This is a genomic window from Microbacterium sp. MYb45 (assembly GCF_002979655.1).
Classification (GTDB): domain Bacteria; phylum Actinomycetota; class Actinomycetes; order Actinomycetales; family Microbacteriaceae; genus Microbacterium.
In genome coordinates this window covers 227,982-285,652 of record NZ_PCPG01000003.1, presented here as the reverse complement: position 1 = coordinate 285,652, position 57,671 = coordinate 227,982, and the positions used below count along the sequence as shown (strand labels likewise).

General features: G+C 68.3%; 52 protein-coding genes (2 of these 52 cut by a window edge). 18 read left to right on the top strand and 34 right to left on the bottom strand.

The features are described from left to right. The 3 genes in view from CQ034_RS09170 to CQ034_RS09160 are tightly spaced (at most 40 nt apart) and all read right to left on the bottom strand, a layout consistent with a single transcriptional unit that may run on beyond the window. Positions 1-518: the 5' portion of a helix-turn-helix domain-containing protein gene (locus CQ034_RS09170; RefSeq protein ID WP_105710795.1), read on the bottom strand. The gene continues 235 nt to the left of window position 1, outside the view; 518 of the gene's 753 nt are visible here — the first part of the coding sequence; it begins with the start codon at positions 516-518; its stop codon lies off the left edge, out of view. A gap of 40 nt (positions 519-558) precedes the next feature. Continuing rightward, on the bottom strand, positions 559-1,683 hold the full coding sequence (gene alr / locus CQ034_RS09165; RefSeq protein ID WP_181156264.1) for an alanine racemase: 1,125 nt from the start codon (positions 1,681-1,683) through the stop codon (positions 559-561). Then, the gene (locus tag CQ034_RS09160; RefSeq protein WP_105710793.1) at positions 1,680-3,158 is read right to left on the bottom strand and encodes an amino acid permease; all 1,479 of its coding nucleotides are present in this window, start codon (positions 3,156-3,158) and stop codon (positions 1,680-1,682) included. Before CQ034_RS09160 ends, alr begins: the two co-directional genes overlap by 4 nt. A gap of 289 nt (positions 3,159-3,447) precedes the next feature. On the opposite strand from CQ034_RS09160, the gene CQ034_RS09155 reads away from it, so the two are divergent. Both CQ034_RS09155 and CQ034_RS09150 read left to right on the top strand, forming a co-directional pair. After that, positions 3,448-4,503, top strand: a complete 1,056-nt coding sequence (locus CQ034_RS09155) for a homoserine dehydrogenase (RefSeq protein ID WP_105710792.1) — start codon at positions 3,448-3,450, stop codon at positions 4,501-4,503. Positions 4,504-4,514: 11 nt separating this feature from the next. Continuing rightward, positions 4,515-5,909: an aldehyde dehydrogenase family protein gene (locus tag CQ034_RS09150; RefSeq protein ID WP_105710791.1), complete on the top strand. Its 1,395-nt coding sequence runs from the start codon at positions 4,515-4,517 to the stop codon at positions 5,907-5,909. Between the two features lie 54 nt (positions 5,910-5,963). Here the strand turns inward: CQ034_RS09150 and CQ034_RS09145 are convergent, their stop codons facing one another. Then, the gene (locus tag CQ034_RS09145; RefSeq protein WP_308737264.1) at positions 5,964-6,434 is read right to left on the bottom strand and encodes an Lrp/AsnC family transcriptional regulator; all 471 of its coding nucleotides are present in this window, start codon (positions 6,432-6,434) and stop codon (positions 5,964-5,966) included. Positions 6,435-6,520: 86 nt separating this feature from the next. Here CQ034_RS09145 and CQ034_RS09140 point away from each other — a divergent pair, with 86 nt between their 5' ends. The 3 genes from CQ034_RS09140 (at position 6,521) to CQ034_RS09125 (ending at position 10,508) form a co-directional block, all read left to right on the top strand. Next, positions 6,521-7,723 (top strand): PLP-dependent aspartate aminotransferase family protein, encoded by a 1,203-nt coding sequence (locus tag CQ034_RS09140; protein WP_105710790.1) that lies wholly within the window; start codon positions 6,521-6,523, stop codon positions 7,721-7,723. 69 nt (positions 7,724-7,792) lie between these two features. Beyond that, positions 7,793-9,907, top strand: a complete 2,115-nt coding sequence (locus CQ034_RS19570) for an intein-containing Rv2578c family radical SAM protein (RefSeq protein WP_181156263.1) — start codon at positions 7,793-7,795, stop codon at positions 9,905-9,907. 61 nt (positions 9,908-9,968) lie between these two features. Then, the gene (locus tag CQ034_RS09125) at positions 9,969-10,508 is read left to right on the top strand and encodes a YaeQ family protein (RefSeq protein WP_105710789.1); all 540 of its coding nucleotides are present in this window, start codon (positions 9,969-9,971) and stop codon (positions 10,506-10,508) included. A 27-nt stretch (positions 10,509-10,535) separates the two neighbouring features. On the opposite strand, the gene CQ034_RS09120 is transcribed toward CQ034_RS09125, so the two are convergent. Continuing rightward, a complete protein-coding gene (locus CQ034_RS09120; RefSeq protein WP_258134156.1) occupies positions 10,536-11,189 on the bottom strand; it encodes a response regulator transcription factor in 654 nt (217 codons plus the stop codon). Continuing rightward, positions 11,186-12,046 (bottom strand): sensor histidine kinase, encoded by an 861-nt coding sequence (locus CQ034_RS19760; protein WP_258134155.1) that lies wholly within the window; start codon positions 12,044-12,046, stop codon positions 11,186-11,188. Before CQ034_RS19760 ends, CQ034_RS09120 begins: the two co-directional genes overlap by 4 nt. Before the next feature lie 131 nt (positions 12,047-12,177). Between CQ034_RS19760 and CQ034_RS09110 the strand changes: the two genes are divergently transcribed. The 3 genes from CQ034_RS09110 to CQ034_RS09100 are packed head-to-tail and all read left to right on the top strand — an operon-like array spanning position 12,178 to position 14,422. Next, positions 12,178-12,909 (top strand): ABC transporter ATP-binding protein, encoded by a 732-nt coding sequence (locus CQ034_RS09110; protein ID WP_105710786.1) that lies wholly within the window; start codon positions 12,178-12,180, stop codon positions 12,907-12,909. Continuing rightward, entirely contained in the window at positions 12,906-13,700 is a 795-nt protein-coding gene (locus CQ034_RS09105; RefSeq protein ID WP_105710785.1) for an ABC transporter permease, read from the top strand. Before CQ034_RS09110 ends, CQ034_RS09105 begins: the two co-directional genes overlap by 4 nt. Next, entirely contained in the window at positions 13,700-14,422 is a 723-nt protein-coding gene (locus CQ034_RS09100) for an ABC transporter permease (protein WP_105710784.1), read from the top strand. Before CQ034_RS09105 ends, CQ034_RS09100 begins: the two co-directional genes overlap by 1 nt. Positions 14,423-14,479: 57 nt before the next feature. Here CQ034_RS09100 and CQ034_RS09095 read toward each other — a convergent pair whose 3' ends face one another. Beyond that, entirely contained in the window at positions 14,480-15,814 is a 1,335-nt protein-coding gene (locus tag CQ034_RS09095) for a hypothetical protein (RefSeq protein WP_105710783.1), read from the bottom strand. A 262-nt stretch (positions 15,815-16,076) separates the two neighbouring features. Continuing rightward, complete coding sequence (locus tag CQ034_RS09090; RefSeq protein ID WP_105710782.1) at positions 16,077-18,371, bottom strand: DEAD/DEAH box helicase; 2,295 nt, start codon at positions 18,369-18,371, stop codon at positions 16,077-16,079. A gap of 282 nt (positions 18,372-18,653) precedes the next feature. Here CQ034_RS09090 and CQ034_RS09085 point away from each other — a divergent pair, with 282 nt between their 5' ends. Further along, positions 18,654-19,550 carry an aldose 1-epimerase family protein gene (locus CQ034_RS09085; protein WP_105710781.1) on the top strand — a complete coding sequence of 299 codons (897 nt, stop codon included), beginning with the start codon at positions 18,654-18,656 and terminating at the stop codon, positions 19,548-19,550. 152 nt (positions 19,551-19,702) lie between these two features. Here CQ034_RS09085 and CQ034_RS09080 read toward each other — a convergent pair whose 3' ends face one another. The 4 genes from CQ034_RS09080 to CQ034_RS09065 all read right to left on the bottom strand — a co-directional run bounded on the left by CQ034_RS09080 (position 19,703) and on the right by CQ034_RS09065 (position 24,317). Further along, positions 19,703-22,915: an efflux RND transporter permease subunit gene (locus tag CQ034_RS09080; protein WP_105710780.1), complete on the bottom strand. Its 3,213-nt coding sequence runs from the start codon at positions 22,913-22,915 to the stop codon at positions 19,703-19,705. Positions 22,916-22,931: 16 nt separating this feature from the next. Next, a complete protein-coding gene (locus CQ034_RS09075; protein ID WP_105710779.1) occupies positions 22,932-23,519 on the bottom strand; it encodes a TetR/AcrR family transcriptional regulator in 588 nt (195 codons plus the stop codon). Positions 23,520-23,586: 67 nt separating this feature from the next. Further along, a complete protein-coding gene (locus tag CQ034_RS09070) occupies positions 23,587-23,946 on the bottom strand; it encodes a CrcB family protein (protein ID WP_105710778.1) in 360 nt (119 codons plus the stop codon). Next, positions 23,943-24,317: a CrcB family protein gene (locus CQ034_RS09065; RefSeq protein ID WP_258134154.1), complete on the bottom strand. Its 375-nt coding sequence runs from the start codon at positions 24,315-24,317 to the stop codon at positions 23,943-23,945. Before CQ034_RS09065 ends, CQ034_RS09070 begins: the two co-directional genes overlap by 4 nt. Positions 24,318-24,402: 85 nt before the next feature. Here CQ034_RS09065 and CQ034_RS09060 point away from each other — a divergent pair, with 85 nt between their 5' ends. Continuing rightward, on the top strand, positions 24,403-25,929 hold the full coding sequence (locus CQ034_RS09060) for an FAD-dependent oxidoreductase (RefSeq protein WP_105710776.1): 1,527 nt from the start codon (positions 24,403-24,405) through the stop codon (positions 25,927-25,929). Here CQ034_RS09060 and CQ034_RS09055 read toward each other — a convergent pair. The 11 genes from CQ034_RS09055 to CQ034_RS09005 form a co-directional block, all read right to left on the bottom strand. Beyond that, positions 25,898-26,737 carry a nitroreductase family protein gene (locus CQ034_RS09055; RefSeq protein WP_105710775.1) on the bottom strand — a complete coding sequence of 280 codons (840 nt, stop codon included), beginning with the start codon at positions 26,735-26,737 and terminating at the stop codon, positions 25,898-25,900. The two genes, CQ034_RS09060 and CQ034_RS09055, sit on opposite strands and share 32 nt — an antisense overlap. Positions 26,738-26,741: 4 nt before the next feature. Beyond that, entirely contained in the window at positions 26,742-27,116 is a 375-nt protein-coding gene (locus tag CQ034_RS09050) for a hypothetical protein (RefSeq protein ID WP_181156262.1), read from the bottom strand. Between the two features lie 211 nt (positions 27,117-27,327). Further along, positions 27,328-28,107, bottom strand: coding sequence for a MerR family transcriptional regulator (locus tag CQ034_RS09045; protein WP_105710773.1), 780 nt, complete (start codon positions 28,105-28,107; stop codon positions 27,328-27,330). 248 nt (positions 28,108-28,355) lie between these two features. After that, positions 28,356-28,589 carry a hypothetical protein gene (locus tag CQ034_RS19425; RefSeq protein ID WP_146114825.1) on the bottom strand — a complete coding sequence of 78 codons (234 nt, stop codon included), beginning with the start codon at positions 28,587-28,589 and terminating at the stop codon, positions 28,356-28,358. A 60-nt stretch (positions 28,590-28,649) separates the two neighbouring features. Continuing rightward, positions 28,650-28,946, bottom strand: coding sequence for a hypothetical protein (locus CQ034_RS09040; RefSeq protein WP_105710772.1), 297 nt, complete (start codon positions 28,944-28,946; stop codon positions 28,650-28,652). 187 nt (positions 28,947-29,133) lie between these two features. Next, the gene (locus tag CQ034_RS09035) at positions 29,134-29,409 is read right to left on the bottom strand and encodes a hypothetical protein (protein WP_146114824.1); all 276 of its coding nucleotides are present in this window, start codon (positions 29,407-29,409) and stop codon (positions 29,134-29,136) included. Positions 29,410-30,052: 643 nt separating this feature from the next. Further along, complete coding sequence (locus CQ034_RS09025; RefSeq protein WP_105710769.1) at positions 30,053-36,271, bottom strand: RHS repeat domain-containing protein; 6,219 nt, start codon at positions 36,269-36,271, stop codon at positions 30,053-30,055. Positions 36,272-36,282: 11 nt separating this feature from the next. After that, positions 36,283-39,135, bottom strand: a complete 2,853-nt coding sequence (locus tag CQ034_RS09020) for a LamG-like jellyroll fold domain-containing protein (RefSeq protein ID WP_105710768.1) — start codon at positions 39,133-39,135, stop codon at positions 36,283-36,285. Positions 39,136-39,391: 256 nt separating this feature from the next. Beyond that, complete coding sequence (locus tag CQ034_RS09015; RefSeq protein WP_167381572.1) at positions 39,392-40,351, bottom strand: nucleoside hydrolase; 960 nt, start codon at positions 40,349-40,351, stop codon at positions 39,392-39,394. Between the two features lie 21 nt (positions 40,352-40,372). Further along, positions 40,373-40,663, bottom strand: a complete 291-nt coding sequence (locus CQ034_RS09010; RefSeq protein WP_105710767.1) for a hypothetical protein — start codon at positions 40,661-40,663, stop codon at positions 40,373-40,375. A gap of 7 nt (positions 40,664-40,670) precedes the next feature. Further along, positions 40,671-41,990, bottom strand: coding sequence for an MFS transporter (locus CQ034_RS09005; protein WP_105710766.1), 1,320 nt, complete (start codon positions 41,988-41,990; stop codon positions 40,671-40,673). A 94-nt stretch (positions 41,991-42,084) separates the two neighbouring features. On the opposite strand from CQ034_RS09005, the gene CQ034_RS09000 reads away from it, so the two are divergent. Continuing rightward, complete coding sequence (locus CQ034_RS09000; protein ID WP_105710765.1) at positions 42,085-42,498, top strand: hypothetical protein; 414 nt, start codon at positions 42,085-42,087, stop codon at positions 42,496-42,498. Between the two features lie 13 nt (positions 42,499-42,511). Here the strand turns inward: CQ034_RS09000 and CQ034_RS08995 are convergent, their stop codons facing one another. From CQ034_RS08995 to CQ034_RS08950, 10 genes are read right to left on the bottom strand one after another with little or no spacing between them, the layout of a single operon-like run. Then, entirely contained in the window at positions 42,512-43,498 is a 987-nt protein-coding gene (locus CQ034_RS08995) for a nucleoside hydrolase (RefSeq protein WP_105710764.1), read from the bottom strand. Positions 43,499-43,519: 21 nt separating this feature from the next. Then, on the bottom strand, positions 43,520-44,197 hold the full coding sequence (locus CQ034_RS08990; RefSeq protein ID WP_105710763.1) for a substrate-binding domain-containing protein: 678 nt from the start codon (positions 44,195-44,197) through the stop codon (positions 43,520-43,522). Continuing rightward, positions 44,194-44,832 carry a class II aldolase/adducin family protein gene (locus CQ034_RS08985; protein ID WP_105710762.1) on the bottom strand — a complete coding sequence of 213 codons (639 nt, stop codon included), beginning with the start codon at positions 44,830-44,832 and terminating at the stop codon, positions 44,194-44,196. The genes CQ034_RS08990 and CQ034_RS08985 overlap by 4 nt, the downstream gene beginning before the upstream one ends. Continuing rightward, a complete protein-coding gene (gene otnK / locus CQ034_RS08980) occupies positions 44,829-46,055 on the bottom strand; it encodes a 3-oxo-tetronate kinase (RefSeq protein ID WP_105710761.1) in 1,227 nt (408 codons plus the stop codon). The genes CQ034_RS08985 and otnK overlap by 4 nt, the downstream gene beginning before the upstream one ends. Next, a complete protein-coding gene (locus CQ034_RS08975; protein WP_105710760.1) occupies positions 46,052-46,720 on the bottom strand; it encodes a hypothetical protein in 669 nt (222 codons plus the stop codon). Before CQ034_RS08975 ends, otnK begins: the two co-directional genes overlap by 4 nt. Further along, on the bottom strand, positions 46,717-47,523 hold the full coding sequence (locus CQ034_RS08970) for a hydroxypyruvate isomerase family protein (protein WP_105710759.1): 807 nt from the start codon (positions 47,521-47,523) through the stop codon (positions 46,717-46,719). Before CQ034_RS08970 ends, CQ034_RS08975 begins: the two co-directional genes overlap by 4 nt. Further along, on the bottom strand, positions 47,520-48,509 hold the full coding sequence (locus CQ034_RS08965) for a phosphoglycerate dehydrogenase (RefSeq protein WP_105710758.1): 990 nt from the start codon (positions 48,507-48,509) through the stop codon (positions 47,520-47,522). Before CQ034_RS08965 ends, CQ034_RS08970 begins: the two co-directional genes overlap by 4 nt. Beyond that, on the bottom strand, positions 48,506-49,291 hold the full coding sequence (locus tag CQ034_RS08960; protein WP_029263710.1) for an NAD(P)-dependent oxidoreductase: 786 nt from the start codon (positions 49,289-49,291) through the stop codon (positions 48,506-48,508). Before CQ034_RS08960 ends, CQ034_RS08965 begins: the two co-directional genes overlap by 4 nt. A gap of 27 nt (positions 49,292-49,318) precedes the next feature. After that, complete coding sequence (locus CQ034_RS08955) at positions 49,319-50,113, bottom strand: MBL fold metallo-hydrolase (protein WP_258134153.1); 795 nt, start codon at positions 50,111-50,113, stop codon at positions 49,319-49,321. A 45-nt stretch (positions 50,114-50,158) separates the two neighbouring features. After that, on the bottom strand, positions 50,159-50,821 hold the full coding sequence (locus tag CQ034_RS08950; RefSeq protein ID WP_029273917.1) for a GntR family transcriptional regulator: 663 nt from the start codon (positions 50,819-50,821) through the stop codon (positions 50,159-50,161). Between the two features lie 203 nt (positions 50,822-51,024). Between CQ034_RS08950 and CQ034_RS08945 the strand changes: the two genes are divergently transcribed. Continuing rightward, positions 51,025-51,864, top strand: coding sequence for a DUF4097 family beta strand repeat-containing protein (locus CQ034_RS08945; RefSeq protein WP_029263713.1), 840 nt, complete (start codon positions 51,025-51,027; stop codon positions 51,862-51,864). Next, the gene (locus CQ034_RS08940; protein WP_029263714.1) at positions 51,861-52,487 is read left to right on the top strand and encodes a PadR family transcriptional regulator; all 627 of its coding nucleotides are present in this window, start codon (positions 51,861-51,863) and stop codon (positions 52,485-52,487) included. The genes CQ034_RS08945 and CQ034_RS08940 overlap by 4 nt, the downstream gene beginning before the upstream one ends. A gap of 58 nt (positions 52,488-52,545) precedes the next feature. Here CQ034_RS08940 and CQ034_RS08935 read toward each other — a convergent pair whose 3' ends face one another. Next, positions 52,546-53,091 carry a universal stress protein gene (locus CQ034_RS08935; protein ID WP_105710826.1) on the bottom strand — a complete coding sequence of 182 codons (546 nt, stop codon included), beginning with the start codon at positions 53,089-53,091 and terminating at the stop codon, positions 52,546-52,548. 147 nt (positions 53,092-53,238) lie between these two features. On the opposite strand from CQ034_RS08935, the gene CQ034_RS08930 reads away from it, so the two are divergent. From CQ034_RS08930 to CQ034_RS08910, 5 genes are all read left to right on the top strand, one after another. After that, complete coding sequence (locus tag CQ034_RS08930) at positions 53,239-53,424, top strand: DUF3073 domain-containing protein (RefSeq protein WP_029263716.1); 186 nt, start codon at positions 53,239-53,241, stop codon at positions 53,422-53,424. Positions 53,425-53,552: 128 nt separating this feature from the next. Next, positions 53,553-54,374, top strand: a complete 822-nt coding sequence (locus CQ034_RS08925) for an MOSC domain-containing protein (RefSeq protein WP_105710756.1) — start codon at positions 53,553-53,555, stop codon at positions 54,372-54,374. A 191-nt stretch (positions 54,375-54,565) separates the two neighbouring features. Next, positions 54,566-55,879, top strand: coding sequence for an ABC transporter substrate-binding protein (locus CQ034_RS08920; protein WP_105710755.1), 1,314 nt, complete (start codon positions 54,566-54,568; stop codon positions 55,877-55,879). Between the two features lie 90 nt (positions 55,880-55,969). Beyond that, the gene (locus tag CQ034_RS08915; RefSeq protein ID WP_258134152.1) at positions 55,970-56,947 is read left to right on the top strand and encodes a carbohydrate ABC transporter permease; all 978 of its coding nucleotides are present in this window, start codon (positions 55,970-55,972) and stop codon (positions 56,945-56,947) included. After that, positions 56,944-57,671, top strand: the 5' portion of a protein-coding gene (locus CQ034_RS08910) for a carbohydrate ABC transporter permease (protein WP_105710754.1). Its footprint extends 193 nt past the window's final position; the window shows 728 of its 921 coding nt (coding positions 1-728); its start codon is at positions 56,944-56,946; its stop codon lies beyond the right edge, outside the window. The genes CQ034_RS08915 and CQ034_RS08910 overlap by 4 nt, the downstream gene beginning before the upstream one ends.

Below are 57,671 nucleotides of genomic sequence, written 5' to 3'. Positions count from 1 at the left end.
ACCGAGCGCGGCGCCGTCGGACCGCCCACCCCGATGAACTGCACGCCGTCGAGAACCGCTGCCAGCTGCTCGGGCGTGTGATCCCACAGCAGCGCGCGCCCGGCTCCCGTGCACCAGATCGGCGTGACCAGCCCGGCGCGGATGGAGCGGTCGCCTCCATCGGCAGATCGCTCGTATCGGAGCAGCACGCCGCGCGCACCGTCGGCCACGGTGATGAGCGCGTTCACTCCGAGCTGCGCGGCGAGCGTGCGCAGGGCGACCCTGGCTTCTCGGAGCCAGGCCGCGTTCAGCACGGCGGCCGTGCGGAAGTACTCGGTCCCCGCCCAGAACAGCGAATCGTCGTCCCGGCGGAGGAACTGCCGTGACTGCAGCTCGCGCGTGAGTCGCGAGACACGGCTCCGCTCGATGTCGGTGTTGTCGGCGAGCCGCGAGGCGTTGAGCCCCGGTCGCCCACGGCGCTCCTGCTCGACGGCCGCATCGAGCAGACTCAGCCCTTGCACGAGTGAGGAGGAAGCCACGACGACTCCTCCTCTCCTGTCGGCCCGGATCCCGGCCATCCTATCCGGCGGCCCCCACCGCACGACGCGGGAGGAGCCTCCCCCACGCGACGTAGAGGTCGGCGGCGATGTTGCCGTGCGCCCGCTCGACGTCGGCCGCGGTGATCGCCTCGTCGCCCTGCGCGCCGAACAGCACGACCTCGTCGCCGGGCGTCGCCGGGTCGAGGTGCGAGACGTCGACGAGGAAGCTGTTCATCGCGATCCGGTCGACGATGCGCGCACGGCGGCCGTGGATCAGCACCTCGCCGGTGCCGCTCAGGCTGCGGTGGATGCCGTCGGCGTACCCGAGCGGGATCAGCGCAAGACGCGCATCCGCCTCGAGCCGGTGCCAGCGGTCGTAGCCGACCGTGCTCCCCCGCGGATACGAGTTGATCGCCGCGATCCGCGACACGACCCGCATCGCCGGTCGGAGCGCACCCCCCAGCGCATCGGTGTCTCCGTACAGCCCGGCGCCGATACGGACGAGGTCGAACCGGGACTGCGGCAGGCGGAGCGCCGCGAAGGTGGTCGCGCAGTGCCGGGCGACCACCCCGTCGGAGACGTCGGCGACCGCGCGGGACTGCTCGTCGAAGCGTGCGGCGCCCGCCATCACGTCGGCCTCGTCTTCGCAGGGGAAGTGGGAGCAGACGCCGACGACGTCCAGACGCGGATCCGCCAGGACGCCGCGAGCCGCGTGCACTCCCCGGGGCTCACCGACCTCCAGCCCATCCCGCCCGAGCTCGGTGGAGTTGAGCGAGACGTGCGCACGGATGCGCACACCCCGAGCAGCGGCGACCCCGGCCACGATCCCGGCGTGCTCGGCGCCGCCGATCCACTCCTCGATGCCGAAGCGGATGCCGTCGTCGACCTCGTCCCGCCCCGCCGGCCGCACGCGCAGGAGACGACCGGTGAAGCCGCTCGCTCGCACGGCCGCCGCTTCCCCGTTCGACGCGAGCCCGATGAGGCCGATCCGCTGGTCATCGAGCAACGGCGCCACGATGTCGATGCCGTGCCCGTAGGCGTCGGCCTTCACGACCGCGCAGAACCCGACCCGGAGGCCGAGTTCTGCGCGGATCGTGCGGACGTTGTGGCTGATCGCGGTCCGGTCGATCTCGACCCATCCGCCCGCCGGTGTGGAGGCTGTCACGCGTCGGCGGGTTCTGCCTCGTGATCCTGCACGACGTCGCGCTTCCCCTTGCGACCGTGCCGCCACCAGAAGAACAGGTAGCACGCGGCGACGAACGGGATGCCGAAGTACAGCGCCGCCACCTGGTTCGGGTCGAACGCGATCGCGATGATCGACAGGAGCAGCAGCGAGAACGCCACGATCGGCAACGCCGGGTACAGCGGTGTCCGGTACGCGAGAGCGGACACGTCTCCGCCCTCGCGCACGAACTTGCGGCGGTGGAAGAACTGCGAGGCGACGATCGACATCCAGACCGCGACGACCGCGAATCCGGCGATCGACACGAGCACCAGATAGACGGTTCCGGCGGCGATCACGCTGGTGAGCAGCGAGACGAGGCCGATCAGGATGCTGACGCTCAGCGCGATGAGGGGGACGCCGCGCTTCGTGAGTCGCGTGAACGCCTTCGGTGCGTGGCCCTCCTCGGCGAGCGAGAAGAGCATGCGGGCGCAGGAGAACAGCCCGCTGTTGCCCGCCGAGAGGAGCGCCGTGATGATGACGAAGTTCATGATGTCGGGCGCGTACGGCACTCCCACGTACTGGAAGACGTCGACGAACGGGCTGCTGGTGACACTGGCGTCTTCGTAGGGCAGGATCGCGGCGATCACGGCGATCGCGCCGACGAACAGCACCACCAGTCGCAGCACCGTGGAACGCAGCGCGCGCGGGATGTTCTTCGCCGGGTCCTTGGTCTCGCCGGCGGCGACGCCGATGAGTTCGGACCCGCTGAAGGCGTAGAACACGGCGAGCGCCGTGACGACCACACCGCTGATCCCGTTCGGGAAGAGCCCCTCGGGCGTCTCGAAGTTGCTGAACAGGATCGCCGGAGGGTGCTCGGCCGACAGCGGCGTGAACCCGAAGATCGCCGCACCGCCGAGCACGATCAGCGCGACGATCGCAACGACCTTGACCAGCGAGAACCAGAACTCCGCCTCGCCGAACACCCGGGCCGAGATCGCGTTGAGCAGGAACAGCACGGCGGCGAAGATCAGGCACCACAGCCACACCGGCACCCCGGGGAACCAGCGCTGCATGAGGATGCCGGACGCCGTGAACTCCGACCCCAGTGCCACCACCCAGCAGAGCCAGTACAGCCACGCCGTCGTGAATCCGGTCGCCGGTCCGATCGATCGTGAGGCGTAGATGTGGAAGGCGCCGGAGACGGGATACGCGATGGCGAGTTCACCGAGGCAGGCCATGACCAGGTAGACCACGAACGCGCCGATCAGGTACGCGATGATCGCGCCGAGGGGCCCCGCCTGCGAGATCGTGTAGCCGGAGCTGAGGAACAGGCCCGATCCGATCACGCCGCCCAGCGCGATCATGATCAGATGCCGGGCGTCCATGGTCCGTTGCAGGCGACGGAGCGGAACCTGTGTCGCCGTCGTGTTCGGCAGGACGTTGGGAAGGGATTTCTCCCCGGGAAGAGGCGTCATCGGAACTCTCAATCGGGTTTGATATGTGCATCATATTCACATCTGTGTGCCAATGACGCATCTGTTGGTCGGATGCGGGGACACTATCCGCTCCGCGATCCGGCCCACAAGAGCCCCAAGCGGAATTCTTCGCCCCCACCGCCACTGCCGACCATCCGGCGGAGGAGCTGCCATTCCGGCAGTATCGGCGGCCGATCCGACAGGCGCGCACGGACACCCACCTCGCCGACGATGGATCCGTGTCCGCTCGGCGTCGCCGGCGACAGCTCATGGAAAGAAGGAGACAACGGTGACTCACCACGACCTCGCCCTCATCGGCTTCGGAGGCGTCAACCGCGCCCTGGCCGAGATCATCCGCGACCGCGGTGCGGCGCTCGTCGACGACCTCGGCTTCGGCCTGCGCGTCGTCGCGATCACCGATCTCCGCCTCGGCTCGCTCATGCAGAGCCACGGCATCGACCTCGACGCGGCGCTCGCGATGACCGGCGCCGACACGTTCGCGGGAATGCCCGGCGGCCACGCCGAGCCCCGCAACGACTACGTGATCCGCAACACCACGGCCGATGTCATCGCCGAGGCGACGTTCACGAACCCGGTCGACGGAGAGCCGGCGATCTCGCACGTGCGCGCCGCCCTCGAGAGCGGCAAGAGCGTGACCACCACGAACAAGGGCCCGGTCGCGCTCGCGGGCGCCGCGCTCAACCGCCTCGCCGCCGAGAACGGAGCCCGCTTCGAATACGAGGGCTCGGTGATGAGCGGGACTCCGGTGCTGCGGCTCGCCGGCGAGACCCTCAAGGGTCTGCGCATCACCCGCATCCAGGGCATCCTCAACGGCACGAGCAACTTCGTGCTGGGGCGCATGGAAGAGGGGAAGTCGCTCGCAGACGCCGTCGCCGAGGCTCAGGCGCTCGGATACGCCGAGGCCGACCCGACCGCCGACATCGAGGGGTCCGACGTGCAGCTGAAGGTCGTGATCCTCGCGAACGAGGTGCTCGGCGCCCAGCTCACGACCGCCGATGTGCCGCGCACCGGGATCGCCGGCATCACCGCGAGCGACGTGATCGCCGCGGCGGCGGCCGGCGAACATTGGAAGCTCATCGGCACGGTCTCCCGCGACGAGTCGGGGGTCATCTCGGCATCCGTCCAGCCCCTCGCGCTCGGCACCGATCACCCGCTCGCCGCCGTCTCGGGTGCCACGAACGCCGTCGCCTTCACGACCGACCTGCTCGGCACGGTCACGGTGTCCGGTCCCGGTGCGGGGCGCATCGAGACGGCGTATGCGCTCCTCTCCGACATCATCGCGATCGACGCCCACCAGAAGTCGTACGCCGGAGCGGTCCGGTGAGCGTAGCGATCATGGATGCTCCGACGACCGGCACCGCCGTGCTCCGGGTGCTCGACCCGTACAGCGGCGAGACCATCGCCGAGCTGGCGCAGCACACGGTGGATGACGTCGAGGAGATCATGGAGCGCGCGAGGCTCGGCGCCTCGCTCTCGCGCGAGCTGACCCGGTTCGCTCGACACACGATCCTCGACCGCGCGGCACGCATCCTCGAGGAACGTGCCGACGAGGCCGCCGCCCTCATCGTGCGCGAAGCGGGCAAGACCATCACCCAGGCCCGCAAGGAGGTGCGTCGAGCGGTCACCACGATCTCCCTTTCGGCGGAGACCGCTCGGGCGTTCGACGGCGAGGTCATCCCCTTCGACGCTTACGAGGGCGGGGGCAACCGCCGCGGCTGGTACACGCGGGAACCGCTCGGGGTGATCCTCGCGATCACGCCCTACAACGACGCGCTCAACCTCGTCGCCCACAAGCTCGGCCCCGCGATCGCGGGAGGGAACGCCGTCGTCCTCAAGCCCTCCCAGCTCACCCCGTTGACCGCACGCTTCCTCGTCGGCGTGCTGCTCGAAGCCGGGCTCCCCGACGAGATCATCACCGTCGTGCACGGAGACCGCCAGGTCGCGCAGGCGCTGGTCGCGGTGCGCGACATCCGCATGGTCTCGTTCACGGGTGGGTTCGCGACGGGCGAGGCGATCGCTCGCACCGCGGGGCTCAAGAAGCTCGCCATGGAACTCGGCGGGAACGCCCCCGTCGTGGTCTTCGCGGATGCCGACATCGCGGAGGCCGTCGAGGCCTGCGTGTCCGGCGCCTTCTGGGCTGCGGGGCAGAACTGCGTGGGGTCCCAGCGCATCCTCATCGAGCGCTCCGTGTACGCCGAGTTCCGCGACCGGTTCGCGGCGCGCACCTCGACGCTGCGTGCCGGCGACCCCTCGGATCCGGCCACCGATGTCGGACCGATGATCTCGGAGGCGGTGGCCGTGCGCGCCGAGCGGATGGTCGACGAGGCGGTGAGCGCGGGCGCGCGTGTGCTCGCCGGACACCGCAGGGAGGGCTCGGTGTACTGGCCGACCGCGGTCGAGAACGTGGCACTCTCGTGCGAGCTCTGGAACGAGGAGGCGTTCGCCCCGGTCGTGGCCCTGGCACCGTTCGACTCGGAGAATGAGGCGATCACCGAGGCGAACAGCGTCGACTACGCGCTGCACGCCGCCGTCTTCACGACGGACATCGGCCGCGCACTGCGGGTCGCCGAGGCGCTGGATGCCGGAGGCGTGATGATCAACGACTCCTCCGACTACCGCATCGACAGCATGCCGTTCGGCGGATCCAAGTACGGGAGCATGGGGCGCGAGGGCGTGCGCTTCGCGTACGAGGAGATGACCCAGCCCAAGGTGACCTGCATCACCACCTGAGAACTCCTCGGGGAGGGCGGGGGTCCAGGGGGATACCCCGCCCCTCCCCGAGGTTCAGGCGCGGTCGATCACGCGGGTCAGCGACACGGCCGTCACCGTGTTCGCGACGCCGGGCACGGCGGCGAGCATCTCCCAGATCTCGCCGATGCGGTCCATCGAGTCGGCCTCCAGCATGACGAGCAGGTCGAAGTCGCCGGACAGCACGTCGCACCGCCGCACCTCGGGGATCTGCGAGATCTCGGCGATGACCGCGCCGCCACGCATCCGGTCGGTGCGGTAGACGAGCACGATCGCCGAGACCGGGGAGCCGCCGGCGTGCCCCGGCGTGACGGTGTACCCGCCGATCACGCCCTGCCGCTCCATGCGCTCCATCCGCTGCTTCACGGCGTTGCGCGAGAGATGCACCTGGGATGCGAGTGCGACCAGGGGCACGCGGGCGTCTTCGGTGAGCGCGGCGAGGATGCTGCGATCGATCTGATCGAGGTGAAGCCGCTCCATCGAGACCTCCTGAGTGTGCGCTGTCATGTGCATCATTCACAATTGCGTGTGTCTATTATGCACTCTAAAGTGGAATCGGCACCCACGAGCGGTGCAGGAACGAAGGAGTCACCATGGGCGCTCGCCCCGACCGCAAGGATCCCCTCACCCTGTCGGACCTCAGCCTGGCCGTTCATGCGGGCAACCAGCTCGACTCGACGATGGCGCTTCGCACCCCGCTCGTGATGGCCAACTCGTATCAGCTCCCCGACGATCCGAGCGAGATCAGCTGGTCGGCCACCGCGCCCGGGCTGTACACGCGCAACACCGGCGTGAACCAGTCGGCACTGGAGCAGAAGCTCGCCGCGCTCGACGGCGCCGAGGAGGCCGTCGCCCTCGCCTCGGGCGTCGCGGCACTGCACGCCGTCTTCTTCACCCACATGCGCGTCGGCGACCACGTGATCGTGAGCGACGTGGTGTACGAGGCGACCTGGCGCCTGTGGACCGAGCTGCTGCCCCAGCGCTACGGGCTCGAGGCCACCTTCGTCGACATCGGGGATCTCGATGCCGTGCGGGCAGCGATGCGCCCGGAGACACGCCTGGTGTGCATCGAGGCGATCGCGAACCCCACCACCAAGGTCGCCGACGTGGCGGCGATCGCCGAGATCGCGCACTCCGCCGGCGCGATCCTGATGGTCGACTCGACGTTCTCACCGCCGCCGTTCTACCGCCCCATCCAGGACGGTGCCGATCTGGTGGTGCACTCCCTCACGAAGTACCTCAACGGACACGGCGACGCGATGGGGGGATCGGTCGCGGGCAGCCACGAGCTCATCCAGCCCATCAAGGCCGACGCGATGGTCGATGTCGGCGGCATCATCTCGCCCTTCAACGCCTGGCAGATCCAGCGCGGCACGGTCACTCTCCCCCTGCGATTGCGGCAGCACTTCGACTCCGCCGCCCGCATCGCCGAGATGCTCGCCGCCGACGGCCGGGTGGAGTACATCGCCTACCCCGGTCTCGAGTCCCACCCCGACCACGCGCTCGCCGCCCGCCAGTTCGGTGGACGCGGCTTCGGCGGCATGATGGCGTTCGCCGTGAAGGGATCGCCCGACGTGCAGAACGCGTTCGTGGCGAACCTGCGGCTGATCACGTCGGGCTTCTCGCTCGGCCACGACGACTCGCTGATCGTGCACACCGGAACCGAGGGCGGCCGCGTCGCCACCTATCCCGAGCCGTTCCGGAAGTTCGGACACCTGCGCCTCTCGGTCGGCCTCGAAGACGCGGACGACCTGCTGGTGGACCTGAGCGCTGCGCTCGACGCGACGTTCCCCTGAGGATTGATCCATCGAAGATAGTTACCATTCCGGGTTGACATCGAGTCGATGTTTTGTTCGAATATTCAGATGCGGTGGCAGGGACAGAAGCTCGGCGAGACGGACGCAGCGGCGCTGCCCGGGCTCGAAGACCGATCGAGCGTGCTGCGGTCGGTGACCACCCCCGAGTTCGCCGGGATGACGTTCCACGAGGTGCTGTCGAAGTCGGCTCTGAACCATGTGCCCGGCGCTTCACGCATGCCGTTCGCCTGGACGATCAACCCGTACCGCGGATGTTCGCATGCATGCGTTTACTGCGTCTCCCCCGACACTCTGATCCTGTGCGCGGACGGTCGGCAGCGACCATTGCGCGACCTTGAGATCGGCGATGAGATTGTGGGGACAGAGCGGATCGGAAGGTATCGACGCTATGTGCGTACGGAGATTCGCGCCAAGTGGTCGACCCAGAAGCCCGCATTTCGACTGACTCTCGCCGATGGCACAGCGGTGGTCGCCAGTGGCGACCACCGCTTCCTCACGGAGCGAGGATGGAAGCATGTCTCGGACGCCGAGTCCGGACAGAGACCGCATCTCACGACGAACAATCGTCTGATGGGCTTCGGCATCGGGCCGTCCGTCGATCAGATCGACTACACCAGTGACTCCTACCGGCGTGGTTACCTCGCAGGCATGATCCGCGGCGACGGAATGATCTTCCATGGCACCTATCCGAGTGCGACGCGAACTCGCGAGATCAACATGTTCCGCCTGGCCCTGATCGATTCTGAGGCGTTGGAGCGCACCCGCGGATACCTCGATGCCGAGGGTGTGCCGACTCGACTGCGGGCTTTCACTGCCAAGAGCGCGACCCGCAGCGCCGCAGACGCGATCCACACAGCAGCGCGCGCCGGCGTAGCGAAGATCGAACACCTCATCATCACGCCGGGATCGCCTGACGAGACCTGGTTCGCAGGCTTCCTCGGTGGAGTGTTCGATGCAGAGGGCAGCTGCTCGCGCGGGGTCCTGCGCATATCGAACAAAGACACGGACATCATCCGACTGATCGAAGAAGGTATGAATGCGCTCGGCGTTCCCCACATCGTGGAGCCCCCGCGCCCTGGCGGCGTACGCAGCGTTCGAGTGATCGGAGGCCTGCCGAGTCGTCATAAGTTCTTCGCGACGGTGAATCCGGCCATTACACGAAAACTCGATGTCATCGGTACGGCGGTGAAGACAGCAGCGGATCTTCGGGTCGTGGACATCACCCCTCTGCCGGGGATTCGGGATCTGCTCGACATCACGACGGGCACGGGCGACTTCATCGCAAACGGCGTCATCAGTCATAACTGTTTCGCCCGCGGCACGCACGAGTACCTCGACCTCGACGGCGGATCGGACTTCGATTCGCAGATCGTGGTCAAGGTGAACGTGGTCGAGGTGCTCGAGAAGGAGCTGCGGCGCGGCAGCTGGCAGCACGAGACCGTGGCCCTCGGCACCAACACCGACCCGTATCAGCGGGCCGAGGGGCGCTACAAGCTCATGCCCGGCATCATCGAGACGCTCGCCGCATCCGGCACACCGATGTCGATCCTCACCAAGGGCACGCTGATCCGCCGCGACATCCCCCTGCTCGTGAAGGCCGCGCAGCGCGTGCCCGTCGACGTGCAGATGTCGATCGCGATGTACGACGACGAGCTGCAGAAGGCCATCGAGCCCGGAGCCCCGACCACACAGGCGCGGCTCGACACCGTGCGCGCGCTGGCGGATGCCGGGTTCCCCGTGACCGTGTTCCTCATGCCGATCATGCCGCACATGACCGACTCGCTCGAGGCGATCGATAGCGCCCTCGTGCGCATCAAAGAGGCCGGGGCGCGCACCGTCATCTACGGAGCCCTGCACCTGCGACCGGGCGTGAAGCCGTGGTTCTTCGAGTGGCTCGGCGCCAACCGGCCCGACCTGGTGTCGTCGTATCGCGGGCTCTATCCCGGCGCCTCGGCCGAGGCTCCCAAGGGATACCGGCAGTGGCTCGCGAAACGGGCGCGTCCGCTCATCCGGATGCATGGGCTCGACGGCCGCCACGAAGACGACTACTCCCGCCGCGGGTTCCGACCAGGGCAGGGCCACGTGCAGACCGGAGCGGCGAACGCGGCAGCGGTGCGCTTCACACCCAGCGCCGCCGCAGCTGCGCAGCCGATGCTGTTCTGAGCCGGATCGCCCCTCTCACCCGGTCGGTCGCCCCGCCCGTGGCCGCGTAGGCTCGGGGATCATGGCGATCGGTTCGACAGTCCACACATTCGAGGTGCAGCTCGCTGACACCGACCGCGGAATCTACGAGGACTACTCGCTGCGCGTGGCGCGGCATCCGTCCGAGACCGACGCGTACATGCTCACCCGCGTGCTCGCCTACGGACTCGAGTTCGCCGAGGGCATCACGTTCGGCGGCAGCATCTCCTCGACCGAGGAACCGGCCGTGCTCGTGCGCGACATGACCGGGCTCATCACCGTCTGGGTCGAGATCGGGGCGCCCGATGCCGAGCGACTGCACCACGGCAGCCGACTGGCCGAACGCACTGTCGTCTACACGCACCGCGATCCCGCGAAGGTCATGGCGCAGTGGGCGGACAAGCGCATCCACCGCCGCGAGGACATCCGCGTGTACAGCTTCGACCCCGGGTTCATCGAGTCGGCCGCGGCCCTGATCGAACGCCGCAACACGATGACCCTCACGCGGGCCGAGGGAGTGATCTACCTCGACCTCAACGGCACGAGCCTGACCTCGACCGTGCACGAGCACGAACTCGCCTGACCGGCGCGAGCCTCAGCTTCCGCGAGCTCAGCTGCCCACGAGTCCCTGCTCGTATGCGGCGATCACGAGCTGCGCGCGATCCCGCGCTGCGAGCTTCGACAGCAGGCTGCCGATGTGCGTCTTCACCGTCGCCATCGAGATCGTGAGCGCCGCGGCGATCTCCGCGTTCGCGAGTCCGCGGCCGACGAGCGTGAGCACCTCGGTCTCCCGTGCCGTGAGGGTCGCTAGGGGGCGGCCCGCCGGTCGATTCGCGTTGTCCAAGAAGTGCTCGACGAGGCGGACGAGGATGCTCGGCGCGAACAGCGACTCCCCGTCATGCGTGCGGCGGATGGCCTCGATCAGTTGCTCGGGGCGCACGTCCTTGAGCAGGAATCCACTGGCTCCCGCGCGCAGGGCGCCGTCGACGTATTCGTCGAGCTCCAGCATGCTGAGCACGAGCACCCGCGTCCCCGGCAGGGCCGTCGTGATAGCGCGCGTCGCACTGATGCCGTCGAGCCCCGGCATCCGGATGTCCATCAACACGACATCCGGCACGATGGCGCGCGCCAACTCGACCGCCCCCGCACCGTCGGCCGCCTCGCCCACCACCGTCAGCCCCTCGGCACCGGCGATGATCAGGGCGAGGCTGTGTCGCAGCAGGGCCTGATCGTCGGCGATCAGGACGCGGATCCCGTCGCTCACGCTCCCGCCTCGAACGACAGGCGCGCCTCGACGCGGAATCCCGCCCCCACCGGCTCGGCGAGCAGCGTTCCGCCGAGGGCGCCCACGCGCTCGCGCATGCCCCGCAGCCCGTGTCCGGCGCCGGGCTGCGACTGCCATCCCCGCGCAGGGCCGTCATCGGCGACGACGACACGGATGGCGCTCCCGTCCCGCTCGACCGCCACGCTCGCCGGCACCGGACCGGCATGGCGTCCGACATTCGCGAGCGCCTCCCGGATCGTGGCGCAGGCGGCGGCCTGCACGGCGAGCGGCACCTCGCCCAGATCTTCCATCCGCAGGCTCGCGCGCACACCGAACGCCTCCGCGGCGGTGACGATCCCCGGCACGTCCGAGAGCCGCGCCGGCGGATGCAGCGGCACCTCGTCTCCCGGCTCGCGCAGCACGGTCAGCATCCTCCGCAGCTCCGACATCGCAGAGCGCCCCGCCTGCTCGATGTCGACGAGGGCGCTTCGCCGCTCGGCGTCGCCGGCGGTTCCCTCGAGCGGGGCGACGGCGGCGGCCCGCATCGTGATCAGACCGAGTCCGTGCGATGCCAGGTCGTGCAGCTCACGGGCGATCCGCAGTCGTTCCTGCTGCGCCGCCCGGTCCGCCGCCCATTCCGTGAGGCTGCGCTCGTACTCCCGGCGCTGCCGCTGCGACCGCACCGTCGCCCAGACGAGCACGCCCACCACGAGGAGTCCGGCGGCCGTCACCACGACCGCCACGCTCTGCGGGCCGTCGAGTCCGAGAAAACTCAGGAGAGCGACCAGCAGCGCGATCATGCCCCCGGCGGCGATCCACGTGCGCGAGCGCCAGGTCGGGCGGGGCGAAGCATCCATCCGCCCGAGTCTAGGCACCCTCGACGCGACACACATCAGACCAGGGGTGGAGGGACCGGGGTCGGAGCATCGGCCGGGCTTCCCGCCTGCGGGCCGATGCCCCGGACGACGCGGACCACTGGGATCGAGGGATGCTGACGATCGAATCACTCACGAAACGACACGGTTCCCGCACGGTGCTCGACGGCGTCGCCTTCGAGGCACGGCCGGGCCGCGTGACGGCCTTCCTCGGAGCGAACGGAGCCGGCAAGTCATCGACCCTGCGCGTCCTCCTCGGGCTCGACCGGCCGACCGCAGGACGCGCACTCATCGACGGCCATGCCTACCGCGACCTCCGCGATCCGCTGCGGACGGCGGGGGCGATGCTCGACGGCTCCGGCGCGCACCGCTCGCGGACCGCGCGGGGCCACCTCTCCTGGATCGCCACGGCGGGCGGCATCCGCCGTGGCCGCGTCGACGAGGTGCTCGAACAGGTCGGTCTGGCCCACGCGGCGCGCACCAAGGTCGGTCGGCTGTCGCTCGGCATGGGGCAGCGTCTGGGGCTCGGGGCGGCGCTGTTGGGCGAGCCGCCGACGCTCATCCTCGATGAACCCGTGAACGGGCTCGACCCCGAGGGCATCCGCTGGATGCGCGAACTGCTGCGCGGCCAGGCGGATGCCGGGGGGACCGTGCTGCTGTCCAGCCATCTGATGGGCGAGGTCGCCGGAGTGGCCGACGACCTGGTCGTGATCGCCCACGGTCGGATCGTGGCGACGGGCACCGTGGACGAGATCACCCGAGGGCACGCCGACCTCGAAGCGGCCTTCTTCGCCCTGACCGGCGGGGATACCTCGACCGACCCGAACGGCGGTCCCTCACGATGAGACTCCTGCGCACCATCGCCGCCGAGACGGTCAAGATCCTCACGCTCCCGGGCGTATGGGCCGGCGTGCTCGCGAGCGTCCTCGGCACCGTCGCGATCACGGCCCTGAACGCGACGCAGGCGGTCGCCGCCCTCGACGCGGGTGAAGCCGACCTGTTCGGTCCGATCTCGGTCTTCGAGACCGCCTTCGCCGCGGCTCCGCTCGGCACGATCGGCGCGATCGTCGTCGGCGTGCTGGCGGTCAGCAGCGAATACACGCCGAACAGTCCGGATGCCGGCGGATCCCGGCAGATCACGAGCACGCTCGTCACGAGTCCCGGTCGAGTGAGACTCGTCTTGGCCAAGCTCACGGCGGTGGTGGCGATCACCGTCCTGACCGCGGCCGTGGCCTTGTCGTCCTGCCTCGGGGTCGCTCAACTGTTCCTCGGCGACGTCGCCCCCGAGTCCATCCCCGTCGAACAGGCGATGTGGCGCATGGTCGGCACGACGGTCTACTGGACCCTCACCGCCCTCCTGGCGTTCGGCATCACTCTTCTCACGCGCAGCGGCACACTTCCGCTGATCATCCTCATCCTGAACAGCTCGGTGGTCTCGATCTCCCTGCTGCTCACGAACCTGACACCGCTCGCCCACTGGCTCCCCGACATGGCGGGACGCAACCTGTTCGGCTTCGACGCGGAACTCGTGCTCCCCGGCGGCCTCGACGCCGTGCCGGGTGGTCTCGTCATGGCCGCGTGGGCCGTGGCAGCCGTGGGTGCCGGAACGATCGTCTTCACGCGGAGAGACGCCTGATGCGGCGGGCGCTGGGGGCGGAGCTCTCCAAACTGCGGACGCTTCCGCTCACGACATATGCCGCCGCGGGCATGGTCCTCGTCAGCGCACTCATCGCGGCGGCGCTCGCGGGGTTGCACGCCGAGCGAGGGGGCACCGTGCCGGCGGTCGACGCGGTTCTCGAAGCCATGCCGTACGCGCAGGCCGGTGCGATCCTGCTCGGGGTCGTGCCGGTGGCGCACGAGTACGCCGGGCGTCAGTTCACCACCACCCTCATCGCGGCGCCTCGCCGGATGCGGGTGATCGTGGCGAAGACGTGCGCGGCGGTGGTCGTGCTGTTCCTCGTCGGGACGCTGTCGGTCGCTGTGGCATGGTTGTCCGCCGAGCTGACGCACCGGGCCTCGGATGCCGGCGGTGTGGCCGCGACGGCGGAGGACCTCGCCCGCCTCGGCGGCGCGATCGTCTATCTGGTGCTGATCGGGGTCCTCGCCCACGCGGTGACGCTCGTCCTGCGCCATCTGGTGCCGGCGCTGGTGTCGATGCTCGTCGTCGTCTACATCCTGCCGTTCGCTCTGACCGCGCTCGGGGAACACACTCGGTGGCTGCCCACCCGTGCCGGGTCGCAGCTGTTCGCCCCCGACGACGCCGTGCTCACGGCGCTCACCGGGGCCTTGGTCCTGCTCGCCTGGTCGGTCACGATCGGCGTCGCCGGCGCCGCCCGCTTCACCCTCTCCGACGCGTGACCGGGGCTCCCCTCGCCCCTCCCCCTCCGCCGATCCCGCCGATCCCGCCGACCGCGCTCAGAGATCGGGGGCGGCGTTCCACGCGTCGACGAACTCCTGCGCCTCGTCGCCCCCACCCTTCACGAGGTTCGGGTGGAGCTTGCCGGTGACTGTGAACGCGTACGCGGGACGATCGGTCTCCGGCGCCCACCTCGTCGACGCGAAGATCTCGGCTTCCTGTTCCCGCAGCGCGGCAAGTTTGATCGCCGGGGCCAGTGCTGCAGCGTCGACGTCGTGGTCGAGCACGACATCGAGCTCCCGCGGCCCCAGCGCGACGGAGCGCACCCCCTCGGCATCGGCGAGTCCGAGCGCACGATCGAAGTTCGCGACGTATCCGTCCTCGCTCATGGTCTTCGCCGTGACGCGCGAGCCCGGCTCGTCCTCCTTCAACACGAAGAGCTGTAGGGAGTTGAACGCCTGGAGGTCCGGCGTCGCGAGAAGGGCCTGCTGCACGGTCGCGGCCGTCTCGGCATCGGTCGTGGTCACCGAAAGATGTAGAGCGCGCGGCCCATGAGTGCCGATCGAAGCGCCTACGACACCGGCGATCGGCGTGAGGATCGCATCGAGTCTGGCGCCGAGCTCCTGCTGAAGCGCCGGAGCGGTCATGATCCCGCTGGAGAGGCTGACACGGAGCCGCGCCTCGCCCGACGTCAAGGCGTCGACGGCGGGCGCGGCCGCAGCGGCACCCTCGGCCGTGCGCATCCGCAGCGCGAGCGAGTCGTCGTCGAGCGTGTACTTCTGGATCGGAGCGACGGCGGCCGCCGCCGCGACCGTCTCGACCGCGGTCTTCAGCGCCGCCGGATCCTGCGTCTCGATCGACGAACGCTCGTGCACGTCCGAGACCTTGATCGACACCCCGTCCGTGAGCGGACCGGCCGCCGCCGCATCCGCCAGCGGCTCGATCGTCGCGGTCGGGTCGACCCCTGCTTCGGCGACCGCCTCGACGCCCAGCGAATCGTCGGACGACCAGACGCGACCCTGCAGGATGCCGTCGACTCCGGCCAGCTCCCCCACCGCTTGTGCGAGCTCGGCGACCTCGTCGTCGTCCCCGGCGACCGTCCACTGCCAGGCACCGGTGCGCACCTTGAGCACCACGTCATCATCGGTCACGGACTCGGCGAGGTCGTCCAATCGCCCAGCGGTCTCGGGGAGATCCGCGGGCGCGACCGAGTCGGAGAGCGAGATCAGGTAGCTGCCGTCCTCCGCCTTCTCGATCGAGGAGACGGCCGGATCCTTCGCGACCTGCTCCTCGAGGTCTTCGCTCTTCCGCGTGCACCCGGCGAGCGCCGTCACGGCGATCACCCCACCCAGCAGCAGAGCGACACCACGAACGATCCCCCGGTTTCGACGCATTACTCCATCGTATGCACAAACGCGTGAGCCGCCGATGGGCACAACTCCCCATTCGGTTTCGTGCTCGTGCTCGCGCTCGCCGTGCGCGTCGAGTGCACGGCTTCGCGCCGAACGCACGGCTTCTTCACGCGGGTACGCCGTGCACTCGGCAGCATCCCGTGCACTCGACGCGCACAACGCGGGGCGCGGACACAACGCGGGGCGCGGACACGACAGAGGCCCCGGACCGCGGAAGCGGGACGGGACCTCTGGTGAGCGAGACTCAGGCGGTGAGGTCGGCCGCGGTCGGCACGCGACCGGCGATCTCCTCGATCACGTCGTCGTCGAGGCGCGCGTTCTCGAACGGCGCGTCGATCTCGGCGCGGTCGAGCAGCTCGGTCATGCGACGCTGACGCTGACGCGTGATCAGCGTGACGACACGACCCGAACGACCCGCGCGGCCGGTACGGCCCGAGCGGTGCAGGTACGTCTTGTACTCGTCGGGAGCGTCGGCCTGGACGACCAGGTCGATGTCGTCGACGTGGATGCCGCGGGCGGCGACATCCGTGGCGACGAGCACGTTCACGCGACCCGAGGTCAGGCGCTCGAGGTTGCGCGTGCGCTTGGCCTGGTTCAGGTCGCCGTGCAGCGAGACGGCCGGGATGCCGGCGTCGTCGAACTGCTCGGCGAGCATGTCGGCATAGGCACGCGTGCGGGCGAAGACCAGCGTCTTGCCGGCACGGTCGACGAGCGACGTGAGGATGTCGGCCTTGTCGCGGTGCTCGATCACGAGCACGCGGTGCTCGATCGTGCTGGAGTCCTGGTCTTCACCGGCGACCTCGTACACGGCCGGGTCGACGAGGAACTCGTCGACGAGAGCCGCGACCTCGCGGTCGAGCGTGGCCGAGAACAGCAGCTTCTGGCTGCCGTCTGCGGTGTGACGCAGGATGCGCTGCACGGGCTCGACGAATCCGAGCTCGCACATGTGGTCGGCCTCGTCGAGCACCGCGATGCGGCAGTCCGAGAGGTCGAGCTTGCCCTGGTTGATGAGGTCTTCGACGCGACCGGGGGTGCCGATCACGATGTCGACGCCCTTCTTCAGCGCACCGACCTGGCGACCCTGCGGGACACCACCGTAGATCTGCGTGGTGAAGAGGCCGACGCTGCGGGCGATCGGCTGGATCGTGCGGTCGATCTGCAGCGCGAGCTCGCGCGTCGGAGCGAGAATGATCGCGCGCGGCGACCGTCCGAACTCACGGCGCTTGCCGGCCTGCGACTGCAGCACGCGCTCGACGAGCGGCGCACCGAAGGCGATGGTCTTGCCCGAGCCGGTGCGACCGCGGGCGAGCACGTCGCGCCCGGCGAGGACGGCCGGGATGCTGGCGGCCTGGATCGGGAACGGCGTCGCCGCGCCCATGCCGACGAGGGTGTCGACGATGTTCGAGCCGAGACCGAGGTCGCCGAAGGTCACACCGTCGACCTCGACGGCTGCGACGGACTTCGCCTCGAGGCGCTCGTGCACGACGTCGTCGCCCGGAGTGAACTTCGCTCCGGTCGACTCGGGCCGGCTGGTGGCGTTCCAGTCGTTGCGGCTCGGGCGCTCGTTGCGCGCCGGACGCCCACGGGTGTCGGAGGTCAGCGGGCGCGGACGCTCGGTGCGGTACGCGCCACCGGTCGACGGACGCGAACGCTCGTCACGGCCGCCCTCGTACGAGCGCTGCGTGCGGTCGCGGTCGAAGGCCCGACGGGCGCGGTCGGCGTCGTACGAACGCTCGCCGCCGCGGTCGGCGCCACGGTCGTTGCTGCGGGCACGGTCGCCGCCGCGGTCGTCACGACGCGGACGCTCGTCGCGGTCGAACCGGGGGCGCTCGGTGCCACGGTCACTGTTGAACCGGGGGCGCTCGGCACCACGGTCGCTGTTGAACCGGGGACGCTCGCCACCACGGCGGTCGTCGCGGACCGGACGCCCGCCATCGCGGTGGTCGTTGTCGCGGAAGCCCTGACGCTGGGTGCCGGCGCCACGGTCGTCACGACGCGAGCGGTCGTCGCGGTCGAAGCGGGGGCGGTCGCCGCCGCGCTCGTCGCGGTAGGTTCCGGGACCGGTCGGGCGCTGACCGGTCGGACGCTGTCCGCCACGGTCATCCCGACGCGGACGGTCGTCGAAACGGCCGCCGGCGCTGGGCCGGTCGTTGTAGCGAGGACGCTCGGAGCGCTCGTCGTTGCGGTGGTGCGGTGCCTCGCGGCGTCCGGACTCGGCGCGGTTGCGGATGCCCCGGGCCTCGTCGCGGCCGGCACGCTCGGAAGCGTTCCAGCGCTGCTTGGGCGCGCCCGACTCGGCCTCGGCCGGGCGGTAGCCGCGGTGACCGGCACTGCGGCTGCCGGGACGACGGTCGTAGCCGCCGGCGGCGGGGGCGGAGCGGCGGTCGCCGGCATCCGCGCGGGCACCACGCTCGTCGCGCGCACCGTCACGGGCGGGGCCGCCGTTGTGGCGGTCGTGGAAGGAGGTCTTCTTGGCGCCGTAGCGCGGCTCGAAGTTGGCGGCGGGACGTCCGCCGCGGGGCTTCTTGTTCTTGGGCATTGCGTTGTCTTTCTGTGTTCTCGCACGAGAACAGCGCCGCGCACACGCGCGAGCACCCTGCGCGTGGTCGGATGCGACCAGCGGGGTTCCGGACTGTCAGCGGCCGGGGCCATTCATGTGATGGTTGATTAGCGTCGAGCGACGCTCACCATCGGCCCCTGGACTCACACTTCACACACATAAAACGTCCGCGCCAACGCGCGGGTGTCCGAAGCCGACCGCACAAGTGTAGCCGACGCGCCTGAGAGAGTGCCGACGCGGGGGTGGCCGTACGATGTCGAAGTGACTTCCGCATCCCCCACCGGCGCCCAGATCATCCTCCGACTCGGCGATGCGACCGCCCAGATCGCGCAGGTCGGCGCGTCTCTGCGGTCGCTGCGCCTCGGCGGCGTCGACCTCGTCCCTCCATACCCGCTCGATCAGCCGACGCCCGCCTGTTCCGGCGTGGTCCTCGCCCCGTGGCCGAACCGCGTGCGCGACGGTCGGTGGGATGACGACGGAACCCCGCGCCTGCTCGCGATCACCGAGCCGAAGCTGAACAATGCGAGTCACGGCCTGCTGCGCTTCACGGCGTACGAGGTGTCGCACACCGACGCCGAAGCCGTGCTGCGGGCGACGATCGTGCCCCAGACCGGCTACCCGTACCTGATCGAGACCGCCGTGACCTACACGCTCACGCCCGACGGCATCGAGGTCACGCACACGCTCACCAACCGCTCGGCGACGCCCGCACCGGTCGCCCTCGGCACGCATCCCTTCGTGACGATCGGCGACGTCGACCCGCATGACCTGGTGCTGCGTGTCCCCGCGGAGACGGCGTTCACGACCGACGAGCGGATGCTCCCCACCGGCACCCGTCCCGCCGAAGCCACCCTGCGCGACGGGGCGCGGCTGGGCGACGTCACCCTCGACACCGGGTTCACCGACCTCGCTCGCGACGCCGACGGCCGAGTGCGGCACTCGCTCACGGCACCCGACGGCCGCCGCGTGACCCTGTGGCAGGGCGAGGGCTTCGACTACGTGCAGGTGTACACGACGCCCGCCTACCCGGGGCAGAGCCTCGCGGTCGCGATCGAGCCGATGACCGCGCCCGCCGATGCGCTGAACAGCGGCCTCGGCATCCGTCGTCTCGCGCCCGGCGAGACCTGGACCCTGCACTGGGGCATCGCCCTCGGCTGATCTGTTCCGACTCGTCGCAGGGTCGGGCCGTTCACAACTCCTCAATAACCGAGCCGAAAGGCCCCGGATCGCGCATGTGGATGCGGATCCGGGGCCTTTCTGCGGAGTTGTGAACAGCTGGCGGGCGAGACCGCACGCCCGCCGGACGGGAACTACTCCCCGCGGTCGCGCAGCTCGCGCCGCGTGAGCTGCGGCGCGTGCGGCAGGCCGGACGCGTCGATCAGCACCGATCCGGCCGGAGCCACCGCGGCACCGGACGTGTCGGGGTCGACGGGAGCATCCGGCTTCGGCGCTCCGCCGGCATCCGATCCTCCGGCCTTCCGTGCGGCCCGCCGCTCCCTGGCACCCTCGACGAGGTTGTAGAGGGTGGGCAGCACGATCAGCGTCAGCACGGTCGAGGAGAGCAGGCCGCCGATCACGACGATCGCCAGCGGCTGCGAGATGAACCCGCCGTGACCGGTGATGCCGAGAGCCATCGGCGTCAGCGCGAGGATCGTGGCGAGTGCGGTCATGAGGATCGGCCGCAGACGCTTCTCGCCACCGGCCTTCACCGCCTCGATGGTCGACAGACCCTTCTCCCGGTACTGGTTCACGAGGTCGACGAGCACGATCGCGTTCGTCACCACGATGCCGATGAGCATCAGCACACCGATCAGCGAGGCGACACCGAGCGGCACACCCGTGACGATCTGCAGCAGGATCGCGCCGGTCGCCGCGAACGGCACCGAGACGAGCAGCAGCAGCGGCTGGCGCAGCGACTTGAACACCGCGACCATCACCACGTAGACGATCAGGATCGCCGCGAGCATCGCGAGTCCGAGCTGCGAGAACGAGTCGGCCTGCTGCGAGGCGACACCGCCGACCTCGGCGGAGGCTCCGTCGGGCAGGTCGGCCGCGGCGAGCGCCTCGGTCACCGACTGCGTGGCGGTGGCGAGGTTGTCGGATGCCGGCGGCACGGTGACCGTCGATGTCCGGCGCCCCTGCTCGGTCGTGATCGAGGTGGGGCCGTTGCGCTGCTCGACCGTCGCGATGTCCTGCAGCTGCACGACGCCGAGCGGGGTCGGGATCGCGAGCTCCTTGAGGGCCTGGACAGTGGTCGGCGGCTCCGGCGTGACGATGTAGATGGTCAGCGCGGTGTCGTCGATCTCGACCGATCCGGCCTGCTGCGGACGCATGGTGTTCGAGACGATCGAGCCGACCGCGACCTCGGAGAGACCGCGCTGGGCGGCTGCATCCCGGTCGACGACCACGGCGATGTACGGCAGCGAGGCGGCGAGGTTGTCGGTCACCTGGCCGACGCCGTCGCGTCCGTCGAGCTCCTCGACGACCGAGGTGGTCGCGGTCTGCAGGTCGTCGGCGTTGGATGCCGTGACCGTGATCTCGATGTCGCTCGAGCCGAAGCCGGCGGATGCCGCGACCGACACCTCGCCCACGTCGTCGCCGAGTCCGTCGATCGCGTCCTGCACGTCGGCGCGCAGCTTCTCCTGGTCGGCGTCGCCGTCGGTGAGCACCGAGTAGGTGACACCCGCTCCGCCCGAGAACGCGTCGCTGAGGGCCGAGCCGCTGGTGCCGATCGAGGCCTGCACGTGCTCGATGCCGTCGATGCCGAGGAGTGCGTCCTCGACCTCGACCGCGGCATCCGACTTCGCCTGCAGGCTCGCGGTCGGGCCGAGGTCCTGCGTGACGGTCATGGTGTTCTGGCCGGAGTCGCTCAGGAAGTTGATCTTCATGAGCGGTGCGGCGGCGAGCGTGGCGCCGAGCACCACGACGGCGAGGATCACCGTGACACCGGAGTGCTTCAGAGTCCAGCCGAGGATCGGCCGGTAGACGCGCTGCAGCTGCGTGGGCGGAGCATCCGGGTGCTCCGGGTCGATGACGTTGCCATGCTCGTCGACGAGCTCCTTGCCCGGCTTCAGGAACCAGTACGCGAGCACCGGGACGATGGTGAGGGCGACCAGGAGCGAGGCGACCATGGCGATGGTCACGGTCATGGCGAACGGTCGGAACAGCTCGCCGACCATGTCGCCGACGAAGACGATCGGCAGGAACACCGCGACTGTCGTGATCGTGGATGCCGTGATCGCCATGGCGACCTCGCGCACGGCGAGGCGGATCGCATCACCCTTGTCGGCATCGCCGACGTAGTGACGTTTGATGTTCTCGATCACCACGATGGAGTCGTCGACCACGCGGCCGATCGCGATCGTGAGCGCACCGAGGGTCAGCACGTTGAGCGAGTAGCCGAACGCCTGCAGCCCGATGAAGGTGATGAGCACGCTGGTCGGGATCGAGATGGCGGTGACGAGCGTGGAGCGGATCGACATCAGGAACACGAGGATCACGATCACCGCGAACACCAGGCCGAGCAGGCCCTCGGTCGCCAGCGTCTCGATCGACTGCACGATGAACGGCGCCTGGTCGAAGATGATCGTGAAATCGGCGTCGGGGAAGGCGTCGCTGATCGTGTCGAGCGCGGCGATCACGCCGTTCGACACCTCCACGGTGTTCGCGGCGGGGAGCTTGGTGATCGAGATCGAGAGCGCGTCCTTGCCGTCGACGCGCGAGATCGAGGTGACCGGGTCGGACTCCTGCACGACCGTGGCGACATCACCGATGGTCGAGGTGGTACCGACGAGCGGGAGTGCCGCGATCTCTTCGACCGAGGTGATCTTCGCTCCGGTCTGCACCGTGAGCGTCTGACCGTTCTCGGTGATGTCCCCGCCGGGGAAGAGCGTGCCGTTCTGCTGCAGCGCATTGCTGATCGCCTGCGTGCTCTGGCCTTCGGCGGCGAGCTTGGCGGGGTCGGGCGTGATGCTGATGCGCTGCCCGACACCGCCGACGATCTCGGCGGCGTTCACGCCATCGACGTCTTCCAGCTCGGGGATCGCGACGGATTCGAGCTCGGCCTGCGCGTTGTCGGCATCCTCGAATCCGGTGACGGCCACCTGGATCACCGGGAAGTCGTCGATGGAGACAGACAGCACCTGCGGGGCCACGTCTTCCGGCAGCTGCGAGGAGACGCGGTTGATCGCCTGCTGGATCTTCTGCTCGGCGGTGGCGAGGTTGGTGCCGTAGGCGAACATCGCCTGCACGATCGAGGCGTTCGTGGTGCTGGTGGCCGTGGTCGACTCCAACCCCGGCACGCCCTGGATCGCCGACTCGATCGGCGTCGACACGTCGTTCTCGACCACCTCCGGCGAGGCACCGGGGTACGTCGTCATCACGACGAGCGCCGGCAGCTCGAGCGAAGGGATCAGCTCCTGCTTGAGGTTGGTGAGCGCGAGCCCGCCGAACACCGCCGCGACGATGGTGATCAGGGCGATGAGCGCGCGGTTCTTGAGGCTCAGGATGGCGAGTTTCGACAAGGCGGTTTCCTCGGTGTCAGGGTGTGGCTGTCGCTGCGGAGGGAGTGGAGACGGAATCTCCGAGGATCCGCGCCAGTGCGGTCTCGATGAAGGACTGTTCGAGATGGGCGTCGCGGATCTGCATGCTCCACATGACGCCGTCGATGAAGATCATCGCCGCTCGGGCGCGGTCTTCGCCATAGGTCGGCTCGAGAAGTTCTACGAGCCGGTCGGAGAGATGACGTGCGAGCTCGCGCAGCCGGGGGTCGTGCACGGCCGCGGTGACCACGGCGCGGTCGGCCTGCACGGCGTGGTGGTCGTCGAGGCTCTCGAACACGAGCGCGGCGATCACGGCGGGGCTGTCCCCGCGGTCGGCGATCGTCTGCCGGACGCCGTCGAGGCGCGCATCGACCTCGTCGGCGAGCGCGCGGAAGGCGGCCGAGCGGAGGTCATCGAGGGTGTCGAAGTACTGGGTGGTCGCGCCGAGGGGAACGCCCGCGCGGGCGGCGACCTTGCGATGGGTGACGGCCTCGGCGCCCACTTCGACGATGAGCTCGGCGGCCGCGGTCACGATCTCGCGACGGCGCGCTTCAGGGTCACGTCGACGACGCGACCCATCACCCATCCGAACCCCCTGGACATCCGTACATGTACGTTTGTACATTTCCGGATTGTGAGGACGCTGGGAGCGGTCAGAACAACGAGCCGACGGCCAGCCCGAGACCCGCGGCGAGCAGGCCGAGCAGCAGCATCCCGACGGCATTGAAGACGGATGCCGGGCGCTCGCCGTCGCGCCACAGGGCGACCGTGTCGAGCATCGCGGTGCTGAAGGTCGTATAGCCGCCGAGCAGGCCGGCACCGAGGAGGAACGCGGCATCCGGCAGTGCGGTCGTGACGATGCCCAGCGCGAAGGATCCGGAGAGGTTCACCAGCAGGATCCCCCACGGGAACCGCCGACCGGCCAGCCGTGCGACGCCGAGGTCGACGAGGTATCGCAGCACCGCGCCGACTCCCCCGGCGAGCGCAGCGCCGACGAACAGCAGCGGGCTCACGATGCCGCTCCGGCGCGCGGGCGGGCGATGCGCAGCCCGAGAGCTGCCGCGCCGAGTCCGAGCACGAGACTCCCCGCGGCATAGGCGAACGCGAGCACGGGAGCATCCGCCCACAGCTGCACGCTCCCCGTCATGAACGCGCTGTACGTCGTGAAGCCGCCCAGCACCCCGGTGCCGAGCAGCAGTCGCAGATCCGTGGATGCGGGAATCCGCGCGGCCAGCACACCGATCAGCAGGGCACCGACCACGTTCGCGACGAGCACCGCGACGGGTACACCGCCGGCGTCCGGGAGAGCGAGCCCCAGGCCGAGCCGTGCCGCCGTGCCCACTGTGCCGCCGGCGGCGACGAGGAGGATGCGGCGGAGGGTCACGTCGCCACTGTAGTCGCGCGTGACAGTGCGCCGCGGCGATGTCAAGGGCGTGGATGCCGGGCACCGCACGCCGTTGACTGTGCGCATGACCCCTCTGTGGAAGCTCGAGAAGTCGCTGCCGACCGGATCGCCCTTCGAGGAGGGTGTGCGACACGACGTCGTGGTCGTCGGCGCCGGCATCACCGGCCTCACGACGGCCGTCATGCTCACCCGGGCCGGGCTCGATGTGGCCGTGATCGACGCGGGTGGCATCGCCGAGCTCGCGACCGGCGCGAACACCGGCAAGCTGTCGCTCCTGCAGGGGTCACGGCTCGCGGCGATCCGGCGCCACCACCCGGCGTCGCTCGTGCGCGCGTACGTCGACGCCAACAGGTCGGGGATGGAGTGGCTGACCGCCTTCGCCGAGAGCGCGGACGTGCCGTTCACCCGCCACACCGACCATTCCTACGCGCAGGGGCCCGACGGCGCAGGAGACGTGCGCGACCAGCACGACGCTGCCCGCGAGGCCGGGCTGCCGACACGGTTGCTCACGGCCACGACGGTGCCGTCGACGCCGTTCCCGGTGGCCGCCGCCGTGGCCCTCGACGATCAGATCGCGATCGACCCGGTCGCCGTGACGGTCGCGCTCGCCCACGAGCTGCTGAGTGCGGGCGGCACGCTGCACATCGGCGTCCGCGCCACCGGCACCCGCGCGCTGCCCGGTCGCGTCGACACCACGGCGGGGCCCATCTTCGCCGACCACATCGTGCTCGCGACCGGCACCCCGATCACCGACCGCGGGCTGTACTTCGCCAAGACGCACGGGCTGCGGTCGTACTGCGTATCGTTCCGGGTGCCGGGCGATGTGCCCGCGGGGATGTTCCTCTCGGTCGACGGCCCGACCCGCTCGGTCCGTCCGGTGAGCGCGGCCGACGGGCCCGGGGGCGAGGCTCAGCTCGTCGTCGGAGGCAACGGCCACCCGGTCGGCAGGTCCGACAGCGAGAAGGCCGAGGTCGACGACCTCGTCGCCTGGACGCAGCTGCACTTCCCCGGCGCCGAGGAGACGCATCGGTGGTCGGCGCAGGACTACGAGTCGCACAACCTGATCCCGTTCGTCGGTGCGATGCCCCGCGGTCTCGGCCGCATCCGGTTCGCGACGGGCTACGCCAAGTGGGGGCTGTCGAACGCCCCGGCTGCCGCACAGCGTCTGACCGCCGAGATCCTCGGCACGCCGTGGCGTGACCGGCCGACCTGGATGACGACCATCGGCACGCGTATGACCATGCCCGCCGACCTCGGGCGCGGAGCCGTCGAGGGTGGGAAGGTCGCGGCCGCGCTCGCCGGCGGATGGGCGGATGCCGAGAGCCGCTCGGTCCCCGTCGCGAAGCCTGCCGAGGGCGAGGGTGTGGTGGCGAACCGGGGCGGTCGTCCGGTCGGCGTCTCGACGGTCCACGGCGTGACGCGCGCGGTCGGCGCGGTGTGCACGCACATGGGCGGCGTGCTCGAGTGGAACGATGCCGAGTGCACGTGGGACTGCCCGCTGCACGCCTCGCGGTTCGCGGCGGACGGCACCCGCATCGAGGGTCCGGCGGTGAAGGACCTCAGTCGCCTGCCACGCTCGGGCCGGGAGTGACCGGGCCGGTCGTCGGGCCGTCGTCCCACCCCTCCTGCGGCGTGTCTCCGTTCTCGCGGAACACGTACTGCGACACGAGCTTGCGCTGGCTGCTCGACCAGTCGATCGCGGGTCGGCGCTGCTCGGGCGGCAGGTAGCCCAGCCGGTAGACGGCCATGAGCTCGAGGTCGTCGGGCACCCGCAGCAGCTCGACGATCTCGTCCCAACGCCCCGGAACTTCCATCGGGAAGGAGATGAACTGGATGCCCATGCCGAGCTCGACCGTCGTGAGCCAGATGTTCTCCATCGCCGCGCCCATGCTGAACACCGAGTAGAACGACGACAGCTGCCCCGGCCGGTACTCGCTGCGATCGAGCATGACGCCGATCAGCAGCGGTGACCCCGCGACGAGCTTGCGGTTCTCGGAGCCGAGGGTCTTGGGCACCCCGAACGTGTTCATGAGCGTCTGGCCGCGCTTGGTGAACACCTGGCTCGTGAACGGGCGGAGGGCGGCGGGCAGCTTGTCGAACAGCATCCCGCTGCGCTTCTCTTCCATCTCGGCCTGGCTGAAGCGGAAGTACGGCTTGTAGCGCTCGAAGAACGTGCCGTTCGACATCGCCTCGGTCATGCTCTCGCCCGAGATGCGGGCGATCTGCTCGATGGTGTCGCGGCTCTCGATCACGACGAACCGCCACGGCTGGCTGTTCAACTGCGAGGGCGCGCGGCCCGCGGCTTCGAGGAGGATGCGCTGATGCTCCTCCGACACCGGGTCGGGCAGGAACGGCCCGTTCGTGGTCTTGCGGCGGCGGATGGCGTCGAGCAGTTCCATGCGGTCACTTCCGGTCGGCGGGGCGGAGCGAGACGACGAGTCCCGCGACGATGAAGGGGGCCGCGGCGAGCGCGACGAGTGGATGCCGGCGGCCGTGGCTGCCGAGGTACGGGATCGCGGCGAGGGGGCCCGCCGCGGGGAGCAGTGCGAGGGCGGCTCGGCGACCGGAGGTGCGGGGGCCGCGGGACCAGCCGACCGCGACAGCCGCGGCGACGGTGGCGCAGGTGGCGATGTAGAGCGCATGATGCAGCCAGCGGAAGCGGCTGGTGTCGATGAGCCGGGCGGCGACCGAGGCGCCGAGTGCACAGTTCGCGGTGTAGGCGGTGGTCGCGACGAGGAACATCGGCGATGCGTCCCTGTCCTTGTGCCGCCGACTCATGGCACGACCCTACGCCCGCCCCCGCGCCAGGGGCTCCCCCTTGCACCCCGACCCGCCGTTCGCTAGGCCCGGATACGCCGGGAGGGGCGTTTCGTCTCGCTCCGCTCGCTCAACGACCGCAGTCGTCGCGGCCGTTGAGCGAGGAGCGCGAACGCCCCCCACCCGGTCGTTGAGCGAGGAGCGCAGCGACGAGACGAAACGCCCCCACTCGCTAGAGGTTCGCCTCCGCATAGATGCGGAGCGCGTCGCGGACGAACTCCGCGCCGTGGGTGCCGCCGGACGACGTCGCGTAATTCGCGCCGAAGCGCGGATCCGCGACGTACATCTCGCCGAGCCCGATCACGTACGCCTTGACGTCGCCGCCGGGGACGGCCGCGGGCGTACCCGGGATGCCCGTGAGCCACTCCACGTGGCGTCGCGCGACGTCCTGAGCCTCGGCGGATGCCGGGTCGATGCCGCTTTCCGCCGCGGCGATCCAGTCGCGTCCGAGGTCGGACACGCGCTGCTGCCAGTCGGCGCGCTCGGCATCCGTCATCCCCCGCCACCAGCGGTCGCTGTCGGCGTAGGCCTTCTTGCCCCAACGATCCTCGACCTCCTCCTTGTACTGGGTGTGGTCGAAGCCGTCGAACATGTTCTCTGCCATGAGGTTCTCACCTCCTCTCAATGCTGTGATGGTCGATTCGACCGACGCGATCTGCCGCGCCAGCCGGGCTTGCTCCTCGCGCAGCAGCGCGAGATGGGTCTCGAGGGCGGGTGCTTCGCCGCGCTCGCGTTCGAGCACCTCCGCGATCTGCGGCAGCCCGAGTCCGAGCTCTCGCAGCAGGAGGATGCGCTGCAAGCGCACGAGCGCCTGTCCGTCGTAGTGCCGGTAGCCGTTGCTCGCGATGCGCGAAGGCGGCAGCAGTCCGATGTCGTCGTAGTGCCGCAGCGTGCGACTCGTGGTTCCCGCCAGCCGCGCGATCTCCTGGATGGACCAGTCGTCCCGTTCCATGTCGCCTTCTTCCTGTTCGATATCTCGACTCTAGAAGTTGACGTCGCGTCAAGGTCAAGCGGGAGTTCGCGCCCTCGCGCTCCCGCCCCTCGCTACTCCTTCTCGAGTGCACGGCTTACCGACGAATGCACGGACTGTCTACGCCGGCAAGCCGTGCATTCGACAGCTTCCCGTGCACTCGGAGCGGCGACGGTGGTGCATGGAACGCTGACCGTCAAACCATCCAAGGTCGAAGCTGCAACTGGCGCTCAACCCTGAGATACGCCAGACACGAACATGAATCCGCCGAAAGCCACGATGATCACGCCGACAACGAGGACATGGACTTTCGCCGAAGGCCCTCGTACGGCGTCATCGGCCACCGGCTCTCCAAAGAACATCTTCAGTGCGCCGTGGATCATCGCAGGAATTACTCGATGTAGTGCGATAGCAACGAGTCCTAGGATGACGACAACGATGGCGACAATCGCTTGATTCGGCATCAGCGCCACCTCCCTGGAAGCTCCCGTTCAAGATAGCGGAGCCACCGCTGCCGCAAGGGCCTAGTCCAGCTGTGACAGTGCAATCTTGTACGTCGGCATTACTCGCATCTCTGAGATGCGCAAGAACCGGATCTTCTCTTCACCCGTGCTGTAACGAAGAGCGGGCCGAAAAGGCATCAGAAGCAGAAACGCAATGAAGTTCCAGTCGTACCAGCAGATCGCCTGACCCAGCGTTGCTTTCTGAGCCCACGAGTGGATGAGCAGCCACGCCACGGTTGAGAACGGAATCAGGAACCAGAGAACGAATCCGCGGACGATCAGCAGCAGCATTCCGGAGATGCCGGCAACGATCTTCATCGCTGTCCTCCTGCGGAAGACAACTGCATCGTCGTGTCGCTCCATAGCGTCCCGCGAGCTCTCCGTGCAGCGGTAGTCGTGGAGCCATCATCGTCTACTCAGGCTGCCGTCTCGTGATCACCGATCGTTCTAGTTGTCGAGGACGCAGAACAGGTTCGAAATCACAAGACGGAAGTCCGCACCTTGGCTACGGACTAAGCCTCTGAACGATTCCGACGATCCCTACCGTCACCATGGCAATCCCGAGGATGACTATGAAACCTCCCACGACGCCCATCATGAATGGCGTCTGACGCCCAGCCGAAGCGCGCGCGATACGTGGACCGAGCAATTTCTTCTGAGAATCGTAAATAAACTCGTTGAGCGTCTTGCGACGCCACACCACGAGAGACCCCATGCAGATCACGAGTATCCCCACGATCAGGTTGGGGACAATCACATCGATGGACACCATGCCTGCCACCCAATTCCTACGTCAGTGAAGCAACCCGTACGACCACCTGCAGCGAATCCCGCGCCGCCATACTCCAAAGGTCCATCTTGCTGGATCCCCCCTCCATGTACACCCGAGCCGGGTCGGACAGCCGAGCTTCTGCGAGCATCCGCGAAGCCCGCTCACGCGTCTCCGGCGAATGCTCCCTGTTCATCGCGCTCCATCCTTCCTTGAAGAACAGAACGAAGGCCAGGCCGAATCAGTTCGTGCGCACTCCGTTCGTGAACACGTCCCACAGCACGAAGATGCCAAGCCCTATGGAGAAGATGGCCGCGACAGCAACCTCGTCGGGGCGGTGCCCGGACGCGCCCAATCATCGGCGAGCGGTTCTCGGCCATCCACGGTTTCCTACACTTGCACTAGTGCTGCGACGCCTCCCGACACCATGAAAGCGCCCATTAAGGCGAAGAAAATACCCACGACGCCCATCATCCAGGGCGATTGTCGACCCGCAGAGGCGCGCGCCACACGTTCACCCAGGACAATCTTTTGCGAACGGAACACCCAATTGTTCACCCTTCTGCGAAAGATGATGATAAGCAGTCCGCTAGCGAATGCCACGGACCCGAAGATCAGATTCGGAACAATAGTCCCGTCGTCGATTACACCCATTTCACCACGCCCATCCAACGTCGAAACTGCAACCTGCGCTCGCCCCTATAGCCAACCCGCCACCAATGTACGCAGGCCCGGTTTCCTGGGCTCCGCCCTGGATATAGCCACCCACTGGTCCCACCACGGCCGTGCACGACCCTCCCATAAAGGCTCCGGGATTCGTTTCTGTCGAAGCGCCGACTGCGCCGGATATTCCCGCCTTGGGGCCCCACCCAAGGCTAAAGCTCCCAGAGAGGTCGTTGCTCAGAGACAGATTCGCACATACACCGGCACACACAGAGCCTGTGAAATCGACCGTACCATCCACAGGCGCAGTGACCTCAATTAGCGGCCGCCAAGGCGGGCCTTTCGGTCCCGGCCGAAGAACCGGTGGAGTCGCTCCCAGTTTCCCGGTGTAGAGATTGAAGAGATGCTGGTTGTACGTGTTGAAGATTCCGTGACGCTCGATCGCCGCCTGAGGGGCACCACTAAATATCTTGTCACCCCATGCTTGACGCTGATTATACAACCTGTTGCGTTCGGTGTATTCCGCTCGCTGCTCCGGCGTTGGGCTATACACGTATCTCGCTTTAGGCGTCAGCTTCTGCGCGATCGTCGCGGCCCCCTTGCCGCAGTACGGCTCGCATCCGATCGTCAACCGAAGTCCACTCGGGTCCATGTACGTCGTCGGGTTGTTACCCGAGTACGCGTAGCCCGTGTTCTGCTGAGGCAGGTTGGTGTCGATCACCGGGTCCACAGAGACGAACTTCCCCAACGCCGGGTCATACGTCCGCGCCCCCACGTTGGTCAGCGCCGTGGCCTTGGCGACCTGCTTGTTCATGTACCCGGCACCATCAGCCCATGCCTGCGCACTGTCCGCAATGGGCGCACCGAACGGGTCACGATACGACTGCACCGTCGATGACCCATTCGCCGTCGTCTGCACATCCACCGTCCCCTCCAGGTTGGTGAACAACCAGGTCAACACGCTCCCGGCCGTGCCGGTCTTCGCCGACCGCTGAGCCACCGGCTTGCCCTCCGCACCAGAGTACGTGCGGAAACCTGCCACCACACTGCTCCCCGCAGCCTGCGTCAGAGTCGTGTCCCCGAGGAACAACGTCGCGCCATCCGTCGACGAGACCCGCAACAACAGATTCCCGTCCGCATCGAACACGTTCGACTGCACCTCCGACCCGGCGACCACCTTCGACACCTTTCCCACGGTGTTGAACGTCAGCTCCTGGCCCGGGCGAGACACCTGATTGCCGGACTCGTCGTACCCGTAGGCCCCGGTGCCCTGCCCCGCCGCACCCGTGACCTGCTGCACCGCATGCGGACGCGCAGATCCGGCTGCCGGGTACTCGTACGCCCGAGTCGATACCGTGCCCATGGATGAACGAGACGTCACACTCGTACGATTGCCTGTCAGCGTGTCGTAGGCGTAGTCCAGCCATATCGGAGCCGGGCCTCCCATAGCCGCCGCGGATGGAGCAGCCGTACATGCCGTCGCGGCGTTCGGCGTCCACGCCCGAGTCAGCTGACGCAAGCCGTCGTAGGAATAGCAAGTCTTCTGCGTCTGCGCCTGCGGGTGCGTCGCCGCCACCGTCGACGAGGTGACATTGCCCACAGCATCGCGCGTGAACGTTCGATCGGCGACGTAGTGCCCCTGGTTACCGTAGACCGCATTGTCTTTGATCGACAGGACGGCTCCCGTGGCGTTGTCGTAACCGTAGGTCGAATAGCCGCTGTTCGTGCCGTCGTAGCGGTTGAACTGCGAAAGCTGTCCGATGGGAGAGAAGTCCGTTCCCGCGAGTACCAATGATGCGCCTCGCACGCTCCCCAGATGACCCCAGGCGTCGTAGCCGTAGCGGATCTGCTCCGCCGGCAACCCTCCGATCGAGGGGACGGACTTCGCCAGTGGAGTGGAATCCGGGTGCCAGTACGACGACACGGAGTACGAGGTGCCCGCGAAGGCAGGCGCGCCCGCAGGAATCGACACGGTGGTGGTGAGCGGGTTGCCCGCCAGGTCGTACGATCCGACCGTCGTCTTGTACGCAGTTCCCGGTGTGCCGGCAGTCGACCCCACAAACGACGTCGACGACGTGACCCTCCCCTTCGAAACGGAGTCGTACGACCACTCCGACAGAATCGCTCCTGGCGCATCACCGGCGTACATGGCCTTCTTGCGATTGAGCTCGTCGTATGTGGTCGTCACCGTCTTACCGCGAGCATCGGTCGTCGAAGTCATGTTTCCGACGAGATCATATGTCGCCGTCGATACGCCGGAGTCGGCATCATCCTGGGCGGTACGACGTCCGAGAAGGTCGAACGTCCACGTCCAGTCGTTGCCGGCTGGATCGGCCATCTGGGTGTTGCGTCCCGCACCGTCGTACGCGAACGTCCACGGCTGGCCTGCGCCCGTCACCGATCCGTTGAGGTACTGCACGAGCTTCTTCTTCTGTCCCAGCGAGTTGGTGAACACGCTCGTCGCCGTGCCGCCCTGTGGCGGTGTGGTGTCGACGCGATCCGCACCGGGATACGCCATGACGGTCTGGTTGCGCAGTGTGCCTGCTCCGTTCAACACGGTCTTCAGCGTGCGCCCGACGGCGTCGTAGGTCGTGATCACCTGGGAGGGGATGTTGTTCTCACTGTCAGGCGTGAAGAACGCGGTACCCGGCGAGATCGACGCGGTCCAATAGGGGTTGTCGACGAAGTACGGTCGCCCCTGATCGTCGAAGTTCGCCGTCTTGACGACAGCGCCCCCACCGACCGCCGCCGATTGCGTCTGCACCGAACGACCGAGGCCGTCGAAGAGCTCGAAGGCCGTGACATTACCCCCGCCGGTCAACGTCGTCGTCTTGATCGCGTTCGGTGCCGCCTGAGACAGCGTGTAAGCAAACGACAGGGACGGCGAGTCCGGATTGTCCGCCTTCGGCTTCAGCGGCAACCACACCTTGCTGTTACGCCCGAGGGCATCGACGGTCAGCGAAGTGAGCGCCCCGTTGGGATCGACGATCGTCGCCGGCGTTCCCGTCGTCGGCTCGAACGTCGTCGTCGTCGACCAGAGGAAGGGTGCCGGGTTCTTCTCGACCGTGCTCAGCAGCGGTTGCGCAGCCGCCGGCGTATACGCGGTGCTGCTGGTGCGCCCGAGCGCATTCGTGTTGGTGAGCGAGCGTCCCAGTGAATCGTAGGTCTGCGATCCGCCGGATGCCCAGTGCGGCTGTCCGTTGTCGTACTTGTCCACCACCTGTGTCGAAGTCGCGAGACCCCGCGTAGCTGCCGCGCCCCACGCACCACCGTCGTACGTCGTCTTCACATCGCTGACCAGATCCGCGGGGAACTGCGCCGAGCTTGCGTCAGCGCACGTCTTCGCGACCGTGCGCACCTGACTTGCGAGTCCGATCACCCATGCGGTGGTGTTCGGCGCAGCGTACGTCGTCGTCGTGCATGTGCCTGCCGCATCCGACGGGATCGTCGAAACAGTCACGGGATAGCCGTAGGTGTCGTTGAAGGTCGTCCGCGTCTCGAGCGTGCGATTGCCGCCCGTGGAGACTGGCTCGGTGACCACAGTCTTCTGCACGTTCGTCAATCGCGCCGTCCGCGTCCCGGACGTGGCCGTCACCGGCGACGCCCACGGCGTGCTGACCTCAGTGCTCACCACGGCGCCTCCGACGCCCTTGAGCGTCTGCTGGCTGTGCATCTGGCCGCCGAACCACCGGTCATCGGGAATCGACGTACCTGCGACTTGCACCGTCTTCGTTCCACCCGTGGTGGTCTCCCGGTCGCCGTTCATGCCCTGGTAGTACGTGTACTTCGTGACTTTCTGCGCCGCGACGGTAGCCGGATCACCCTCGCGCACCTCGACGGTGTCGACACCCGCGAAGACGTTCCAGGTCCGCGAGTTCGCGATCGTCAACGGCGAATCGTTGTAACGCCAACGCGGCGTGCCATAGATGTACTGGGTCTGCTGAGCCTTGGACAGCGGCCCACCGGTGACGCCGTCGACAACGATCGATTTCACTGGGTACTTGTGGAACAGATCCTGCCGACCGCCCAGCGGGATCGCCGTGTCGGGCACCCACCACTCCGGGAAGCACCATCGGATGTTGTTCGGCAGATCACCGAGAATCCCCGGCGCCTGGGCCGCCGTGCATTGCTGTCCCTGGTAGTTGACGCTGATCACACCGCCGAGACTCGTCTTGATCGAACTGAGTCGCCACTTGTCGAGCGGTGCGAGACCATCGACCACCCATACTCGGTTCTGCATCGTCGTTCCCGAGAACACCGTGGCGGGTTCGGCGATCGCCGTCTGACCAGCAGCCGTGCCCGTGCGCTGCACCTGCGTCATCCACAAAGCGGGCGAGGTCCCGTCGCCGGGGGCGGGGTATGAATGCGACAGAGCCCACTTGTCGACGTTCGAGTAGGCCGACGCGACGAGCACCTGACTCTGCACCGTCGCGAGTCGAGCGTTCGTGAAGAACGAGGGAGCGATCTGCGCCGTCGTGCATGTCGCGGCCGTGCACAAGCGGTCCCATGGCACATCCGGGTACACCGCCGGATTGGCGGGTTTCACCGCATTGTCGAGCGTCCCCGTCGTGCATTTGACGCCCGTGGCATCGCTGCACCGCCCCTTGGTGTCGTACGAGAAGAGCACTCGATAGCCGGCGGCGTTCGTGCCGTAGACGTTGTTCGACCGCAACCCGTACTCGATACGGGCGAGGGCTCCACCTCGCTGATAGGCCGTGGTGGTGGTCTTGTTCTTGAGGTACTTGTTGTTCTCCGCCGTGTAATAGAACGCCTCGGCATTGCCATGGACATCGACGACGTAGTCGAGGTTCCAACGCCACGCCTGCATGCACGAAGATGCCGCGAAGGTTGCGGCCTTGCACGGTTCGCCGACGTCATTACCGAACACCGGCACCGTCCACGTCGAGTTGGTCACAGCCTTTCCGGTGACCCATCCGGGCAGGCGATTCAGACCGAAGAAATACTGCGTGCCGTCGGTCGTGGTCATCTTCCAACAGTCGCTCGACGCCGTGCCGTTGGGCGCGCACCCCTGTGCGGTGCCCGTGAGGTATTCGAAGCGGGTGCCGTCATCGTTCGGCAGCCGCCACTTGCCCGATGAATCGTCCTTGATGAGCGAACCGGAGTGACCTCCGAATGACACGGTGGCGTTGTTGGTGCGCCAGCACAGGTCTCCCGACGTCGTCACCGCACCGCTCGCGCCGTCATCCTTTGCACAGGGAATGTAACTGCGCTCGATGAACCCGCTCGCCGACAGGTCCCACCCCTCGCCCACGGCAGAAGGCTGATTGTTCGTCGATGCCGTTGCACCGTCAACCGCTTGAGAGTTGTACGCCAGCCCCACCGACGGCGCCGGACCAGCAGATGCGCTGGGAACTCCCATGTCGTACTTCCACGTGAAGGCGCCGGTCTGCTCCGCGACATCCCACGTCGACGACGCCTTGAGGGGCGTCGCTGCGTACGAGCCGGTTCCGTTCGTCGTCGACGTCGCCGCGACCGCCATAAGCATGACGGGAGCGTCGGACACCGCGGGGGTCAGAACCGTTGACTTCTCGGCGGATGCTTGGGCCACCGGCGTGCTCTTCTTGACGTTCGGTCTGCCGTCGACGATGGGAACCTGAACCCACGTCAGACGATCCGCGTAGTTACCGCCGAACGACCCCGCGAGGAGCTCATCCGGCACACGGACGGCGATGGGCGCGGCGCCTTCACCTTCCGTCGGACGTTCCAGGGTGACGGCGAGTGCCGCGCCGAGCCGGGTCGCCTCCTCGGAGCTCAGCACTCCTGCCTCGACTGTCGCGGCCTCGACCAGCTCCTCGGCATCGGTACCCGCATCGACGTCGGCCGCGGCGACCTGCACACCCGAGTCGCCGACCTCTTGCCACTCCCCCGTCACAGTCGCCTCGGAACTGCCCTTGGCGCCCTTCGTCTCGACACCGTCCACCTCGGATGTCGGGAGCTCGATCTCCCCCGACGGCGCCTCCACCACGACCTCGGGCGCGGGCGCGGGCGCCGTCACCGATGACGCTGGCTTGCCCTTGTCACCCTTCGCACCCAATGCCCTACCTGGGATCGGGTCGTCGTAGACCGGCTTTTCGACGGTCGGGATCTTCTCTTCGGCGACGGCCGCGGTGGGCGCGATCACCATCCCCAAGACCAATGCGGCCGTGGCGATCGTGGCGACCACGCCGCGTCGCAGGTATGAAGTGCTCATCGTTCGCTCCGTCACTGGGAGAAGGGAAGGGAAAGGGCAGCCAGACGCGAGAGCTGGCGATAGTCGACCACACCGGGGACGATCACCGGATTGCCGATCAAGCCCTTGAAGCGGTTGGCATGAGGAGCGGGCGCCAGTTTGAGCGGCCCGTTCGCCGACCAGTCGCCCGATCCGACCACGTGCGCAGCCGTGCCCACCGGCCTGACGGTGGTTCCACCGATCAGGATCCGCAATTGCTGATTGCCGGAGTCCCAGATTCCGGTGACCAACTGCCAAGAGGTCGTCGACATCGCGCCGCCTGTCGCGCAGCCACTCACGGGACGGCCGTTGTCATCCGCGGCAGCCGCACCCTTGATGCAGAACGCGTAGGTCCCGGCGGATGTGGCGAGCATGCTGACGGAGCCGCGCCCGGAACCACTCTGCGAGGCGATCACCTGGTCACTCACCGGGATCGCTGTGGGCTTGACCCACATGCTCAGTGTGAAGCTCTTCGACGCGTCAACGGGGGCGGCGGAGGTGGCGAACGCATCGGCTGTGGAAGGCAGAGCCGCTCCGCTGAGAACCGGAACCTCGAACGGCGGGTCGACCGCACTCGTCTGGTCTGTCGGAGTGTTCGCCGGGACCAGGAGATTGATCCCGCCCGCGCCGATCAACGGGTTCGAATCGGCGATGGTCGTCGGCAGCGGCGACGTCAGATCCGAGATCAGCCAGGCATGGCCGGCGTCGAGGTTCGCTGAAGCCGCGGGATCGCCATTCGGATTGTAGAGCGGAAGCCCCACGGCGTCCGCCTGATTTCCTGCGCGGTCGTATGCCGACACCCAGAGGGTCGAGTATGCATCGACCGGGGCCACCGTCAGCTGGGCGGACCCGCCTGTTCCCGCACACGCCAAGCGCACGTTGGCCAGAACCACCCCGTTGCACGCAGGCAATGCGGCCGCGGCGTTGACGGTGCCGCCAGCGGGAATCGTCGGCGCCGGATCAACAATCGCTGCGGGAGCCACCCAATAGACGTATCCGGCGACGTCGTCGTCGCTGTCAACCGCGATGGACAGAGGCTGCCCGACGGTGAAAGACCCGGCGGTGCTTGAAACATCGGGCAATGACGGCTTCGTCACGTCGACCGTGAAGTAGCACCAGCCACTGTAGGCGGCGCTGACCGCGATGTCGTCTGCACCTCGCGCGCGCCATGCATATGTCTCTCCATCCGCCAACCCGTCGAACTGGACAGAACGAACTCCTTGCGCGCGCAACCCGGAACCCCTCGACTGGAACACGATGTCCAACGAAGATGCCTTCGACAAGTAGAAGCTGGTCTTTACGTTGCCTGCATCCGGATCCGTCTGGTGAGCCGAGACCGTCACGTCGGTCGCAGCCACCTGCGCGGGCAGCGCGGCCGTCCCGCAAACTCGCGAGGGCGACGTGATGGCAAGCGCGGTCGGAGTGTTCGGCTTCGAGTTGTAGGTGACGATCAGCGTCGCGTCGCGACTGAAATGGCGACGAGAGGGAGCGTTGGGATCCGTGTAGGTGAACGCGAACTGGATGTTGCTCGCTCCCACCTTGGCCTTTACTCCGGAAGTCACATTCCAGCCGACCGCGAGGGGCGCCGCACCGCAACCTGGGCCTGTCCATGCGTTCTGCAGCAACCCGCTCCACCCGCCCGTTCCGGCGGCGTTCCAGGCTTGCTCCTGAGCCCACGTGAACCCGGCCGTCTTCAGACCATAGGTGTGCACCCCGATCGGCCGAACGCCGCAGGCAGCGACTGCTACCATCGTGGTGTTCAACCGACCGGCGATGATGTCCTTGCCCTTCAACGCAGTGATCGGAAACTGGAAGAACATGTCGGAGCGAAAGTCGCCGTAGATCCCGACACGAAGCACGTCCGATGCACCGGCGCTCAGATATGACTGGTTCGGATAGGCGGCATCGGTGTACCAGGACGCGGCTTCCCCAGAGCTCCAGTCGGGGTCGATGTAGATGGGGTAGTCCAGGTCAGCGGACGCAGGAAGGTCATCCAGCGCGCGCTCGACAGATTCGCCGACGTCCATCGAGACTCCGGCATCGGAGAAGTCATGCTCGACCGGCATGATCGGTGCGGTTTCTCCCGGTTCCCGGAAGTCCCCTCCATCGGATGAGTCCCACCACAGGGGCTGACCGGCGACGAGGGTCGCACCGGAATCGGTTTCGGCGACAGCTGAGCCCGAAACATTCGTGTCCAGCGTCGCGCCCTCGACGTTCACGCGGAGGTCTGCGAGCTGGGAGGATCCCGCAGCGTCCTCGTTCTTCACCACGAAGATCGAGGCCTTGCCCGTGCGAGTTGCGACCAGTTTGAGGTCGACCCCAGGCATCACTTCGGCGTAGGTCGCGGTATCCCCCTGGACGACCGGCGCGGGGAGGTTACCATGCGGCCAGACTTCAGTGATCCACTCTCCGGAGTCAGCACGGATCTGGCTCAGCGTGTCGCCGCCGCCCATCGAGAACCGCACAGGTACGGCACTGGCGGTGGGCGCGTACCAATCACCGTCCCTCACCAGATCCATGTCGGGATCGACCCACGCGCCGCCTTGCTCAACTCGGACCGGCACACTCGAGATCTCCATTTCGGCTGTGCCGTTCGGCAGAGCCGTGACGAGCTCGGTCGGCGTGGTCAGCTGTTCCACGATGACTGGCTCGCCCGTCGCGACAGCGATCTCCTGCGCAGCGGCGACTGCCGCATCGTCTGCCGGGTCGGTGCTCGAGGCACCCTGGGTCACGGCGGAATGAGAAGCGATCGCACCTGACTGCCCGATCGCGGCACTGGTCGGCGCGAGGCCGCTCGCAATCAGCATCGAACCGAGTAGAACGCCGACAATTGTGCGCACGCGCATGAATACCCCCTAGTACCTGCGCGTACGCGCACCTCCGGTTCCGCACGGTGAGGTGCTCGAACGATGATCAACCTAGCGGACTCAGGGAATTGATAGGAAGTACCAATCTCACTCTCAGGTGCAGAGAGTCGTGACGTGTTGACCGTGCTCGAGTTCGAGCGGGGCGACAAGGTCGTGGCCAGCTGCGGCAGCAACCGTAAACACACAACGGCCCCACCCCCGGATTCCGAGGGTGAGGCCGTTCGAGAGACGCCGGTCAGTCGACGGCGGTTCCGAACGCGGTCACCGAGGCCGTCAGCGCGTCGGCGACCGCCTGCGCGTCGATGTCGAAGAGCACGTCGACGTTCGGCACTCCCTGCCACCGGTCGATCATCTGCACGACCGTCTGACCGCGGGTATGCGTGCCGTTCAGCTCCACGTCCACGCGCAGCCGCCGCACGGTGAACCACTCGGGGTTGAGCGCATAGGCGACACAGGGAACGTCGTTGAGGTGCATGCCCTCGGTCTTCCACTCCGGCATGTCGTCGCGGTCGTCCTGGCGATCGGGGTAGCCGATCATCTCGCAGAGCGCCACACCCATCGGCGAGCGCGACTCCCAGAGGGTGCGGATGTGATCGGGCGAGAGCGAGAAGCTGCGGGACACATCCAGACCGACCTGCGTGAGCGGAGCACCGGACTGGATGACGATCTCGGCGGCCTCGGGGTCGTTGTAGATGTTCGCGCTCGCGACCGGGGTCACGTTGCCCCAGGTGAGGGCCGCCCCACCCATGTAGATGATGCGGCGCACCGAGCGCGCGAACTCCGGCTCCAGCTTGATCGCCAGCGCGACGTTCGTCAGCGGAGCGAGCGCCATGATGGTCACCTCGCCCGGCGCCGCCATGACCGTCTCGATCATCCGACGCACGGCATCGGATTCGACGTCGGCATCGGGATCCGGGTCCGGGTACTCCCAGTAGCCCACACCGCCGGGACGGTGGATGTGCTCCGCGAAGTTCGGCTCACCGACCAGCGGCCGACTCGCACCCTTCCAGATGGGCAGATCGGGACGACCGGCGAGCGCCGCGATCTTGCGGGCGTTCGCCGTGGCGGTGTCGACATCGACGTTGCCGAATACCGTGGTCAGCGCCTCGATGTGGAAGGCGTCCGAGGCGAGCGCCCAGAACAGCGCTCCGGCATCGTCGATCCCGGGGTCGGTGTCAATGATCAGTCGTTCCATATCCATGCTTTCTGTCATGTCCTAGCGGCTCACAGGCCGTTCGGACGCTTCACTGAGCCCCTCCGCGACCACCGGCTCCGCCCGTGCGACACGGGCGGAGCGCATGTAGACGAACAGGTACCAGCAGTTGATCGCGATCAGGGTGATGTTGAGCGCGACCATGGGCGCGCTGCCGAGCATCAGGTTGTAGGCCATGAGCATCGCCGATGCTCCGAGGTTCAGCCACCGGAGGCGCGAGATCGTCGGCTGGAGGATCGAGATGATCAGGAGAGCACTGCCGGCCCAGCCGACGATCTCACGCCAGGTATGCATCAGGCGGTCACTTGCCCACGAAGAGGCCGTTGCGGCTCTTGGCGAGGAGGTAGAGCACGACGCTGATCGCACACAGGGTGGCGATGTAGATCGGGAAGACCCACATCATCCCCTGGCTCTGCAGCCACAGCAGCAGGTACGAGGCCGTGCCGCCGAAGATGGCCACGCCGAGACCGTATCCGAGCCCGAGGCCGGTGCCGCGGATGTGCTGCGGCAGGAGCGAGTTGGACACGACGACGAAGATGGTCATGTTGAGCAGCAGCACGATGGCGCCACCGAACATCACTCCGGCGAGCGTTCCGACCCCGGGCTGCGAGTACAGCAGTGCCAGGAAGATGGTCGGGATCGCCAGCAGGCGGGCGACGACGAACCACCGAGACATCGGGAACCGGTCGAGGATGCGGCTCAGACCGTAGGCGCCGAGCGTCAGGAAGATGCCCATGCCGGTCGTGATGGCGAACACCGCGGTGGGGTCCTCTCCGAACGTGCCGTTGGCGAGGTTCGGCAGACCGGCGATCCAGGTGTAGTTGTACGCCTGGATGGCGCCCACGATGAACACCGTGGCGAGCACGCTCAGCCAGTACTTGCGCACATCGCGCCACACGGAGTTGTTCTTCGTGGGGATCGCGCCGACCGTGCGGATGGCTGCGGTGTCGAGCGTTTCCGGCAGCGTGCGGCGCAGCCACAGGACGATGAGACCGAACGCTCCGCCCACGAGGAACGGGATGCGCCAGCCGTAGGCCGCCAGGGCTTCCGGTCCCAGCAGCAGGCTGATGAAGAAGATCGACAGCGGTGCGAGCAGGTTGCCCAGGTTGTTGAAGAAGGCGAAGAAACCGGCGACATAACCCGGACGGTTGGGCACCAGTTCGAGGGCGTATGCCGTTCCGAGCGGCGCCTCGACACCGGCGGAGAGGCCCTGGAGGAGGCGTGCGGCGACGACGATGATCGGCGCGAGAACGCCGATGGTCTGGAAGTCGGGGAGGATGCCGATGATGAAGCTGCCCAGGGCGACGGCGCCGACGGCGAAGATCATGATCTTCCGGCGCCCGTACCGGTCGGCGACGAAGCCGAAGACGACACCGCCGAGGGGGCGGGCGACGAAGCCGACCGCGAAGACCGCGAGCGCGTTCAGGGTCGAGGCGAGCGGGCTGTCGGAGGGGAAGAACGCCGCACCGAGGTAGACCGACAGGAGCCCGAAGATCGCCCAGTCGTACCACTCGAGCGCGTGGCCCCAGCTCAGCGCCCGGAGGTTGCGGCGCTCTGTCTTGCTGGCCTTGCTCGTCAGCTGCTGCGGCGCCGTGGCTGCCACTACTTCTTCAGTGCTCATGGAGCTCCTTTGCTCTGCCCTCGAGGGGGAGGTGATCGACCCGTTGACGACTATAGTATAGCAGGATCGCCCTTCGCGACAGAAAGAGTGCATCGTGACTTCACCGCTGAACGACACCGACCGCCGCCTCGTCGAGGCCGCCTCCGAACTGCTCATCCGCACGCACGACGCCGACCTGCACCGCGTTGCAGCCGCCGCCCGCGGAGCGTCCGGACAGATCTATCTCGGTCTCAGCCTGCGCTCCCCGCGAGTGAGCGTCTGCGCCGAGAGCACGGCCCTTGCGAACGCCAGGATCGGCGGCGAGCAGGACATCGAGGCCATGGTCGCGGTGGGGCTGCGGGAAGACGGAACCACGGTCATCCTCAACCCCTGCGGCGTGTGCCGTGAGCTCGTGCCCGCCGTCGCCCCGGGTATCCGCACACTCGCAGACGACGGCGGCCACCCGGTGTGGGTGACCGCCGCCGATCTGCTGCCGATGCCGTGGGTGCGCGCGCGCTCCTACGACTGAGTCGCCGCGCGGCTCAGCGCCAGGGAAGCGGGCGCCGCAGCACCTCGCCGATCCGCTCGAGCACGCCGTCGAAGTCCATGTCGAAGACGACACGCTGGATCGGCCGCGTCTCGTCCTTCACCGGGTGCACCCCGGCGAGGTAGCGGTCGCCGGTCTCCTGGTCGAGGAATGTCTCGAGCGGACGCATGACCGCACCGGTGACGAGCTCGGGGAACAACAGGCTCGCCACCGCCATGCTGTCGTTGATGCCCATGACCCGGCGTCCTTCCGGCTGCGGGTACGAGCGCGAGTAGAAGCCGGCATAGTCCCGACTGATCGCGGTGATCAGCTGTGCGGGGGCGAAGCCGGTCGAGGAGGCGATGTCGAGGAAGAAGTCCTCGGGCACGAGTGCCTGACGCGTGACATACGGTCCGCACCAGGTCACGTCGCCCTCGTGGGCTGCCACGATGCGCGCCGCGTCGATGTCGAACGACACGTTGGGGTCGCGCGAGACCCGGAACCGGCGATCCTCCCACGGCGCGGTGTCGTGATAGAGCGCCGGCCCGAGCGTCCCCACGATGGTGGTCGAGCGGAGTCGCTGCAGCAGGTCGGGCCGCGTCTCGAGAGCGGCGGCGAGGTTGGTCTGCGGGCCGAGCGCGAGGTAGTCGATCTCGCCCTCATGCCGATCGACCAGGTCGAGCACGACGTCGATGCCGACCGGCTCGGGATCCACGGGCTGCGCCGGACGAAGCCCGGTGTTGCCGAAGCCGTCCTCGCCGTGGATGCCGGGGTTCATCCGCAGCTCCTGGATGAGCGGCACGTCCGCGCCGCGGTATACGGGCACATCCGTGCGTCCGCAGGTGTCCAGCACGTAGCGGGCGTTGTCAGCCGCGCGCTCGCCGGTGGTGTTCCCGAAGACGCTGACGACGGCCAGGATCTCGACCTCGGGATCGGCGGCCAGCAGCATCAGCGCCAGCGCGTCATCCACGCCGGTGTCGGTGTCGACGATGACTTTTCTCATGAGTGCTCTCCAGGTAGGGGGTCAGGGACGCGACAGCCCGAACGCGGCGAACGCGTCCTGCGTCGACTTCTCGGTCAGGAGGGTGACGAAGCGCGCAGCGTCATCCCCGGCTCCGGGGCGCGCGCCGATCGCGAACCGTCCATAGGACTGCAGTTCGTGCGGGATCGGTTCGACGATCTGCGGGCCGACGACGGAACGTAGCTCGCTGACCTGCTGGACCGCGACATCCGCCCGGCCGTCGAGCAGCGCTTCCACGGTGAGCCCCGACTCGCAGCGAACGGCCCGCTCGTCGATGCGCTCGAGAAGACCGCGCTCCCGAAGCACCTTCATGAAGTGCACTCCACTCGCCCCGCTCAGCGTGTACGCGACCGCACGGGCCGCGAGCAGATAGTCGAGGAAGGCCGCCGCCGAATCGTCGGCCGGCACGGGCGCGCCCTCGAGCCGCGCGAAGCCCACGGACGAGACCGCGATCTCGGCGACCTGGGCCGGGTCCACCAGCCCCTGTTCCGCGAGGTCGGTCACCGACGACGAGACCCCGAGCACCAGGTCGGGGCGCTCCCCCGCGGCGATGCGGTCGAGCAGCACGTTCGTGGGCTCGAACGTCGCGTCGACGCGGACACCCGTGGCGCTCTCGAACGCCGGGATGATCTGCTCGACGAGGGGCTTCTTCACGACGAGGCCGCTGTACAGGGTGATCATGAGGGAGACCTTTCGGAGGGCGCCGCGAACGCGTGCAGCTGCGCAGGGGTGAGCGGGGCGGTGGCCAGGCCGCGGGTGACGAAGAACAGCTGCGCGGTGTGCTCGAGTTCTTCCAGGGCGTCGACCGCCGAATCCAGGTCGGCGCCGGCGACCACGGGTCCGTGGTTGCGCAGCAGCAGAGCGTGGGTGACGCGCGCCGCCTCTTCCACGGCGTTGGTCGCGGCAGGATCGCCCGGAGCGAAGTAGGGAAGCATCCGCAGCGCTCCCACGCGCATGCCGTAGTAGGCGGTGAGGGGCGGGATCGGAGCATCCGCGTCGATGTCGGCCAGGCACGACACGGCGGCCGCGTAGACCGAATGGGTGTGCACGACCGCGTTCAGGTCAGGACGCACCCGCAGCATCGCGACGTGCAGGAACGCCTCCTTCGTCGGCTTCGGACCCTCGATGTGCGTGCCGTCGAGAGCGACCACCGACAGCTGGTCCGCCTCGATGTCGGCGAGGCTGACACCCGTCGGGGTGAGCAGGACGCGATCGCCGTCCCGCACCGCGAGGTTGCCGGTGCGGCCGTGGGTGAGGCCACGGCGATGGATGGAGTGCGCGACGCGTTCGATCGCGCGGCGGGCGGCGGTGCTCATGCGGCGACCCCCTGCCGAGCGACATCCACGAACAGCTCCTCGTCACCGAAGTTCCCGGACTTGAGGATCAGGTGCACGTCGCGCCGCTCGTCGTGGATCCACGGCGCACCCGGCGCGACCTCCTCCCCCACGACCGCGACGGTGGTGCCGAGCGCGCGGGTGACCTCGCCCGAGGTCTCGCCACCGGCGATGAGCATGCGCTTCACCCCGCGATCCGACAGCTGGGCGGCGATGAGACCCGCCGTCCGCTCATACAGTTCGCCGGCACCCGGCACGTCGTCGCGACGCTCCGAGGCGGGACTGGAGGAGTAGAGGAGAGCGGCGGCATCGTCGGGCTGGCGGTCCCACCACTCCACGGCGCGTGCGGCGAGCTGCTCGGCGGTGTCGCCGGGTTCGGCCGTGATGCGGAAGGCGGGGCTTCCGGAGGAGACGAAGCGGTCGATCTGCTCGAGGGTGCGTCGGGAGCAGCTGCCCGCGATGATCGCGGTGCGCCCCGGAGGCGGCACCGGGGCTGCGGTGCCGCTCGCCGTCTCCCGCAGCGCGATCGCTCCGACGAGTCCGGCGGATCCGGCGACGAGCGCGTCGCCATCGACGGCCTCCGAGAGCGCCGCGAGGTCGGCATCGGTGACGGCGTCCGCCACCACCTGGAGGGCGCCCTCCGCGCGGGTCCGGCGCAGTGCCTCGCGCACCGCCTCGGCGCCCTGCTGCACCACATCCAGAGACAGCGCCGCGACCGGTTCCGCGCTCTGCGCCGCGAGCAGCCGCAGCACCGACGAGTCGCGCATGGGCGTCACGGGGTGATCGCGCATGTGGGTCTCCGCGAGCAGCGTGTCGCCGACGAAGAGGTGCCCGCGGTACACGGTGCGCCCGTGCAGCGGCGCGGCAGGAGTCGTCACGACCAGGTCGACACCGAGCTCGCGGGCGACCGCCTCGGTGACCGGCCCGATGTTCCCCTCGGCGGTGGAGTCGAAGGTCGAGCAGTACTTGACGTAGATGCGGTCGGCTCCGCGCTGTCGCAGCACCGCGAGCGCGGCGAGGCTCCGCGCGACGGCCTCTGCGGCGGGAAGGGAGCGCGTCTTCAGGCCGATGACGATGGCGTCGGCCGAGACCGCGGTGTCGTCGATGTCGGTACCGAGCGCGAGGAGGGTGCGCAGCCCCGCGCGCCGCAGTGCCGCGGCGACATCCGTGGCCCCGGTCACGTCGTCGGCGATGACGCCGATCATCGAGGACCCTCCTGGAGTGCCGCGGTCAGCCGTCGAGCAGCAGCGGCGGGGCCGTCCAGCACCGTGACGCCGAAGCGGTCCGCAAGAGGCGCAGCGGCGGCGGCGAGCGAGTACTGGGCGAGCACGATCAGGTCGTAGGGCTCGTCGACACCGTCGATCGCGGTGGCGAGGGCATCGACCAGGTCCGGCGCAGCCAGCGGCACCGCCGCGGCCGGGACCACGAGCGGGCGCACCTGCGCCGACGATCCGCTCTGGACGAAGGCGTCCGTCAGCCGCGCCGTGCTGTCGCTCGCGGACGACTCGAGCGACGCGACCAGCAGCACCCGCGCGGGGGCGGCCGCGACGGCCTCGGCGAACAGCGGGCCGTCTGCCGACAGCACGGTGACGCCGTCGGCCTCGCGATCACGCCGGTCGGCGCGGATCCCGAACTGCGAGCAGGTGAGCAGCACGCCATCCGCTCCGCCCGCCAGAGCGAGCTCGATGAGGCTGTCCATGCGCGCGGCCAGCGGCGCGGTGATGCCGCCCTCGACATGCGCGTCGGCGAGCAGACGGTCGTCGAGCAGGTTCCACACGGTCGCCGTGGGAAGGGCAGCGGCGATGGCCGTCGCGGCCGGGGCGATCGCCAGCGGGGTGGCGCTGATGAGCGCGATCTTCGGGTCGGTCATCGGATGGTCCTCTCGATCCAGGAGAGCCCGTCACGGGTGCCCGCGACGGGGGCGTACTCGCAGCCGATCCACCCGGGATAGCCGCTCTGCGCGATCCGGGCGAGCACGCGCTCGTAGGCGATCTCGCCCGTGCCGGGTTCGCCGCGGCCGGGGTTGTCGGCGATCTGCACGTGCGCGACCACGGGACGCAGCTGCTCGAACCGTTCGATGAGGTTCCCGCGGTCGACCTGCGCGTGATAGACGTCGAACAGGACGCCGACGACCTCGGGGTCGACCTCCTGCGCGACCGCCGCCGCGGTCTCCATCGAGGCCAGGCCGTAGCCGGGCTGATCGCGCTTGTTGATCGCCTCCAGCGCCAGGCGCACACCCGTCCCGCGCGCCTGCTCGGCGGCCCAGGAGATGTTCGACACGTACGTCGCGAACGCGGCGTCCGCGTCGGCATCCGCCGGCTTGATGCCGGCCATCGCGTGCACGACGCCGGCGCCCAGGACGTCCGCGTACTCCAGCGCACGCAGCACGCCTTCGCGGAACTCCTGCTCCGCTCCGGGCACGTACGCCGCGCCCGAGGCGGTGGGCGAGCCCGATGCACCGGCGGGGGTGTTGATGAGGATCTGCGTCAGGCCCGCATCGTCCAGCAGACGCCGCACCTCGGCCGGCGCGAGGTCGTACGGCGACGCGAACTCCACCGCCGCGAACCCGGCCTCGGCCGCCGCGTCGAACCGCTCGACGAACGGCACCTCGGTGAACATCCACTTCAGGTTGGCCGCGAGGCGTACCGGCCCCGACGTGGTCTCGACGATCATGCCGACACCGCGTCGTAGTCGGGGTTGACCACGTATTCCGGAGCAGCGCCGCGGAGCGCGGCGATCACGTTGCGGGCCGCCATCCGGCCGGATTCGCCGCGTGCCTCGCGGGTCGCGCCGGCGACGTGCGTCGTGGCGAGGATGCCGGGGGTGTGCAGGAGCGGGCTCGACGCGCTCAGGGGCTCGTCCGCGAAGACGTCGAGCGCGGCGGCACCGATGCGCCCCTCTCGCACAGCCTCCACCAGCGCGTCCTCGTCGACGATCCCCCCGCGGGCGGTGTTGATGAGCACCGCATCGCTCTTCATCAGCGCCAACCGGGAGGCGTCGATGAGGTTCCGCGTGGATTCGTCGAGGAAGAGGTGCAGCGTCACGAAGTCGGCCTCGCGCAGCAGGTCGTCCAGATCGAGACGACGGATGCCGTGGGCCGCGGCGAAGTCCTCGTCGAAGTAGGGGTCGTACGCGACGATGTGCATTCCGAACCCCGCGGCGATCGTCGCGACAGCCTTGCCGATCGAGCCCAGCCCGAGGATCCCGAGGGTCGCCCCCTGCAGCTCCCGCCCGGTGAGCTGCTGCCACGTGCCCGCGGCCAGGTTGCTCACGTTCTCGGGGATGCGGCGAGCGCAGGCCAGCGCCAGGGCGAAGACGTGCTCGGCCACGGCCTGTCGGTTCGCGCCGGGGGTGACGCACACGGGCACCTGGCGCGCGGTCGCGGCGTTCACATCGACGCTGTCGTACCCGACGCCGGTGCGTACGATGATCTGCAGCGCGGATGCGAGCGCGAACTCTTCCTCACCCAGCGGCCGCGTGCCGGCGATGATGGCGCGGGCTCCGGCGAGCGCGCCGGCCCGGTCTTCGGCGTCGAGCGTAGCCAGTTCGGGTTCGTGCCGCGTCGTGAGGCCGGCCTCGCGCAGCATCCGATCGACCTCGTCGCCGGGCTCGAGGAATGCGGTGGTGATCAGCACGTCGTGGGAATCGGTCTTCGTCACCAGATCCCTCCTTCGTAGTCGGGGGCGGCGAATGCGCCGCCGTGCAAGGTGGGTGCGGGGGCGCTGAAGTCCACCGCGTCGGTGTGGTCGGCCGCGTCGTCGCGGGGCACGTAGCCGATGGCCGCCCAGCCCGCGTCGCCGTTCCACCAGCGTTCGGTGTTGGCCGAGCAGCCGTAGACGACCTGGCAGCCCACGGGAGCGCTCTCGATCGCGCAGCGGAAGAGTTCGATGCCGTCGCGCCAGCTGAGCCAGAGGCCGAGCTGGCGCCTGTCCTCGGGCGCCGGGCGGAAGGTGCCGATGCGCACGAGCACCGACTCGACGCCCCACTTGTCGTGGTACAGGCTGGCGAGGGCTTCGCCGAACGCCTTCGACACCCCGTAGAAGGTGTCCGGGCGCAGCGGCGCGCTCTCGTCCAGGACCTCGCTCGCGGGGTGGAAGCCGACGACGTGGTTCGAGCTGGCGTAGACGACGCGACGCACACCGGCCCGTCGCGCCGCTTCGTAGACGTGGTAGGTCCCGTCGATGTTGACCGTGCGGATGCTGTCATACGGGGCCTCATCGGCGATGCCGCCGAGGTGCACGATGACGTCGACGCCTTCCGCAGCCGCGGTGAGGGCATCGAGGTCGCCGAGGTCGCCGATCACGACCTGCTCCCCGGGGAACAGCGGCTCGTCGGCGTCGGAGCGCGCGAACAGCACGACGCGGTCGTAGCGGGAGGCGAGTCCTTCGCGGATCACCCGGCCCATCCGTCCGGTCCCGCCGGTGTACAGCACTGTCGTCATCGTCATCCTCTCCTTCGACACCGGCGCTCAGCCGATGCTGCGGTCCTCTTCGCCCGTCGAGGCGTCGGAGAAGAACCCGATCTCCGCCCGCTGCGGGCGCCGACGACGGGCGGTGCGTCCGTCCCAGTGCAGCTCCACATCGTGTCCGGGAACGAGCGCGGCCCCGGTGTCGGTCAGCAGCGAGCGCATCGCGTCGATCGTCGCGGCACTGGCCTCGGCGTCCAGCGTGGAATCGACCCGCCCCGAGGCGAGCTCGTACACGTTCTTCACCGCGTCGCCCGCGAACACGCGCTTCTCCTCCGCACGGTCGAGGTAGAACGCGAGGTGGTGCGGGGTGTGCCCGGCGCTGTCGATCGCGTGGATGCCCGGAAGCACCTCCTGCCCTGCGGCCATGCGCTCGACACGGTCGGTGCGACGGAGGAGCTCCTGCACGTGCAGGTCGGGGATGAACGGCGTACCGGCGGGCTGATCCGCCGCCCAGCGCAGCTCCTTCTCACCGACCCAGGTGGTCGCGTGGGCGAACATGGGGAAGTTCGAGACGTGATCCCAGTGCATGTGGGTCAGCAGCACGTCGGTCACATCGTCCGTCGTCAATCCGAGGCGCTCGAGGCCCGCGTGGATGAGGGGGATGTACGCGGGCTGGCCGGCGTCGATGAGCACCCGGCGCACGCCGTCGTCGAGGAGCCACAGACTGCTCCAGCCGAAGGCCCCGTGCGAGCTCGATTTCCCGGGGAAGCCCTCCACGAGTGGACGCGCGACGTAGCCCGACGATCCCGCTGATCCGGTCGTCGGCGTCGACATGGGTCCCTCGTTCTGCGCCATCACAAAAAATAGTATAGCGCAGAAACGGGGGAGCTGACAGGCCGATCAGCCCTCGAGAAGCCTCTCGGTCGCTCCCACGATGTGGTGGCGCATCGCCTCGGCCGCGCCGTCCGCGTCGCCGGCCTTGATCGCCTCGTAGACCGCATCGTGTTCCGGCGCCGCGCTGACGGCCCCCGTGCGTCCGAACTTCGAGAACAGTCGGAACCGCTGGATCTGTCCACCGAGTGCGGCGTACGACAGCTCGAGGAAGGCGTTGCCGGACTGCGCCGCGATCATCATGTGGAAGCGGGCGTCGCTGCGCCAGTAGAGGTCGAAGCCCTCGGTCTCGGTGTCCGCGACCTCGGCCGAGCGGCGGAAGTCCTCGACCGCCTCACGCAGCCCCTCCAGGAACTCGGGCGTCGTGCGCAGAGCGGCCTCGTACGCGAGACGGGGCTCCAGCAGAACGCGGGCCTCCCCCAACTGCTCCACCTCTTCGCGCGTCATGACCGGGGCCACCTGGTAGCCGCGCAACGCCTCGCGCTGGACGAGCCCGGTGTGCTCCAGGCGCGCGAGCGCCTCACGCAGGGGGGTCTGGCTGACGTCCAGTTCGCGCGACAGGGCGCCGATGTTCAGGCTCTGTCCCGCCGCCCGCTCTCCCGACATGAACTGATGCAGCAGCACCTCGTACATTCGGTCGGCGATGGGCTGCTTCGTCGATCGCCCGGCCACATCTTCTCCCCTCGAAGTCCTTCCGTCGAAGACTACCGGTCGACTCCACGGCGCCTGCACGGACGCGCGGCCGCCGCGGCGACCGACCCCCTCCCGCATGAGGTTGCATCCGAACTTCGCACGGAGAGGTTGACAAAATCGAGATATATCGTGTTACGCTGGCCGCACACGATATATCGTGACCCTACACACAGGAGAAGCACATGACCGAGAAGTGGCTCATCGCCCCGGGCGAGGAACGCGTCATCGACATCGAGTCCGTCACCCGCCTCAAGGTGGGCCTCGTCGGCGGACAGGTGGACATCATCGCCCACGACGAACCGGGCATTCGCATCGAGGTGCACGGCGTCACCACCAAGGACCTCCGCATCGAGTCCCACGACGGCGAGGTCGAGATCGACCACCCGCAGCTGGGCTGGGACAACTTCCTCGAGGTGTTCCGCAACTTCGGCTCCGGCGGCCCCCGTGCCGAGGTGAGTGTCGCGGTCCCCCGCGCGATCGCCCTGAACCTCGGCGTCGTCAGCGCCGGCGCCCTCGTCTCGGGCCTCCGCAACGACGCCCGCCTCAACACCGTCTCCGGCGACATCATCGTCGACACCCTGATCGGCGACCTCACCGTCAACTCGGTCTCGGGCGACGTGCAGGTGCGCGGCCTCACCGGCTCGATCAGCGCGAACAGCGTCTCGGGCGACGTGGCCGTCACGGGTGCGATCCGCAAGGCGACCGTCGACATCGTCTCGGGTTCGACGCTCGTGGATGCCGCGGGAGACGTGAACACCATCAACATCAACTCCGTCTCGGGCGGCACCACCGTGCGCCTCGACGAGTCGCTGGCCGCGAACTACGTCGTCCGCACACTGAGCGGACGGCTGCTGATCGACGGCGTCGAGCGCAGCTCGACCGGCCCCAGCAACTACACGGGCACGAAGGGCGAGCTCTCGGGACGATTCGTCGACCTGCGCGCGAACTCCGTCTCCGGCGGCGTCACCGTCCTCCGCCGCACGCCGGCCTCGATCACGGAAGACGAGGAGTGGGAAGCATGAGCCCCGCCGTCTTCTCCCACGGCGACCTGCGCCTGTATCTGCTGTCGCTCCTCGCCGAGGCGCCACAGCACGGCTACGGCATCATCCAGTCGCTGACCGACCGCACCGGCGGCACGTACACGCCCAGCGCCGGCACCATCTATCCCCGCCTCGCGAAGCTCGAGGAGGAGGGACTGGTCACGAAGACCGTCGACGGCCGCACCACGATCTACGCGATCACCGAGGCCGGGCGGGCCGAACTCGCGTCGCGCGAGGGCGACCTCGCCGGCATCGAGGCAGGACTCACCGATTCGGTGCGGCTGATCGCGAGCGAGGTGCGCCAGAGCGTCCAGGACGCGATGAAGAGCCTCCGCGCCGATCTCGCCGCCGCCGAGAAGGGCGAGCGCACGGCGGCCAAGAGCCGCCCCCGCACGGCGACCGACGACTCCCGGCTCGTCAGCCGAGAAGAGATGCACCGGGCGGATGCCGTCATCAATGCCTTCCGTGCACGGGTCCGCACCGACCTGCGCACGCACCTCGCGAAGGGTGGCACGCTGTCTCCTTCGGTCGTCACCGAGCTGGAGGATGCCCTCGACAACGCGGCCCGCGGAGTCACGGTCTCGCTGAGCAGCTCCGGATCCTGAACATGCAGAGGGCCCCGTCGGCGCACAGCCGACGGGGCCCTCTGCTGTGCCGCGTCCTCTAGGACTCCGGCCAGATCTCCTTCTGCTCGTCCGGCACCGACTCGCCGAGCGGCACGACCAGGATCGAGCGGTGCTGCCGGTGTGCGAGTCGCGCCGCGACCGAGCCCGTGAAGAACTCGCGGATCGACTCGCCGATACCGCGCTTGCGGGTGCCGACGACGATGAGCTGCGCATCGAGCTTGTTGGCGAGCTGCTTGATCGCCAACGCCGGGTCACCGACGAGCTGACGCGCCGTCCACGTGATGTCCGTCCCCGCCAGCAGCTTCGCGGCAGCGGCCTCGACCGCTTCGAACTCCGCGGCGCCCGCGTCGAAGTTGATGTCGATCGGTGCCGAGTGCACGTAGCCGTCCGGGTCCTCATAGGTGACGAATCGAGTGACGTCCACGTGCGCCACGACCAGCGGCACACCGAACAGTCGCGCATACCGAACCGCTTCGCGGATCACATGCGGATCCTGGTTCAGCTGCATGCCGACGATGACGGCTTTCTGCAGCGCCGCGTTCTGTGCGGCCTCATCGGACGGAGTGGAGGTGTTGTCGGTCATGAAGATCGTTCCCTTCACCAGTCTGGCCTCGGCCAGAGCGTCTTTCCCGCGTGCTATTCTGAATGCTACTCTTACCGGCTTCTCGCCGGTGTCGTGAATGCCTCGGGCCTCACCGCCCGCAGCTTAACTCGTGAGGGGGTCTCGCGCATGGGCCGTGGCCGTCAGAAGGCGAAACACACCAAGATCGCCCGCGAACTCAAGGCGTACAGTCCGTCGGTGAACTACTCCGCGCTCGAGCGCGAGCTGGCTCACCCGACCGACGAAGACGCCTACGTCGACAAGTGGGCCGATGAGTATGAAGACGAAGACGAGGACGAGCTAGAGAAGGCCTGACCGCCCGATCTACTCCGAAACACCCGCACCACGTGCGGGTGTTTCGTCGTGTCTGGATGAGGATCCCCGTAGAGACGCCGGATCCTCGTCCGTCATGAGCGGGCGTCGGCAGCTGAGAGGATCTCCTCATGGCCCGCGTCGTCGCACTGTACCGCTACCCGATCAAAGGGCTCACTCCCGAGCGTCGCGATGCGTTGACCGTGCAGCCGGACGGCAGGGTCACCGGCGACCGCGTCCTGGCGTTCCGCTTCGCGGACGCCACGGAGCCCGAGGATCGAGACGGCCTCGACTACTGGCCCAAGTCCCATGGACTCTCACTGCAGGACTTCCCCGCACTCGCCGCGTTGCGCACGAGCTATTTCGACGAGACGCGGCGAATCCGCATCGAGCACGGCGACGGCGTTCTGGTGGAGGCGGCGCTCGATGATGACGGGCGCAGCGAGCTGGCGGAAGCCGTCACGGACTTCGTCCTCGGCACCCCCGAAGGTCGACGCCTCCGACGACCGGGCCGCCTTCCGCTCGTGCTCGTCGGGGACGGCGAGACCTCGCGGTTCCAGGATCGCCCCCGCGGCTACGTGTCGGTGCACGGCCGGAGCAGCGTCCATGCACTGGGCGACGCCCTCGGGATGCGCATCGATGACCGGCGATTCCGCTCCAACGTCGTGATCGACGACGTCGGCCCCTGGAGCGAACTCGACTGGAGCGGAGAGGTGCGCATCGGAGACCTGCGCTTCCAGACGGCCGGCCCCATCGTGCGCTGTCTCGCGACCCACGCGAACCCCGACACCGGCGTGCGCGACGCCAAGGTGCTCACCACGCTCACGGGAGCACTCGCGCAACAGGAACCGACCCTCGGACGACTCCTGCTTCCCGGCTGGGAGCGTTCGGACGACGGCGTCGGGCAGGGTGGCGGCGTGATCCGCATCGACGACGAGGTCCACGCGCACTGACCCTCGTGGACATCCGCATACAGGAATGTCAGCGCTCCCTTAGACCGACTCCATTTCGGCTCAGTCGTGATCAGCCCAGGCTTGTGAGCGCAAACATTTTCTGATTTGATGTGCATGTGATCGATGACGCCTCGGCGTCAGGCCCCCGCCCAGGGCGATCCGCAGAACATGACCTCAAAGAGGAGAACAGCATGGCAATCACCCCTCGCTTCACCCGCACAGCCGCGATCGTCGCGGTCGGCGCGGTGTCGGCCTTCGGCCTCGCAGCCTGCTCGACCGGCGATTCCGGCGACAGCGGCGCCGGCGGCGAGCCCGTCACGATCGAGTACCTGCACCGTCTCCCCGACGGCGAGGGCATGACCCCCACGTCCGAGATCGTCGACCGGTGGAACGCCGACCACCCCGACATCCAGGTGAAGGCCACGAAGTTCGACGGCAAGTCCAGCGACATGATCCTCAAGCTCGAGACCGACGTGAAGGCCGGCAACGGACCCTGCCTCGCCCAGACCGGCTACTCGGAGGTGCCGCAGCTGTTCGTCAAGGGACTGCTGCAGGACGTCGCGGACGAGGCCAAGAAGTACGAGGACGACTTCTCCGCCGGAGCCTTCAGTGGCATGAAGGTCGGCGACGCCATCGTCGGCCTCCCGCAGGACACCGGACCCCTCGTGTACTTCTACAACGAGACCGAGTTCACGGCACTGGGCCTCGACGCGCCGAAGACGCTCGACGACCTCACGACCGACTCCGCCACGGCAGCGGCCGCCGGCAAGTACGTCACCGCCTTCACGCCCGATGAGGCGCAGAACTGGCTCTCCGCCCAGTCGGCAGCGGCCGGCGACACCTGGTTCGGCACCGCCGGCGACGAGTGGAAGGTCGACGCCGAGGGCGCCGGCTCCGAGCGCGTGGCCGCGTTCTGGCAGGGGCTGCTCGACGGCAAGCAGACTCTCGCCACCGAGCGCTGGGGCGAAGGCTTCACCGCTGCGCTCAACGACGGCAGCCTCATCGGCCACGTCGGAGCGGCGTGGGAGGCCGGATTCCTCCTCGACTCGCTCGACGGCACACCGGCCGAGGGCCAGTGGCGCGTCGCCCAGCTCCCGGACTTCGGCGCCGGTGCCCTGAGCGGTCCCGACGGCGGCTCCGGAGTCTCGGTGATGAAGGGCTGCGAGCACCCCGCCGAGGCCATGGAGTTCAACGACTGGTTCAACACTCAGGTCGACGACCTCGCGTCGCAGGGCCTCGTCGTCGCCGCCAAGGGCGACGTGGAGACCCCCGAGAAGATGCTGCGCCAGTTCGGCGGTCAGGATGTGCTCGCCGAGCTCGGCACGGCGACCGAGAACCTGAACCCGGACTTCCCGTACGCACCGGGCTTCTCGACGCTGTCGAAGATGAACGAGACCGCCGCGGCGGCCGTCGCCGGCACGGCATCGGTCGCCGACATCTTCACCACGGCCCAGGAGACGGCCGTCGCCTCGCTGGAGGACCTCGGCCTTCCGGTCGCGAAGTGATCGCACGAGAAGGCATCATCGGATGATCGACGGCGGAGTGCACGCGCAATCGTGCACTCCGCCGTCGTCTTGACATCGAGAGGCGACACCATGGTCACAGTGACCGAAACGCGAGATGCGGTGCCGACGCCGACACCGCGCATCCCCGCGGATCCCGCCCGCCGACGCCGGTTCGGGACCCGGCGCGAAGGCCTCACGGGATGGCTGTTCATGACGCCGTTCGCCGTGCTGTTCGTGCTCGTCTTCCTGGTGCCGATCATCGTGTCGATCCGATCGTCCTTCTTCGCGCAGGTGCCGGCGGGCGACGGACTCTACGGCGGCGGCGAGCTCGTCGACACGTTCGTCGGCATCGAGAACTTCGTCACCGCAGCGACCGACGGCGCGTTCTGGACCGGGATGGGACGGGTCGTCCTCTACGCCGCACTGCAGATCCCGGTGATGATCCTCGTCGCTCTCGGTCTGGCGCTGCTGCTGGACTCCTTCATCGTGCGCCGACCGGCCGCCTTCCGGCTCTCCTTCTTCCTCCCGTTCGCGGTGCCGGGGATCATCGCGGCGATGATGTGGCTCTACCTCTACACACCGGCCGTCTCCCCCTTCCTCCCCTACCTTCCGGAGGGCACGGATCTCATGGCGCCCGGGACGATCCTCTTCTCGATGGCGAACATGACCACGTGGACCTACACGGGCTACAACATGCTCATCTTCCTGTCAGCCCTGCAGGCGGTGCCGCGCGACCTGTACGAGGCGGCCCGCCTCGACGGGGCATCCGGATTCCAGATCTCGATGCGCATCAAGGTGCCGCTGGTGCGGGGAGCGGCCCTCCTCGCGGTGCTGCTGTCGATCATCGGCACGATCCAGCTGTTCAACGAGCCGGTGGTGCTGCAGGCCGCGAACTCGTGGATGGGCAAGGACTTCACCCCCATGATGCTCACCTACAACACGATGATGGGCGAGATCTCGCCGTCCGGCAGCGGCCCGGCGTCCGCCTACTCCCTGCTCATGGCTCTGATCGCGGGCGTGCTCGCGATCGTGTACGCGCTGCTGCAGCGCCGGAAGGGCGACGCATGACCACCACGCGCCTCATCACCACCGAGGCATCCCCGCGCCGACGCCCCCGCCGCGCGCCCGACGTGGATGCTCCGCCGCCCTCGATCGCGCCCACCCCGGTCGCCCGGGCGTTCGGCATCATCGCGCTGGTCGTCGCGACGCTGTACTTCCTGGTGCCGGTCTACTGGCTCATCGTCGCGTCGACCAAGAACAACGCCGACCTCACATCGACGTTCGGCTTCTGGTTCGCCGAGTGGAACCTCGACACGAACTACGACAGCCTGATGGGCTGGACCCAGGGGTTGTTCTGGCGCTGGGTCGGCAACTCCATGCTCTACTCCGTCAGCGCCGGAGTGATCGGCACGCTGTTCGCGGTGATGGCCGGTTACGCGATCGCGAAGTTCGCCTTCCCCGGCAAGCGCATCGCCGTGGGCGTCATCATGGCGGGGCTCCTGCTGCCGGTCGCTCTGCTGACCGTCCCGCTGTACATCGAGTTCCACGCCCTCGGACTGACCAACACGATCTGGGCGATCATCATCCCCTCGGCGGTGTCGCCGTTCGGCGTGTTTCTCGGCATGGTCTACGCACAGTCGTCCGTTCCGACCGAGCTGCTCGAGGCCGCTCGCATCGACGGTGCCGGCGAGGGCCGCATCTTCTTCACGATCGTGCTGCGGCTGCTCGGTCCGGCCATGGTGACGATCTTCCTGTTCATCTTCGTCGCCACCTGGAACAACTTCCTGCTGCC

Excerpts from the sequence above, each read along its gene's own strand:
- CQ034_RS09050 (WP_181156262.1), bottom strand. The coding sequence starts at position 27,116 with ATGAGTCGGCGGCACAAGGACAGGGACGCATCGCCGATGTTCCTCGTC.
- CQ034_RS09090 (WP_105710782.1), bottom strand. The coding sequence starts at position 18,371 with ATGCCCAAGAACAAGAAGCCCCGCGGCGGACGTCCCGCCGCCAACTTC.
- CQ034_RS08975 (WP_105710760.1), bottom strand. The coding sequence starts at position 46,720 with ATGACCGACCCGAAGATCGCGCTCATCAGCGCCACCCCGCTGGCGATC.
- CQ034_RS09055 (WP_105710775.1), bottom strand. The coding sequence starts at position 26,737 with ATGGAACTGCTCGACGCCATCCGCCGCCGCAAGACCACGAACGGGCCG.
- CQ034_RS08990 (WP_105710763.1), bottom strand. The coding sequence starts at position 44,197 with ATGATCACCCTGTACAGCGGCCTCGTCGTGAAGAAGCCCCTCGTCGAG.
- CQ034_RS08985 (WP_105710762.1), bottom strand. The coding sequence starts at position 44,832 with ATGAGCACCGCCGCCCGCCGCGCGATCGAACGCGTCGCGCACTCCATC.
- CQ034_RS09025 (WP_105710769.1), bottom strand. The coding sequence starts at position 36,271 with ATGAGCACTTCATACCTGCGACGCGGCGTGGTCGCCACGATCGCCACG.
- CQ034_RS08920 (WP_105710755.1), top strand. The coding sequence starts at position 54,566 with ATGGCAATCACCCCTCGCTTCACCCGCACAGCCGCGATCGTCGCGGTC.
- CQ034_RS09010 (WP_105710767.1), bottom strand. The coding sequence starts at position 40,663 with ATGCATACCTGGCGTGAGATCGTCGGCTGGGCCGGCAGTGCTCTCCTG.
- CQ034_RS19425 (WP_146114825.1), bottom strand. The coding sequence starts at position 28,589 with ATGCCGAATCAAGCGATTGTCGCCATCGTTGTCGTCATCCTAGGACTC.
- CQ034_RS08960 (WP_029263710.1), bottom strand. The coding sequence starts at position 49,291 with ATGACGACAGTGCTGTACACCGGCGGGACCGGACGGATGGGCCGGGTG.
- CQ034_RS19760 (WP_258134155.1), bottom strand. The coding sequence starts at position 12,046 with ATGGATGCTTCGCCCCGCCCGACCTGGCGCTCGCGCACGTGGATCGCC.
- CQ034_RS09020 (WP_105710768.1), bottom strand. The coding sequence starts at position 39,135 with ATGCGCGTGCGCACAATTGTCGGCGTTCTACTCGGTTCGATGCTGATT.
- CQ034_RS08945 (WP_029263713.1), top strand. The coding sequence starts at position 51,025 with ATGACCGAGAAGTGGCTCATCGCCCCGGGCGAGGAACGCGTCATCGAC.
- CQ034_RS09110 (WP_105710786.1), top strand. The coding sequence starts at position 12,178 with ATGCTGACGATCGAATCACTCACGAAACGACACGGTTCCCGCACGGTG.
- CQ034_RS09015 (WP_167381572.1), bottom strand. The coding sequence starts at position 40,351 with ATGGAACGACTGATCATTGACACCGACCCCGGGATCGACGATGCCGGA.
- CQ034_RS09060 (WP_105710776.1), top strand. The coding sequence starts at position 24,403 with ATGACCCCTCTGTGGAAGCTCGAGAAGTCGCTGCCGACCGGATCGCCC.
- CQ034_RS09045 (WP_105710773.1), bottom strand. The coding sequence starts at position 28,107 with ATGGAACGGGACGACTGGTCCATCCAGGAGATCGCGCGGCTGGCGGGA.
- CQ034_RS09140 (WP_105710790.1), top strand. The coding sequence starts at position 6,521 with ATGGGCGCTCGCCCCGACCGCAAGGATCCCCTCACCCTGTCGGACCTC.
- CQ034_RS08940 (WP_029263714.1), top strand. The coding sequence starts at position 51,861 with ATGAGCCCCGCCGTCTTCTCCCACGGCGACCTGCGCCTGTATCTGCTG.
- CQ034_RS08930 (WP_029263716.1), top strand. The coding sequence starts at position 53,239 with ATGGGCCGTGGCCGTCAGAAGGCGAAACACACCAAGATCGCCCGCGAA.
- CQ034_RS09100 (WP_105710784.1), top strand. The coding sequence starts at position 13,700 with ATGCGGCGGGCGCTGGGGGCGGAGCTCTCCAAACTGCGGACGCTTCCG.
- CQ034_RS08935 (WP_105710826.1), bottom strand. The coding sequence starts at position 53,091 with ATGACCGACAACACCTCCACTCCGTCCGATGAGGCCGCACAGAACGCG.
- CQ034_RS09160 (WP_105710793.1), bottom strand. The coding sequence starts at position 3,158 with ATGACGCCTCTTCCCGGGGAGAAATCCCTTCCCAACGTCCTGCCGAAC.
- CQ034_RS09105 (WP_105710785.1), top strand. The coding sequence starts at position 12,906 with ATGAGACTCCTGCGCACCATCGCCGCCGAGACGGTCAAGATCCTCACG.
- CQ034_RS09095 (WP_105710783.1), bottom strand. The coding sequence starts at position 15,814 with ATGCGTCGAAACCGGGGGATCGTTCGTGGTGTCGCTCTGCTGCTGGGT.
- CQ034_RS09005 (WP_105710766.1), bottom strand. The coding sequence starts at position 41,990 with ATGAGCACTGAAGAAGTAGTGGCAGCCACGGCGCCGCAGCAGCTGACG.
- CQ034_RS09075 (WP_105710779.1), bottom strand. The coding sequence starts at position 23,519 with ATGGGTGATGGGTCGCGTCGTCGACGTGACCCTGAAGCGCGCCGTCGC.
- CQ034_RS09040 (WP_105710772.1), bottom strand. The coding sequence starts at position 28,946 with ATGAAGATCGTTGCCGGCATCTCCGGAATGCTGCTGCTGATCGTCCGC.
- CQ034_RS08995 (WP_105710764.1), bottom strand. The coding sequence starts at position 43,498 with ATGAGAAAAGTCATCGTCGACACCGACACCGGCGTGGATGACGCGCTG.
- CQ034_RS09150 (WP_105710791.1), top strand. The coding sequence starts at position 4,515 with ATGGATGCTCCGACGACCGGCACCGCCGTGCTCCGGGTGCTCGACCCG.
- CQ034_RS08915 (WP_258134152.1), top strand. The coding sequence starts at position 55,970 with ATGGTCACAGTGACCGAAACGCGAGATGCGGTGCCGACGCCGACACCG.
- CQ034_RS08970 (WP_105710759.1), bottom strand. The coding sequence starts at position 47,523 with ATGATCGTCGAGACCACGTCGGGGCCGGTACGCCTCGCGGCCAACCTG.
- CQ034_RS08925 (WP_105710756.1), top strand. The coding sequence starts at position 53,553 with ATGGCCCGCGTCGTCGCACTGTACCGCTACCCGATCAAAGGGCTCACT.
- CQ034_RS09145 (WP_308737264.1), bottom strand. The coding sequence starts at position 6,434 with ATGACAGCGCACACTCAGGAGGTCTCGATGGAGCGGCTTCACCTCGAT.
- CQ034_RS19570 (WP_181156263.1), top strand. The coding sequence starts at position 7,793 with ATGCGGTGGCAGGGACAGAAGCTCGGCGAGACGGACGCAGCGGCGCTG.
- CQ034_RS08955 (WP_258134153.1), bottom strand. The coding sequence starts at position 50,113 with ATGGCGCAGAACGAGGGACCCATGTCGACGCCGACGACCGGATCAGCG.
- otnK (WP_105710761.1), bottom strand. The coding sequence starts at position 46,055 with ATGATCGGCGTCATCGCCGACGACGTGACCGGGGCCACGGATGTCGCC.
- CQ034_RS09125 (WP_105710789.1), top strand. The coding sequence starts at position 9,969 with ATGGCGATCGGTTCGACAGTCCACACATTCGAGGTGCAGCTCGCTGAC.